The 57,671-nt window shown below is 71.3% G+C and carries 43 protein-coding genes and 3 pseudogenes (1 of these 46 running past the window's edge); 30 read left to right on the forward strand and 16 right to left on the reverse strand.

Going from position 1 to position 57,671, the window contains the following annotated elements; genetic code table 11:
- Window positions 1-89 precede the first annotated feature (89 nt).
- The 3 genes from ACZ60B_RS33635 to ACZ60B_RS33645 form a co-directional block, all read right to left on the reverse strand.
- Entirely contained in the window at window positions 90-1,067 is a 978-nt protein-coding gene (locus ACZ60B_RS33635) for a CU044_5270 family protein (protein ID WP_469393815.1), read from the reverse strand.
- Complete coding sequence (locus ACZ60B_RS33640) at window positions 1,060-1,677, reverse strand: RNA polymerase sigma factor (RefSeq protein ID WP_469393817.1); 618 nt, start codon at window positions 1,675-1,677, stop codon at window positions 1,060-1,062. Before ACZ60B_RS33640 ends, ACZ60B_RS33635 begins: the two co-directional genes overlap by 8 nt.
- Window positions 1,678-2,033: 356 nt before the next feature.
- On the reverse strand, window positions 2,034-2,480 hold the full coding sequence (locus ACZ60B_RS33645) for a PaaI family thioesterase (RefSeq protein WP_469393915.1): 447 nt from the start codon (window positions 2,478-2,480) through the stop codon (window positions 2,034-2,036).
- Window positions 2,481-2,689: 209 nt separating this feature from the next.
- Between ACZ60B_RS33645 and ACZ60B_RS33650 the strand changes: the two are divergent.
- Both ACZ60B_RS33650 and ACZ60B_RS33655 read left to right on the forward strand, forming a co-directional pair.
- Window positions 2,690-2,980 (forward strand): annotated as a pseudogene (locus ACZ60B_RS33650) (AraC family ligand binding domain-containing protein); the annotation flags it as partial.
- Between the two features lie 154 nt (window positions 2,981-3,134).
- Window positions 3,135-3,692, forward strand: a pseudogene (locus ACZ60B_RS33655) (FAD-dependent monooxygenase); the annotation flags it as partial.
- Here ACZ60B_RS33655 and ACZ60B_RS33660 read toward each other — a convergent pair.
- A complete protein-coding gene (locus ACZ60B_RS33660; RefSeq protein WP_469393819.1) occupies window positions 3,657-4,565 on the reverse strand; it encodes an endonuclease/exonuclease/phosphatase family protein in 909 nt (302 codons plus the stop codon). The pseudogene ACZ60B_RS33655 and the gene ACZ60B_RS33660 sit on opposite strands and share 36 nt — an antisense overlap.
- A gap of 260 nt (window positions 4,566-4,825) precedes the next feature.
- On the opposite strand from ACZ60B_RS33660, the gene ACZ60B_RS33665 reads away from it, so the two are divergent.
- On the forward strand, window positions 4,826-5,098 hold the full coding sequence (locus ACZ60B_RS33665; protein ID WP_469393821.1) for a hypothetical protein: 273 nt from the start codon (window positions 4,826-4,828) through the stop codon (window positions 5,096-5,098).
- 327 nt (window positions 5,099-5,425) lie between these two features.
- Window positions 5,426-6,199, forward strand: a complete 774-nt coding sequence (locus tag ACZ60B_RS33670) for an eCIS core domain-containing protein (RefSeq protein ID WP_469393823.1) — start codon at window positions 5,426-5,428, stop codon at window positions 6,197-6,199.
- A 142-nt stretch (window positions 6,200-6,341) separates the two neighbouring features.
- Here ACZ60B_RS33670 and ACZ60B_RS33675 read toward each other — a convergent pair whose 3' ends face one another.
- Window positions 6,342-7,727, reverse strand: coding sequence for a COG1470 family protein (locus ACZ60B_RS33675; RefSeq protein ID WP_469393825.1), 1,386 nt, complete (start codon window positions 7,725-7,727; stop codon window positions 6,342-6,344).
- Window positions 7,728-7,887: 160 nt separating this feature from the next.
- On the opposite strand from ACZ60B_RS33675, the gene ACZ60B_RS33680 reads away from it, so the two are divergent.
- The 6 genes from ACZ60B_RS33680 (at window position 7,888) to ACZ60B_RS33705 (ending at window position 16,303) form a co-directional block, all read left to right on the forward strand.
- Window positions 7,888-8,511: a helix-turn-helix transcriptional regulator gene (locus ACZ60B_RS33680; RefSeq protein ID WP_469393826.1), complete on the forward strand. Its 624-nt coding sequence runs from the start codon at window positions 7,888-7,890 to the stop codon at window positions 8,509-8,511.
- A 375-nt stretch (window positions 8,512-8,886) separates the two neighbouring features.
- Window positions 8,887-11,691, forward strand: a complete 2,805-nt coding sequence (locus ACZ60B_RS33685; protein WP_469393829.1) for an HYR domain-containing protein — start codon at window positions 8,887-8,889, stop codon at window positions 11,689-11,691.
- 37 nt (window positions 11,692-11,728) lie between these two features.
- Window positions 11,729-12,415: a Pvc16 family protein gene (locus ACZ60B_RS33690; protein ID WP_469393831.1), complete on the forward strand. Its 687-nt coding sequence runs from the start codon at window positions 11,729-11,731 to the stop codon at window positions 12,413-12,415.
- Between the two features lie 212 nt (window positions 12,416-12,627).
- Window positions 12,628-14,688 carry an ATP-binding protein gene (locus ACZ60B_RS33695; protein WP_469393917.1) on the forward strand — a complete coding sequence of 687 codons (2,061 nt, stop codon included), beginning with the start codon at window positions 12,628-12,630 and terminating at the stop codon, window positions 14,686-14,688.
- A gap of 22 nt (window positions 14,689-14,710) precedes the next feature.
- Complete coding sequence (locus ACZ60B_RS33700) at window positions 14,711-15,445, forward strand: hypothetical protein (RefSeq protein ID WP_469393832.1); 735 nt, start codon at window positions 14,711-14,713, stop codon at window positions 15,443-15,445.
- A 75-nt stretch (window positions 15,446-15,520) separates the two neighbouring features.
- On the forward strand, window positions 15,521-16,303 hold the full coding sequence (locus ACZ60B_RS33705; RefSeq protein ID WP_469393834.1) for a TIGR03084 family metal-binding protein: 783 nt from the start codon (window positions 15,521-15,523) through the stop codon (window positions 16,301-16,303).
- A 34-nt stretch (window positions 16,304-16,337) separates the two neighbouring features.
- On the opposite strand, the gene ACZ60B_RS33710 is transcribed toward ACZ60B_RS33705, so the two are convergent.
- On the reverse strand, window positions 16,338-17,027 hold the full coding sequence (locus ACZ60B_RS33710) for a hypothetical protein (RefSeq protein ID WP_469393836.1): 690 nt from the start codon (window positions 17,025-17,027) through the stop codon (window positions 16,338-16,340).
- Between the two features lie 21 nt (window positions 17,028-17,048).
- On the reverse strand, window positions 17,049-20,861 hold the full coding sequence (locus ACZ60B_RS33715; protein ID WP_469393838.1) for a phage tail protein: 3,813 nt from the start codon (window positions 20,859-20,861) through the stop codon (window positions 17,049-17,051).
- Between the two features lie 180 nt (window positions 20,862-21,041).
- On the opposite strand from ACZ60B_RS33715, the gene ACZ60B_RS33720 reads away from it, so the two are divergent.
- From ACZ60B_RS33720 to ACZ60B_RS33780, 13 genes are all read left to right on the forward strand, one after another.
- The gene (locus ACZ60B_RS33720; protein ID WP_469393840.1) at window positions 21,042-22,616 is read left to right on the forward strand and encodes a phage tail sheath family protein; all 1,575 of its coding nucleotides are present in this window, start codon (window positions 21,042-21,044) and stop codon (window positions 22,614-22,616) included.
- A 108-nt stretch (window positions 22,617-22,724) separates the two neighbouring features.
- Window positions 22,725-23,168, forward strand: coding sequence for a phage tail protein (locus ACZ60B_RS33725; protein ID WP_103554128.1), 444 nt, complete (start codon window positions 22,725-22,727; stop codon window positions 23,166-23,168).
- Complete coding sequence (locus ACZ60B_RS33730) at window positions 23,168-23,647, forward strand: hypothetical protein (RefSeq protein ID WP_469393843.1); 480 nt, start codon at window positions 23,168-23,170, stop codon at window positions 23,645-23,647. Before ACZ60B_RS33725 ends, ACZ60B_RS33730 begins: the two co-directional genes overlap by 1 nt.
- Window positions 23,644-23,787 carry a DUF6760 family protein gene (locus ACZ60B_RS33735; RefSeq protein ID WP_469393845.1) on the forward strand — a complete coding sequence of 48 codons (144 nt, stop codon included), beginning with the start codon at window positions 23,644-23,646 and terminating at the stop codon, window positions 23,785-23,787. The genes ACZ60B_RS33730 and ACZ60B_RS33735 overlap by 4 nt, the downstream gene beginning before the upstream one ends.
- A gap of 12 nt (window positions 23,788-23,799) precedes the next feature.
- Window positions 23,800-26,682, forward strand: a complete 2,883-nt coding sequence (locus ACZ60B_RS33740; protein WP_469393847.1) for a hypothetical protein — start codon at window positions 23,800-23,802, stop codon at window positions 26,680-26,682.
- 37 nt (window positions 26,683-26,719) lie between these two features.
- Window positions 26,720-27,157 carry a phage tail protein gene (locus ACZ60B_RS33745; RefSeq protein ID WP_152888584.1) on the forward strand — a complete coding sequence of 146 codons (438 nt, stop codon included), beginning with the start codon at window positions 26,720-26,722 and terminating at the stop codon, window positions 27,155-27,157.
- The gene (locus tag ACZ60B_RS33750) at window positions 27,154-27,975 is read left to right on the forward strand and encodes a CIS tube protein (RefSeq protein ID WP_469393850.1); all 822 of its coding nucleotides are present in this window, start codon (window positions 27,154-27,156) and stop codon (window positions 27,973-27,975) included. The genes ACZ60B_RS33745 and ACZ60B_RS33750 overlap by 4 nt, the downstream gene beginning before the upstream one ends.
- Entirely contained in the window at window positions 27,975-29,846 is a 1,872-nt protein-coding gene (locus tag ACZ60B_RS33755; RefSeq protein ID WP_469393852.1) for a VgrG-related protein, read from the forward strand. The genes ACZ60B_RS33750 and ACZ60B_RS33755 overlap by 1 nt, the downstream gene beginning before the upstream one ends.
- Window positions 29,847-30,000: 154 nt before the next feature.
- Complete coding sequence (locus ACZ60B_RS33760; protein WP_469393854.1) at window positions 30,001-30,282, forward strand: PAAR domain-containing protein; 282 nt, start codon at window positions 30,001-30,003, stop codon at window positions 30,280-30,282.
- 7 nt (window positions 30,283-30,289) lie between these two features.
- Complete coding sequence (locus ACZ60B_RS33765) at window positions 30,290-30,703, forward strand: GPW/gp25 family protein (protein ID WP_152888590.1); 414 nt, start codon at window positions 30,290-30,292, stop codon at window positions 30,701-30,703.
- Window positions 30,700-32,646, forward strand: coding sequence for a putative baseplate assembly protein (locus tag ACZ60B_RS33770; RefSeq protein ID WP_469393857.1), 1,947 nt, complete (start codon window positions 30,700-30,702; stop codon window positions 32,644-32,646). Before ACZ60B_RS33765 ends, ACZ60B_RS33770 begins: the two co-directional genes overlap by 4 nt.
- Window positions 32,647-33,204 carry a phage tail protein gene (locus ACZ60B_RS33775; protein WP_469393859.1) on the forward strand — a complete coding sequence of 186 codons (558 nt, stop codon included), beginning with the start codon at window positions 32,647-32,649 and terminating at the stop codon, window positions 33,202-33,204. It abuts the gene before it with no gap.
- Entirely contained in the window at window positions 33,201-34,511 is a 1,311-nt protein-coding gene (locus ACZ60B_RS33780) for an NADase-type glycan-binding domain-containing protein (protein ID WP_469393861.1), read from the forward strand. Before ACZ60B_RS33775 ends, ACZ60B_RS33780 begins: the two co-directional genes overlap by 4 nt.
- 113 nt (window positions 34,512-34,624) lie before the next feature.
- Here ACZ60B_RS33780 and ACZ60B_RS33785 read toward each other — a convergent pair whose 3' ends face one another.
- On the reverse strand, window positions 34,625-37,336 hold the full coding sequence (locus tag ACZ60B_RS33785; RefSeq protein ID WP_469393863.1) for an AfsR/SARP family transcriptional regulator: 2,712 nt from the start codon (window positions 37,334-37,336) through the stop codon (window positions 34,625-34,627).
- A gap of 211 nt (window positions 37,337-37,547) precedes the next feature.
- Between ACZ60B_RS33785 and ACZ60B_RS33790 the strand changes: the two genes are divergently transcribed.
- Entirely contained in the window at window positions 37,548-37,808 is a 261-nt protein-coding gene (locus ACZ60B_RS33790) for a hypothetical protein (protein ID WP_469393865.1), read from the forward strand.
- Window positions 37,809-38,573: 765 nt separating this feature from the next.
- Entirely contained in the window at window positions 38,574-39,176 is a 603-nt protein-coding gene (locus tag ACZ60B_RS33795; protein WP_469393867.1) for a TetR/AcrR family transcriptional regulator, read from the forward strand.
- An 81-nt stretch (window positions 39,177-39,257) separates the two neighbouring features.
- Here the strand turns inward: ACZ60B_RS33795 and ACZ60B_RS33800 are convergent, their stop codons facing one another.
- The 4 genes from ACZ60B_RS33800 to ACZ60B_RS33815 all read right to left on the reverse strand — a co-directional run bounded on the left by ACZ60B_RS33800 (window position 39,258) and on the right by ACZ60B_RS33815 (window position 43,908).
- Window positions 39,258-40,493: an ABC transporter permease gene (locus tag ACZ60B_RS33800; RefSeq protein ID WP_469393869.1), complete on the reverse strand. Its 1,236-nt coding sequence runs from the start codon at window positions 40,491-40,493 to the stop codon at window positions 39,258-39,260.
- 95 nt (window positions 40,494-40,588) lie between these two features.
- The gene (locus ACZ60B_RS33805; RefSeq protein WP_469393871.1) at window positions 40,589-41,617 is read right to left on the reverse strand and encodes a lysylphosphatidylglycerol synthase transmembrane domain-containing protein; all 1,029 of its coding nucleotides are present in this window, start codon (window positions 41,615-41,617) and stop codon (window positions 40,589-40,591) included.
- A 347-nt stretch (window positions 41,618-41,964) separates the two neighbouring features.
- Window positions 41,965-42,831: a patatin-like phospholipase family protein gene (locus tag ACZ60B_RS33810; protein ID WP_469393873.1), complete on the reverse strand. Its 867-nt coding sequence runs from the start codon at window positions 42,829-42,831 to the stop codon at window positions 41,965-41,967.
- A gap of 408 nt (window positions 42,832-43,239) precedes the next feature.
- Entirely contained in the window at window positions 43,240-43,908 is a 669-nt protein-coding gene (locus ACZ60B_RS33815) for a nitroreductase (RefSeq protein ID WP_469393875.1), read from the reverse strand.
- Between the two features lie 139 nt (window positions 43,909-44,047).
- Here ACZ60B_RS33815 and ACZ60B_RS33820 point away from each other — a divergent pair, with 139 nt between their 5' ends.
- Window positions 44,048-44,698: an FMN-dependent NADH-azoreductase gene (locus ACZ60B_RS33820; RefSeq protein ID WP_469393878.1), complete on the forward strand. Its 651-nt coding sequence runs from the start codon at window positions 44,048-44,050 to the stop codon at window positions 44,696-44,698.
- A gap of 403 nt (window positions 44,699-45,101) precedes the next feature.
- Here ACZ60B_RS33820 and ACZ60B_RS33825 read toward each other — a convergent pair whose 3' ends face one another.
- On the reverse strand, window positions 45,102-45,587 hold the full coding sequence (locus tag ACZ60B_RS33825; RefSeq protein ID WP_469393880.1) for a MarR family winged helix-turn-helix transcriptional regulator: 486 nt from the start codon (window positions 45,585-45,587) through the stop codon (window positions 45,102-45,104).
- A 584-nt stretch (window positions 45,588-46,171) separates the two neighbouring features.
- A complete protein-coding gene (locus ACZ60B_RS33830) occupies window positions 46,172-46,888 on the reverse strand; it encodes a hypothetical protein (protein WP_469393882.1) in 717 nt (238 codons plus the stop codon).
- Between the two features lie 676 nt (window positions 46,889-47,564).
- On the opposite strand from ACZ60B_RS33830, the gene ACZ60B_RS33835 reads away from it, so the two are divergent.
- From ACZ60B_RS33835 to ACZ60B_RS33845, 3 genes are all read left to right on the forward strand, one after another.
- Window positions 47,565-51,863: a HAMP domain-containing protein gene (locus ACZ60B_RS33835; RefSeq protein WP_469393884.1), complete on the forward strand. Its 4,299-nt coding sequence runs from the start codon at window positions 47,565-47,567 to the stop codon at window positions 51,861-51,863.
- 42 nt (window positions 51,864-51,905) lie between these two features.
- The gene (locus tag ACZ60B_RS33840; protein WP_469393886.1) at window positions 51,906-54,383 is read left to right on the forward strand and encodes a SpoIIE family protein phosphatase; all 2,478 of its coding nucleotides are present in this window, start codon (window positions 51,906-51,908) and stop codon (window positions 54,381-54,383) included.
- Window positions 54,384-54,624: 241 nt separating this feature from the next.
- Window positions 54,625-54,981 (forward strand): DUF6479 family protein, encoded by a 357-nt coding sequence (locus ACZ60B_RS33845; RefSeq protein WP_469393888.1) that lies wholly within the window; start codon window positions 54,625-54,627, stop codon window positions 54,979-54,981.
- A 249-nt stretch (window positions 54,982-55,230) separates the two neighbouring features.
- On the opposite strand, the gene ACZ60B_RS33850 is transcribed toward ACZ60B_RS33845, so the two are convergent.
- Together ACZ60B_RS33850 and ACZ60B_RS33855 are read right to left on the reverse strand one after the other, a co-directional pair.
- Complete coding sequence (locus ACZ60B_RS33850) at window positions 55,231-56,421, reverse strand: zinc-dependent alcohol dehydrogenase (RefSeq protein ID WP_469393890.1); 1,191 nt, start codon at window positions 56,419-56,421, stop codon at window positions 55,231-55,233.
- A gap of 535 nt (window positions 56,422-56,956) precedes the next feature.
- A pseudogene (locus tag ACZ60B_RS33855) lies at window positions 56,957-57,139 on the reverse strand (hypothetical protein); the annotation flags it as partial.
- Window positions 57,140-57,552: 413 nt separating this feature from the next.
- Between ACZ60B_RS33855 and ACZ60B_RS33860 the strand changes: the two are divergent.
- Window positions 57,553-57,671: the start of a gas vesicle protein GvpO gene (locus tag ACZ60B_RS33860; RefSeq protein WP_469393892.1), read on the forward strand. The gene runs 190 nt beyond the window's last position; 119 of the gene's 309 nt are visible here — the first part of the coding sequence; the start codon lies at window positions 57,553-57,555; its stop codon lies off the right edge, out of view.

The following is a 57,671-nucleotide window of genomic DNA, read 5'->3' on the forward strand; positions in this document are numbered from 1 at the left end:
GACCCCAAGCCCTACGTCTGGACGAAGACTGCGGACGAGATCCTCGAACGCCTCGCCTCATATCTGAACAGAATTCCCGACTCGGAACACTAGGGGCGCTCCTTCAGCCGGTCGACGATCGCCCACTCCACCACGTGTGACAGCTGGATGTACGTCTTGTCGCCGGACGCCGAGGTCCGTTCGTCACGGAATCCCAGGAATTCATAGGATGCCGGGTCGAAGATGAGGTACTTGCCCTCCGCGAGCGGACTTTCGGGACAGGCGATCCCCACCCCGGTGCGCCCGGCGGAGTCCTTCACCCCCGGGATCGCCTCGACACCGGGCACCAGGGCCAGCGCCTTGTACGCGGCGGGACGCAGCCCCTGGGGCAGCACCGGCCACTTCAGGAGCTCACCGAGCATGAAGTAGGCGTCGAACCAGTCCATTTCGGTGAAGTCGCTCGTCGACCTGCTGGACGATCCGAGGTCGGTGATGACCGGAATGAGTTTCTCCGGGTCGGTGGGCAGTTGCTTCAGCTCGCTCCACTTCCGGGGCGGCCACACGCCCTCGCCCTTCTTCAAGGGCTCCTCCCAGATCACCCGGCCGAGTTCCATGGTCAAGGAGCGCTTGGAACCGTCCACCGAGTCCCAGTTCACGTCCTCGTAGGTCCTGACCGCGCCGGTCCCGCGTTCCGTCTCCTCGATGACCCGCTTCGAGTAGATGAACTGGTCGGCGCGCGGTGCCACGGGGTTCTCGTGCCTGCCGGTCTGCGCTGCCGCCCCGTTCAGGACGGTCACGGCGCTGACGTTGCTCATCCTCGGGGTCGCCGTGCCCGATACGCGGTCGGAGCGATCGCCCCTGTCGCCTCCGCGCTCGGTGATCAGTACCGCCGTTCCCGTGACCGCCACGGCGACCACCGCGGCGGTCGCGAGCCGGAGCGCGTGACGTCGGCCGAGGACCGCGGCGGGGTGCTGCTGCGCGCGCGCGATCGTGTTGAGCAGCCGGTGGCGGGCCTCCGCTCGGGCCGGGTCGGTGAGCGGGGCGGCGTCCGTGTCCCAGTCCCGCAGGAGTTCGAGTTCGTCAGTCATGGCCGGGTACCTCTCGCAGTGTCGTCGGGTCGGATCCGCCCAGCGCTTCGCGCAGCTTGCCGCGGGCCCGGTGCAACCGTGATCTGACGGTGCCGATGGGGACATCGAGGGCCTGGGCCACCTCCTCGTAGCCGAGACCGCCCCACGCCACCAGCAGCAGCACGTCCCGGTGCCGTGCGGACAGCGCGGCCAGTCCCGCGGCCAGCTCGCGGCGTACGGCCTGTGCCCCCACCCGGGACGCGGCACGGTCGGCCAGCGGCTCCTCGTGATCGGCCGGAGCCGGGACGCGGGCCATGGCTTTGAAACGGCGGCCCTCGGCCCGTCGGTGTCTGCCGACCAGGTTGGTCGCTATACCGAACAGCCAGGGCCGGGCGCCGTCCCCCGTGGCCCGCGAGGGGTCGTACCGGTGCCGCTGCTGGAAGGCGGTGGTGAAGGTCTCTGCCATGAGGTCGTCGGCCGGCTCGTCACCGAGCCTGCGGGCCAGATAGCGATGCACCTCGTCCGCGTACCGGTCGAAGAGCACGGCGAACGCTTCGGGCTCGTCCCGGGACCGCGCGATCACCGAGGCATCGCTCTCCGCCCCCGTGCGGACGCCTGGCTCCACGGTCATCGGGGCTCCTCTCGTTCAAGGGAACATGCTTCGAAGGCTTGGGCTTTCACCACTCCTTCGCCGCTCGCCCCGAGTGAGTTCCCTCGCGCGCCGGTCGTGTCCTTCGGCGTGCGGCGCGAGTGCGTCAAGCGGTTCGAATCCCAGCTGTCCTCGTGCTGTTCCGGGGACGGCACGTCCGAGCGGGATCACGCCCTGCGTGACGCCCTGAGAGCTGCGGGCTGCACACACGTGCCCGACGAACCCGCTGTCGATCAGGGCTGGTTGCCGTCCGGGCAGCAGGAGGGTGTCGGCGTCGAGGAGGGGACGCTGCTACCGAGTCGGCCAGGACGGCAGGGCCAAAACGGTCGACCGGCGGCTCATTCGGCGGGCTCGTGCAGGCGGATCAGCGTCTGCTGGCCGTTGGCGACGAGCTTGCGGGCGCCGTCGGCCTGGACGCCGTACACCTCCAACTGGCAGACAGTCAGCGTACGTCCGGACTTCAGGACCGTCCCGATCGCCTCCAGGTGGTCACCCGCGGCGGGCGCGATGAGATTGATCTTGTACTCGACGGTGAGGACACCGGAGTCCTCGTCGAACAGGGTGAGCCCGGCGTAGCCGCCGGCGCTGTCCGCGATGGCGCTGGTGGCGCCGGCATGGACGTAACCGTGCTGCTGGGTCACCTCGGGGCGGGCCGGGAGCACGATGTGTACGCGGCCGGGCCCGATGTGAGTGATCCGCGCGCCGAGGTGGGACATCAGGCCCTGCCTGTCGAAGCTGTCCTGGACGCGCTTCTGCACCGCGGGGCTTGCCTGTTCCTGCTCCATCCGGTCTGCCACGTGCGTGTTCTCCCTCGGATCCGTGTCGGGTGAAACGGGACGGGTTCCTCAGCCGGCCAGGCGTTCCACCGACAGGAAGGCGCCGATGGCGATCATCATGGCACCGCTGGTGCGGGTGACAGAAGCCGCCGAAGGACCCGGAAGAGACCGATGCCGACCTGCCGCCGGGACCTTGATCATCGGTAGCCTGACGCCTGATGTCTTCAGCCAGCCACACTTCGGCCGCCTCCACCGGACCGGAAGAGCCGATTCTCCAGGGAGGGGCCTGGCCGCCCCACGGCTTCCAGCTCGCCCCCCACTCGCACCTGCACGGGCAGCTCGTGTACGCCGCCGCCGGCGCGCTGGCCACCGCGACCGAGCGGGGAACCTGGGTCGCCCCCGCCGATCGTGTCACCTGGACACCGCCGCGCTTCGCCCACTCCCACCGCTTCCACGGGCACACCGACGTGCGCCTCGTGACCGTACCTCTCGACCTGTGCGGCGAGTTCGTGCAGCACCCCAGCGTCTTCGCGGTCAGCCCCCTGCTGCGCGAGACGCTCCTGGCGCTGACCGACCGGCCGGAAAGGCGGCCCGGGGCGCACCGGCGGCTGCTGACCGTGATCGTGGACGAGCTCGCCGACACCGCGGAGACGTCCCTGCACCTGCCCGAGCCCGGTCCTCGTCCGCAACCTCACGGACACCTTCCTGCGCGACGGCGGCGACCTCCGCTACGAGGCCGCCGACGTCACCCCGCAGGACATCACCGGTCAGCGCCCGGCCGTGCGCCACCGCTCCGCCGACGGCACGACCGTCACGATCGACACCCCCGAACAGTGGCCGGACAAGCGCATCTGGAGCGAACTGGAGGCCCGCTTCGGCTGTCCTGTCGCGAGCGGCGAGGTCATCAGCAAGCAGATCGTGCCGCCCCGCAGCGTGGTGTTCGACCCGATGAGCCACGGCCGGCTCTACCTGCTCGGAGACGCCGCCCACATCGTTCCGCCGATGAGCGCCAAGGGCATCCACCTGGCTCTGCACGACGCCGAGGTCTTCGCCCGCGCCGTCATCCGCCAGGCCGGGGAAGGCGGCTCCCGTCTTCTCGACAGCTACTCCGAGACCTGCCTGCCCCACATCTGGAGAGGGCTGTCCAAGTCCTCCGGTGAGAACTGTCACACTACGAGGATCTGTTCACTGGTGAAGTCCGTTTCGTACGGCGGCTTCTGACGCCTCGTCGGGTGAGGTCTGCGGCGGGTCGTTCGGGAGGGGGCCGACGTCGCTGTACACGAGGTGGTGATCCGAGTACGGACTGGGATGCGTACCTTGCTCGAGCGGGACGACGCCACGCAGGAAGATGTAGTCGAACTTGCTCTGCCAGTCGGTGGTCGGCCTGCAGACACCTCCTGACGCGGGCCGGCACCGAGGGTCCGCGTCCGCGGCCAGCGCCCACAGGGGAGCGAGTTCGGGAGCGTCCGGCACGGCGTTGAAGTCGCCGAGGACTATGGCGCGGTCGTACCGGGCGATCTCTGCGGCGAGCAAGCGGCTCTGGTCCGCCCGGACCCCCTCCTGGCGCCGCTGGGCGAGGTGCGTGGCGAAGACCCGGACGGACCTGCCGCCCACCACGGTGCTGACGGCCATGTACCCGCGGTCCTCGGATCCTCCATCGGGGTATTCCACGCTCACCCGGTCCGTCATCGGCGCCGCCGAGAGGACCGCCTGGCCGAAGGCTCCCGGACTCCATGGTGCTCCGCCGCAGCGGCCCCAACTGCGAAGAACCGTGCCGTACTCGACGTGGTAGACCAGCCCGTACAAGCTCTCCAGATAGCCCCGGATCCGCTCGACGTCACGTACGCACGCTTCCTGCAGGGCGACGACCTGGGGTGCGTACGCGGCGATCTCCGCCGCCCGGTCGACGTCGCTCTGAGCACAGGGGTTGCAGAGGTTCCACGTCATGACCCGGTTCGGTACGACATCTCCGGTGGCACCGGCGGGCAGCGGCCCGGCGATCGGGGCACCGCTGGGCGCGCTGGGGCCGACGAGTACCACGCAGGCCACGGTCATCGAGCCCGCGAGCCACCGCGTGCCGTTTCCGAACACCATCGCCTCCTCGGAGTGGCACCCGATGGCATCTGACGTCTCCCCGCACGAGGTTACCGGGGCGGGACCGTCGGCCGACAGACGGGGCGTGCCGCACTTGTCCCGCCCGGAGGTAACCGCCGCCCCCGTGGGCAGCCTTTCCGGGCGGACGTCGTGCAGGTGCGCCCACTGAAACCGAAGCCGCCGACGTCCGGTCAGGCTGCCCTGTTGCGGAATGGGCATGTCCGGGACACGGATGGGCCACGCACCGTCACGGTCGGGCCGTGAGCTGGGACCATGTCGTCATGCCGGCCTGTGGATGCATGAATCTGATGGACATCATGGCGGCCCTGACGGGGTACGGACTGCTGGGCATCGCCGGACTCGCGGTCGGCCTGGTCTGCCTGGTCGGACTGTTGCTCGGTGCGATCGTCACCATCGGGCATCTGATCCGCCGACGGCAGGGGGACGGCGACCCCGAAGCGCCGGAGACATCGGGCCGGTGGAGGGAAGGGTCGCCTCTTGGATCCTTCCGTTGGGAAGACTCACGGGAGTAGAGGGATTCACGCGGTACGCCGGGAATCTGCGCACCCCTGCGCGCTCGCCGACGCCACCTGGGCGCGGTTCGTCCCGGGCCCGTTCGGCGGAAGCGGTCAGGCGGGCAGGTGGCGGGCATGGCCGTGGAAGGATGCGCAGCCCGACAGGTGCGGATCCCGGCAGGGTCCGAAGGGGCGGACCGGCACACCGTCACCCGAGCCGGCGTCTGCCTCATCGGGCAGCGATGGCTGCACTCCCGTGGACAGTCGTACGCCTGTACCCGGCCCACGCGCTGAGGCAGTGTCAGGGTGAGAGAGGTCTGCCGCCAGCCGTCCCAGGGAGTGAGAATGCCCGATCACCTACACGATCACGACCACGACCATGACCACGATCACCGGCACGCTGGCCACGAGCAGTCCCGGACCGACGACTCGCGGCTGTTCAAGGCGGCGGCCGCGGGCCGCCCCGATGTCCTGGGCCCGTCCGGTATGGGCACCTTGCAGCGTGCCGTCGGCAACGGCGCGGTGGGCGCCATGCTGCAGCGGGAGCAGGACGAGGAAAACGGCCCGTCGCAGCGTTCCCCCGTGCACGACGTCGTCGGATCCGGCTCCGGACAGGCTCTCGGTACCGAGGTCCGCGCCGACATGGAGGCGAGGCTCGGGGCGGACTTCTCCGACGTGCGGGTGCACACGGGCGACGCGGCGCACGAGTCCGCGAAGTCGGTCGGAGCACATGCCTACACCGTCGGCAGCAACGTCGTCTTCCAGCGGGACGCCTACGACCCGTCGTCCCAGGCCGGGCGTACCACGCTCGCCCATGAACTGACCCATGTGATCCAGCAGCGCAGCGGCCCGGTCGACGGGAGCGCCGCGCCCGGTGGGATCCGGGTCAGCGATCCCTCGGACCGGTTCGAGCGGGAGGCCAGCGCGAACGCCGAACGTGTCATGTCCGCCCCGGCTCCGGCCGCGCAGGCCACGGACGGGCCGGCGGCCGTTCCCGGGCCGTCCGCGTCGGTCCAGCGGGAGGCCGAGCAGCAGGACGAGGAACCCGCCGATGTGCAGGGGATGTTCGTGCAACGGGCCGAGGAGGAGCAGCAGGAGGACGAGCCGGGTGATGCGTGAACGGTACGGCCCCGGGCTCGTCCGAGCCCGGGGCCGTACCGTTCGCCGTCCCGGGCGGCGCGGCCCCGCCTGCCCGGGTCCCGTACCGGCCGGTGGGCCGGGCGCCGTACCGGCCGGTGGGTCCCGTCGTCCTCCGCCCGGCTCAGGCCGTGGTGGGGGAGGGGCTGGGCGCCGCCCTCAGAGTCCCGCCGACCAGCACCGACTCGGCGCACTGGGCCGGTGTCGGACTGCCCACCGGCTTTCCCACCTCGGTGCAGGTCACCGTCATGGTGATCTTCCCTCCGGCGGGCACCACGATCGGGGTGACGAAGTGGTAGTCCTGGTCGCGGAAGTTCTGCAGCGCGAGCCGCAGCAGGGTCCGGTCCTCGGCGGCGATGACGACGGTGCCGGAGTCGCCCTGCGGGTTCTGCGCCACCAGGTCCGTCAGGTCGAACGCCTGGCCGTCCGGGACGGTGAACACCGTGCCGCCCTTGGGGTCGCCGCCCACCGAGTCCTTGACCTCGGCCTGAGCGCTGCGCGGATCCCCGGTACCCCCGCCCCCGCTGCCACTGGTGCCCCCGCCGCCGGTTCCGCCCGTACCGCCGCCGGTGCTCCCGGCCGTCGATCCCGCCGCGGCGCCGGAGCTCGGTGAGCCGCCACCCGCCGCGTCCTGTCCCTTTCCGCCGGCGCCCGCCGACGCACCGGACGAGCCACCGCCGCTCGCGGCGCCGGACGCCCCGGGGCTGGGCGACAGCGCGGCGGCCACCTGCTTCTGGGATTCCTCCCGCGCCGCGGACCGCACCACCGGGCGCAGCAGGGCGAACCACACGACGGCCAGGGCCGCCAGCGCGGCCACCGCCGCCACCAGGGCGCGTGGCAGCCAGCGCGGCAGTATCGCGTTCTGCTGGTAGGTGCCGTCCAGGACGACCGACTCGTGCGGCACGTCGCCCATGGGCGTCGCCACCACCTGGAACGGATGCACCACGGGGGTGCCGCGCCACAGCCGCCGTGCCGGACGCACGGTGAGCCGTGACAGTTCGGCCGCGCCCGGCGCCAGCTCGACGGTCTCCCGGGAGAAGCGCAGCCGCACCCGGGAGCTGTCGCTCTGGGCCGTCAGTTGCACCGTCACCGGGGTGTTGCCGTGGTTGTCGACGGCCACGTCCGTGTTGCCGCGCCAGGCGCCGTCGAACCCGCGGGGCACCAGCTCCCCGGTGATCGAGGCGAACGGCAGGACCGTGAGGACGCCCTCGGGGACCACCGTCGTGTCGGGGGCGCTGGTGGGCACCACCCGCACCCCGAACGGGACGTCCCCGGCCAGTGACTCCGAGCTCCGGGGCGGGCTCAGCGCGAGGACCGCGGTGCCCGTACTGCCCGGGAACAGCGAAAGGCTCGCCGGTTCGACGGTCGCCCAGGCCGCCGCCGGGCCCACGACCTCGAAGCGGTACTCCTCCACCGTGCTGCCGGAGTTGCGTACCTGAAGGGGAACGTCGATCCGCCCGCCGGGCTCGGCCGTCACAGCGGTCGTGTCCAGGCTTGCCGCAGTTGTCATGAGCGGCACGGTAAGACCGGTGACGGCGGCCTGCACGGGCCTCTCAGGAAGACTTTCGGGAAGCTGATGTGCCCATTGATGCCTTGTTGATTTCGCGTGGAGTCGCCTGCCGCATACTGCTCGCCGCGCCGCGATGCGCTTGACCAGGGGGGAGACCGTTGTGGACCGGATCGTTGTGAGCCTGCGCGCGGATGACCCGATCTCCAGAGCGGGGGTCGCCACGCAGCTGCGGCCCCGTCCGGAGATCCGGCTGCAGGAGGAGGGGGAGGAGACGGCCGCCGCCGTGGTGGTGGTCGTCGTGGAGACCATAGACGAGGAGTCGCTGCGGATCCTCCGTCACATCCGGCGGACGACCGCGGCCCGGATGGCGCTGATCGCCACCCGCATCGACGACCAGCAGGTGGTCGGTGCCGCAGAGTGCGGAGTGGCGGGCATCCTGCGCCGGTCCGAGGCGACGCCGGAGCGGCTGGTACAGGTGATCAACGCGGTGGCCAGGGGAGAGGGAAGCGTGCCCGCCGATCTGCTGGGCCGGCTGCTGGAGCAGGTCGGTCAGTTGCAGAGCCAGGTCCTGGCGCCGCGCGGACTGAACTTCAGCGGGCTCACCGACCGGGAGATCGAGGTCGTCCGACTGGTCGCCGAGGGTTACGACACCGGGGACATCGCCTCGAAACTCGCGTACTCCGAACGGACCATCAAGAACATCCTGCACGAGCTGGTCACCCGGCTGCACCTGCGCAACCGCTCCCATGTCGTCGCCTACGCGCTCCGGCAGGGGCTGATCTGAAGGGGCTGATCCGACGGGACCGACCCGGAGCGGGCGGTCCGCCTCGGCAGCCGGGGGAGGAAGGGATTGCCCGGAGGGGCAGCCCGGGCTTCCCCCTCGGGTGTCCCATGTGCCGCTCCGTCGCGGAGCGGCACCGGGGACGGTGGGACAGACGTAGACCTGGGAGGGGATGTCGTGCGGGTGTTCCGGCTGCGGGCGGGCCTGATGGCCGCGGTCCTCGCGTTCGGCGCGGTAGGAGCCGGCACCGGAGACACGGCGCCGCGGGCCCGGACGACGGCTTCGTCCGCCTCCCCCTCGCCGTCCTCCTCACCCCCGTCGTCTCCGTCGCCCTCGCCGTCCTCGTCCTCTCCGTCGTCCTCGCCGTCCTCGCCGACGATGGCGCACCCGCCCTACTCGCCGGCCGAGGCCGCGGCCGCGACGACCCCGGTCACCCCGCCGCTGGTGCAGCAGTCGCTGGACCCCGGCGCCTCGATCACCGTGGACAAGCAGGTGCGGACCCCGGCGGTGCCGCCCAAGCCGGATGTGGTGCTGCTGGTGGACAACACCGGCAGCATGGAAGAACCCATCGTCAACGTGAGGCAGAACCTGTCCCAGATCGTCGACCAGGTCTTCGGCGCGCAGCCCGATTCCCGGTTCGCCGTCGCCAGCTATGGTGACCAAGCCGCTCAGGCCCGGCTCTTCCTCCTGCACCAGGCGTTCACCACCGACCGCGATGCCATCAAGCGCGGCGTGGACGCCTTGACCGCTGCCGGCGGCGGAGACACCCCGGAGGACTGGGGGAACGCGCTCTTCGAGGTGGCGACCGGGGCCGACGGCCGGAACACGTTCCGGGACGGCGCCAGCCCCATCGTGGTCCTGGTCGGCGACGCCTCCAGCCACGACCCCAGCAACGGGCACGGCTTCACCGAGATCATCAGTACGCTCCAGAGCCACGGCGTGAAGGTGCTCGCCGTCGACGTGGACAGCTACAGCGACGGACTCGACGGCCAGCGGCCCGACGGCGGCGACTACGAGAACGGCCAGGCCACCCGCGTCACCCGGGCCACCGGCGGTACGTACCTCCAGGGCGTCGACCCGACCCAGGTGTCGAACGCCATCGTCCAGGGCCTGAAGAACCTCCCGGTCTCCGTCGGCCACCAGCTCGTCGACTGCGACCGCTCGCTGGACGTCTCCCTGTCCCCGGCGAGCACCCAGGTGATCAGCGGCCAGACCGCCTCCTTCGGCGAGCGCATCACCGTGTCCCCGGACGCACCCCAGGGCACCACGCTGAACTGCACGGTCCAGTTCACCCTCGGCCCGGCGGCAGACCCGGCCTACCGGGAGCAGATCCGTATCACCGTCAACGACGTGACCCCTCCGGCGGTGACCGTCGAGGACCGTACGGTCGAGGCCACCGGCCCGGACGGCGCGGTCGTCGACTACCCGGCCACCGCGCACGACAACGTCGACGGCGACGTCCCGGTCTTCTGCGAGCCGCCCTCCGGGACACGCTTCCCCATCGGGCGGACGACGGTCACCTGCACGGCGACCGACAAGACGGGCCACACCGGCCGGGACACGGCCGTGATCACCGTGGTCGACTCGACCGGCCCCGTCGTCACCGTCGAGGACCGCACCGCGCAGGCGACCGGCCCCGACGGCGCGGTCGTGGAGTACCCCGCGTCGGCGCGGGACACGGTCGACGGGACGGTACCGGTGACCTGTGTCCCGCCGTCGGGTTCGGTGTTCCCGATCGGGGAGACCAAGGTGACCTGCACGTCGACGGACTCCCACGGGAACACCGGCACGGGCACCGCCGTCGTCACCGTGGTCGACACGACCGCGCCCATCGTGACGGTCGACGACCGCACGGTGGAGGCCACCGGGCCCGACGGCGCGACGGTGGAGTACCCCGCCACCGCGGTCGACACCGTGGACGGACCGACGACGGTCACCTGCGCCCCGCCCTCCGGCTCCGTCTTCCCGCTCGGCCCCACCACGGTGACCTGCACGTCGACGGACTCCCGTGAGAACACCGGCACCGACACCGCCGTGATCACCGTGGTGGACACGACCCCGCCCGTGGTCACCGTGACCGACCGCACCGAGGCGGCCACCGGGCCCGACGGCGCCCTGATCGACTACACCGCCACGGCCCAGGACCTGGTCGACGGGCCCCTGGCCGTCACCTGCACACCCCCGACCGGTTCCACCTTCCCGATCGGGAAGACCACCGTGACCTGCACCGCGACCGACGCCGCCGGCAACACCGGCACCGACACGGCCGTCTTCACCGTGATCGACAACGCTCCGCCCGTCGTCCGGGTGGACGACCGGACCGTCCGCACCATCAGCCCGAGCGGCATCCCCGTCCGCTACACCGCCACCGCCCAGGACGTCGTCGACGGCACCCTCCCCACCAGCTGCACCCCGCCCTCCGGGACGCGCTTCCCGATCGGGAAGACCACCGTCACCTGCACGGCGACCGACAAGGCGGGCAACATCGGCCGCGACACCGCCGTCGTGACCGTCACCCTGATGCCGCCGGGCCCCGTCCCGCCCGCCGCCGACCTCGCCGTGACCGCCGCCGTCGACCCGCAGCCCGCCTTCACCGGAGGCACCCTCACGGCGACGTTCACCCTCACCAACGCCGGACCGGACAACGCGACGAACGTCGTCCTGACCGCCGTACCCCCCGGCACCGCCACCGTGGTGAAACCGCAGGACCGCTGCACCACCGCCAGTCCCTGCACCCTGCCGGCCGGCGGCCGGATCGAGGTCACCACCCGGCTGTCGTACGACAAGGCCGGCACCGGCACCCTGACGGCCCGGGTCGCCGGCACACCGACCGACCCGTTCCCGGGCAACAACACCGACACGGTCCCGATCCGCGTCCTGCAGCCGGTGCTGACCGTCGGGCCCGTCGTCGCCCGGCTCGGCGACGTCGTCCTCGCCGAGGGCCGTGACTTCCCGGCCGGAACCCTCGTACAGCTGAAGTGGAACGCGGGCATCACCGCCGCGACGGTCCCGGTGCGGGTGGACGCCGACGGGACGTTCCGCACCCAGGTCCTCGTCCTGCGCAAGGACCGGACCGGATCACGGCTGCTGCGGGCGACAGGGCCCGGCTACGACCCGGTCGGCGCGAAGGTCCTCGTCGTGCCCCGCAGCCTCCAGCCGCCCGACTTCATCGGCCGCGGATGACGAGGACGACGCGGACGACCAGGACGGAGGTGGAACCGTGATCCACGAGGTCGACGAAGCACTGCGCGCCCTCGTCCGCAACGACGCCCTGGGCGGCACACAGATCAGCGTCATGTTCGACGCACCCACCCGGGAGTGGGCGGCCAAGGTCAACGCCCCCACCGTCAATCTGTACCTCTACGACATCCGGGAGGACATGCGCCGCCGCTCCCGCGGCCTGTCCAACGAGTACGACGAGCGCGGCACCGTCGTCGCCCGGCACCGCCCGCCCCGGTACTTCAAGCTGTCCTACCTGATCACCGCCTGGACCCGGCGCCCCGAGGACGAACACCGCCTGCTGTCCTCCCTCCTGCTGTGCCTGATGGGCAGCGACGCCATGCCCACCCGGCACCTGACCGGCTCGCTGGCCGAGCTTCCGCTGCCGGTGCCGATGACGATCGCGCTGCCGCCCCCCGAGGACCGCTCGTTCGCGGATGTGTGGAGCGCGCTCGGCGGCGAGCTGAAACCCTCCCTCGACCTCGTGGTCAGCGTGCCCCTGGTCGGCACGGGGGCCGTCGCGGCGGGGCCGCCGGTCACCGAGGAGGGCGGCCTGCGGCTCGGGGTGGAGAACACCCGGAACACCGGGAACACCGGCCGGGAGCCCGCCGGAGCGCGGGGGACCGGCGGGGCGGACGACCCGGCGCGTCGCCCGCGGCCGGCGCTGTCCCGGCGCGTCCGTGAGTGAGCCGGGCCCGTCGATGAGCACGGGCTGCCGGGTGCCCCGGCGGCGGGAGCCCGCGCCGGCATCCGGCGCGGGCTCGTCGGCGCCGTACCCGCGGTCCTGCCCGGGACAGGCGCGCCACCGTGCCCCGTGAGGGGCGCGCGGACCCGCGCGGCCGGTCACGCCCGGCCCACGCCACCCCACCCGCACCCACCGAGCGGAGCGAGGAGCCTCCCATCGCCGAGAACCCCAGCCTTCGCCACCTGCTGGACCGGGTGGTCCTCGTCGAGGAGCGGGTACGCCGCGCCGTCGCCGCCCGCAGACAGACCGACCCCAACCCCGACGACGCCTTCCGGGGCCTCTACCTCACCGACGAGGCCGTGGACCGCCTGCTGCGCACGCCCCACCTGCCCGCCGCCCCCGACCGCACGGACGCCACCCGGCACGCCGAGACCGAGACACGGGCCGACACCGCAGAGCCGCCCACCAGCCTGCGCCGGCTCACGACCGCACTGGGCCTGACCGACCTCGACGTCGAGATCCTGCTCATCGCCCTCCTGCCCGACCTGGACGCCCGGTTCGAGTCCTTCTACGGCTATCTCAACGACGACGTCACCCGGCGCCGCCCCTCCATCGGCCTGGCTCTGGAGCTGTGCGGACTGTCCCCGGCCGACGCCTCCGCCCGCGCCCGCCTCGGCGCCGGCGCGCCCCTGCCCTCCGGCGATCTGCTGCTCGTCGAGGACCCGGACCGCCCCTTCCTCGGACGCGCCCTGCGGGTGCCGGACCGGGTCACCGCACATCTGCTCGGCGACGACACCCCCGACCCCCGGGTCGCCGACCTGCTGACCCCGGCCCGGCCCGTGCCCGGCGCGGGCGACGCCGCCCCGCTGGCCCGGGCCCTGGCGGCCGAGATCCACCTGGCCTACCTGCGCGAGGACCAGGGCGGCGCGGGCCCGGCCCTCGCCGCGACCGCTCTCGCCGGGGCCGGGCGTCCCGCCCTCGCCCTGGACCTGGCCCGCCTCGCCCGCGACCCGGCCCCGGCGGAGGCCGTGCGCACCGCCGTACGCGAGGCCCGGCTGACCGGCGCCGGCCTGGTCTGCGCCCCGGTCGACGCCCTGGACCGCGACCGCGAACGGGCCGCGCTGCTGCGGCAGTTGACGGACGTCCCCGTCCCCGTCGTCCTCGTCGGCCGCACCCCGTGGGACGCCGCCTGGTCCACCCGGCCCCCGCTGCTGCTGCGCGCCCCGCGCGTCGAGCCCACCGCGCGAGCTGCGCTGTGGCAGGAGGCGTACGGGCTCGCCGTACCCGACGACATCGACGTCCCGGACCTGTTGGCCCCCTTCCTGCTCACCCCCGAACAGATCACCCGGGCAGCCCGCAGCGCCGCCCAGAACACGGTCCTGGACGGTGCCGGACTGCGCCCCGAGCACATCCGCCGCGGCGCCCGGGCCCAGAACTCCGCCGGACTCGACCTGCTCGCCCGCCGCATCGAACCGGCCGTCGGCTGGGACGACCTCGTCCTGCCCCCCGACCCCCTCACCCAGCTCAAGGAACTCACCGCCCGCGCCCGCCACCGCGACCGCGTCCTCGGCGAATGGGGGATGCGCCCCGGCGGCGCCCGCGGCCGGGGCGTCGTCGCGCTGTTCGCGGGCGACTCCGGCACCGGGAAGACCATGTCCGCCGAGGTCATCGCCGCCGATCTCGGCCTGGACCTCTACACCGTCGACCTGTCCACGGTCATCGACAAGTACGTCGGCGAGACGGAGAAGAACCTCGAGCGCATCTTCTCCGAGGCGGCCGGGGTCAACGGCGTCCTCCTCTTCGACGAGGCCGACGCGATCTTCGGCAAGCGCTCCGAGGTCAAGGACGCCCACGACCGCTACGCCAACGTCGAGAGCGCCTACCTGCTGCAACGCATGGAGTCCTTCGACGGCCTGGCCGTGCTCGCCACCAACCTCCGCGCCAACCTCGACGACGCCTTCACCCGCCGCCTGGACCTGGTCATCGACTTCCCCGTCCCCGACCCCGTCCAGCGCCTGGCGCTCTGGCACCGTTGCCTGGCCCCTCTCCTGCCCGGCACCGACGACCTCGATCTCCCCTTCTGCGCCGACTCCTTCGAACTCGCCGGCGGCAACATCCGCTCCATCGCGGTCACCGCCGCCTACCTCACCGCCGAGGCCGGATCCCCGCTGACCATGCGCCAGTTGATCCATGCCGTCCAGCGCGAGTACCAGAAACTGGGCCGACTGACGCTGGCCAGCGAGTTCGGACCGTACGTCGACCTGCTCGTCTCGTGACCCGATCCAAGGAGGACCCGCCGTGCGCGCTCACGACGAACGGCTTGCGGAGCAGGCCCCGGAGCGGACGCGCCGTACCGCGGGCGCCGTGCGCGCGGGCGAACCGCACACCTCGCCGCTCGCCGCCCTGTCCGACCTGCAGCAGACGGCCGGCAACGCGGCGGTGGTGCAGTTGGTGACCGCCCAGCGGATGGTTGGCCGACAGCCGCGCGAGAAGCGCAGGGCGGTCTCCGACTCCCCGTACGGCAACCGACCGAATTCCGCCCGGCAACAGGTCCAGCAGGGCTTCGACCCCGACGTGCCCCGGGCCCCGGAGCTGCCGAGCCGGGGCCCCAGGGACGAGTACATCTGGAGCGGCACCCGGGACGACATCGATTTCACCGCCGCGACGACGACCGCCGTGCTGGACGCGGCGAACTCCCAGGTCGCGAACGGGCGGACCGAGTACGAGTGCGCGATGTGCGGCACGTACATCCCCCAACTGCGGGACGCGACACCGGCGGACGGCAACCGCCATGTCACCATCGACCACATCAGGGAGATCATCGCCTACGTCCAGGACCACGCGACGGCGATAACCTGGCAGGTCGACGGCCGCAACGTCAGCGCCATCACCCGCACCGAAGCCAAGCGCTGGGCCAACGACATCACCAACCTGCGCGTCCTGTGCGCCCAGCCCTGCAACGGCGGCACCCGAGCCGCCAACAGCGCCAGCCGCAACTACGACACCAACAAGGCGGTGTGGTGGGCGGCGTAGGCGCGCCCGGGCCCGGCCGGATCGGAGTATGCCCGCACACTTCGTCTCCGCCGTCGGGCGGGAAGGAGTGCCACCATGGCGCACATGCTGAACTACAACCTTGCCGTCCCCGACGCAGACGACGCAGGTGTCCTGTCCGCGCTGGTGGCCGAGGGCGACGAACTCGACGCCCTGGTCAGGGCAGTGGACGACTGGTCCGTACCGACACCGGCACCGGGCTGGACGGTCGCCCACCAGATGGCCCACCTCGCCTGGTCGGACGCGAACGCACTCAGCGCCTTACGCACTCCGGACGCGTTCGGCGCCGAGCTCAGGCGGGCCGAAGCCGAAGGCAGCGGGTACGCGGACAACGCCGCCGCCGCGGGAGCGGTCAAACCCAGGTCCGTGCTCCTGGAGGAGTGGCGGGCCGGCCGAACGGAACTGGCGGCGGCACTGCGCGACACGCCCTGGGACCGCGCATTCCCCTGGTACATGTCCAAGGTGACCCCGGCCCTGATGGTGCCCCTTCGTCTGATGGAGACCTGGGCCCACGGGCAGGACGTCTTCGATGCCGTGGGCGTGGCGCACCGCCCGACGGATCGACTGCAACACGTGGCGTCGCTGGGGGTGTTGGGACGGGCGCTGTCCTTCGCCGCCGTCGGACTGCCCGAGCCGACGGACCCCTTCCGCGTCGAGTTGACAGCACCTGACGGACGAACCTGGCTCTGGGGCCCCGAGACTGCCGCACAACGGGTACAGGGCGGCGCCATGGACTTCTGCCTGTGTGTCACCAGGCGTCGCCCCTGGACCGGGACCGACCTGACGGCGACCGGCGAGGACGCCCAGAAGTGGCTGGAGCTGGCGCGCGTCTTCCTCTGAAAGCGTGTCGCTACCAGCAGTTGCGGGACAACGCTCAGTTCAGGCGGTCGGCCAGCCGGATCTCCAGTTCCTCGTAGCGCGGATCCGGAAGGACCTCCTTCAGGAAGTCGATTCCGGTCCTAACCATATTCACGAGCGGGACGTACTTCGCGTCGGTGAGCCGTACGTCAGCGTAGAGGAAGGGCCAGCCGTAGAGTCCCTTGGTCAGCAGAAGCGCTTCCAGGTATCCGCGGTAGTCCAGGTCGAGCGCGAAAGCTCCGTACGGGAAGCGGTACGTCCACATCTGTGAAGCTATGGTGTCGCCGGACAGCCGGACCGCGGAGAACGAGTTGACTCCGCCGTCCGGCTGGTAGTCGACCACCCGCAGTTGCCGGAACAGCTCGCGTTCGTCGTCGTCGCGGACGCTGTCGGCGTTGGGCGGCCCGGACATGAGCGCGTCGACCAGTTCGTGCAGCATGAACTCCCCGCCCGCGCCGACGGAGGTGCCAGCCGCATACCAGTGTATGCCGAGTTCCCAGTGGCGTACGTGGCAGTCCTTGAGGCCGGGATCGAGGGTGATGCCGAACAACTCCTCCAGTTGGGCGAAGCCGGCCGTGGAGTCCCGGACCACTTCGCTGATGGCATCCCTCCTTTCTCCGCTGACGTCGATCGCGTCGCTCCGTTTCAGCGATTCGATCATCTGGGAGAATCGACGCTCGATGGGGGTCGGATCGGGGTCGGCCATGTTCGCTCGGTGCTCCGCTCGCTAGATTTGGATTCGTCCCGCTCGGATTGCGGAAACCAGGTCGTTCACCTTGCTCTGGAGGTCTGCTATCTCGCTCCTCCGTTGCCGGTTCGCTGTGGTGAGCCTGATTCTCAGCTGGCCGAAGTCGGTCGTGTAGGGGCCGTTCTGGAGTTCGTCGATGACCATCTGGGAAAATGCGTTCTCAGTCTTCGAGCCCCAGATCGCATTGCTGAGACCCTTCCAGCCGAACGCGGAGATCGAATTCAGCATCAACGGGTTCAGTCCGGTCGGTGTCGTCTGGCTGCCCGATGAAAGAACCTGCTTCATTCCCGAATCAGCCGTCTTCGGATGCCAGGTGCCGTCCTTCACCTCGTAGCCGGCCCAGCGTACCGTGATGCTCTCGAGGAATCCGTCTGGATTCGCATGGGTGTTGACGTCGACCTCGTACCAGATCATCTCTTCTCGGCCGCTGCTCAGTGCCTGCGCAGCCGGGTTCTCGACGTTGTAGTGGAAGTTCGTGTTCGTTGTGCCGCGGGCCACAACCAGGTTCGAGTCGGTTGCCTTGCCACCGATCGGAGCGGGCAGCAGGTGCATCTTTACCCAGACCATGTTGTTGGCCGGGTTGAGGCCGTTCATGCTGACGTAACTCCAGCCGGTCAGGGTTGCACCTGTATTCACACCTGAGTCCTCGCCGGGGTGAATGGCCGCGATGTCCCGGGGGAGGTACTGTGCCTTGAATCCCCTGGCCAGCACGCCGTTGGAGAACGGCGGCAACACGGGCGGCGGAAGCGGTGGCTTCGGGCTTCGGGTGGCAAGCATGCCTGCGAGCACCGTCATGTCGGCGACCAGAGCGTCGTATTCCCTCTGGCGTGGTGCGCCGGGTGTTCCGTTTCTGCCCAGCGCGTCCTTCCTCTTCGTCACGTCCTGGGACTTCGCGGTGGCGGCGGCCAGCGCTTCGGACTGCTGCGCCTTCTCCGGGCTCGCGTCCGACATCTTCTGCACTTCGGCGCCCCAGGCCTTGAAGAACTCCTCGATGCGTTGTTCGACGCTGTGCACCTTCAGTTCCGCCGAGGCGCCGCGACCCGTGAACAGGACCTTGTGCCTCTCCCCGTCGCGGGTGGCGAACGGCTTCGACGGCAGGGGGAGATCGGCGGCAGGATCGGAAGCGCTGCCCGGCGCCTTCTGGTCCGCCCCCTTCTTGCCGCTGAACCTGTCCTTGACCTTCTTGCCGGCCGCCTTGAGCCTGCCCCAGAGCTTCTTGGCCGCCTTGGCGATGAAGTCCACGATCCTGTCGATCGCCTTGTTGACCGGCTTGGCGACCGCGGTGAAGACCTGGCGGACCTTGCCCGCGAGGTTGCCGATGCCCAGCAGGGAGGCGAGGAAGCCGAGGAGGACGGGGACGGAGGCGGCGAGGGCGCCTTCGATCAGGGCGGGGACGCCGCCTCCGCCGCCGTTGGCGATGGCGACGACCGCGTCCAGTATCGAGTTGACGAACTGGATGATCTGACCGCCCTGGGTCACCACGAACGTGACGATGTCGACGATGCCCTTGACCGCGCGGACGAAGGCGGAGGCGGGGGTGAGCAGGGAGACGATCCAGCTGATTCCGGCGACGATGACGGTGGGGATCAGGTAGGAGGTGAGCTTCTGGAGGATCGTGGACTTCAGGTCGCCGACGGACTCCTTGATGTGCTCGACGGCACCGGCCGGGCCCTCGCGCTGGAGCGCCTGTGCGACGGGGACGGACTGTTCGGCCGCGCTGACCGCCTGGTCGGGGACGCCCTTGCGGGTGATGCGGGCGCGGATGTTGCCCCAGGTCAGCCCCAGCAGACCGGCGAGGAGCTGGATGATGCCCTTGAGGTCGAACTTGGCCGGCAAGGTGAGGCCGGCGCCGGCGGCGGCGCCCAGCAGCCAGGAGGCCAGGCCCTTCTTCAGGTGTTCGGCGATGTTGCCGACGAACTGCCGGAGACCGGCGCCGACCGCGGTCACCAGGTTGGTGAGGAACCCGATGGGATCCTTGATGATCTTCATGACCGCGGAGGCGGCCTTCGCCAGGACGCCGAGCAGCAGGTTCTTCAGTTCGATGATGGTCTGGATGACACCGACGACGGCGTCCTTGGCCTTGGCGATCAGGCCCTTGTTCTCCTCCTGGAGCTTCTTGATCTCGTCGTCGACCGCGTTCAGCGCCTGGGTGTACTTCTGGGCGAGGTCCTGGACCAGCTGGTCCGACTTCGCGTTGACGTCGGCTTCCAGCCCGTCGAACTTCTCCGTGAAGTCCTTGGCGGCCTGACTGCCGAACTTCTTCAGATCGGCGGGGAGTTTGTCGACCTCGGCCCTGAGCTCGGCCCGGCCGCGCGCGATGCGGTCCTTCGCCTTGCCCAGTTCGGTGCCGATGAGGTCGGCGATGGAGGAGATGACCTGCTGCATCCGGTCGACGTAGAGCTTGCGGGACTCCTGGAAGAGGGCGTTGGCCTCCGCCGGCAGGCCCGCGAACTTGTCCTTGACCCACTTGAGCTTGCCGGACCAGCCCGAGTACCGCTTGTCCTTGTAGGCGTCCATCCGGCGCTTCTGGTCCGCCATGAAGGCGTCCCGCGCGGCCTTCTCGCCGGCCGTGAACCTCTCGTCCACGAGCTTGTCCAGGCCGGAGAGCGTGTTCTCCACATCCGTCCTGGTGCCGTCGAAGACCTTCTGCAGCCGGGCGGTGACCTCGGCGCGTCTGCGTTCGTCGGCGGACTTGGTGGCGCTCTTGCCGCCGTCGACCTGTTTGCCCGTGGCGGTCCGGGCGGCGGCCAGGCCGGTCATGGCCTGGGCGCCGGCGGCCGCCGCGCCCTGCTTGGCGGCGGCGAGCTGCCTGGCCTCGGCGCCGCGGGCCTGCCCCGGCGCCGCCGAGGAGTGCTGCTCGCCCTCCTTCTTCGCCGCCAGGGCATCGGTGAACTGGGGCTCGTTGCTCCTGGCGAGCTGGTCCTCGGTGACCTCGGCGTCGGCCATCTGCTCGTTGACCTGCCGCGGTCCGCCGGAGAAGTCGGTGACCGCGTCCGGCTGCCTGGCCGGGACCGCGCCCGCCGGGTTCGGGGTGCCGGGGACGGGCGGGGGAGCGTCCGGACTGAGCGGGGTGACCGGTTTGTCCGTGGCCTTGGACAGGTCCGGGGCCGCTTTGGTGGTGGTGTCGATCTCCTTGGCGGAGGCGGCCCTGCCCTGGCTGACCTGGCCGCTGACCTGGTCCTTGACGGCCGCCGCCTTGCCGGACCCCGAGAAGTGGTCGGCCTCGTCGAGGTTCTTCGGAGCCTGCGCCGCGATGGCCTGGTTGACGGCGGCGACGAAGGCGGCCTTGTCGAAGGTGCCGGGCCTGGCGGCGTTCATCTTCTCGGCCTGCGCGGCCTTGCCCTGGGCCTGCTTGTCGTCCGGCGGGGCGACGGCGGCGTCCTGCGCGGCCTTCGACTCCGCTGCGGCGGGAGCGTGCCGGGAGGTCGCGGTCTTCTTCGCCCGCACCTCGGACTTCAGGTCCTGGAAGGCGGGCGACGCGGACGGCGGCGGCTTGACCGGCGGAGCGGGAGCCTCCGCGGAGGACGGGGCAGGAGCGGCCGTGGCCGGCGGAGCCGCGGTCTGGCGCTGCGCGACCAGTCTGGCCACCGCCGCGTTCCCCGCCCGTGCCTGCAGCAGGCGCAACTGCTGCGGGGCGAGGCCCGCGGGAGGGGCGGTCTCCGGCCCGTCCGCCGTGGTGGGTGAGCCGGCTCCCTCGACCGTCGGCCGGGCCTGGGCCTGGGCAGGGGCCGCCGGACGGGCCGGCGGCGCGCCGGTTTTCGCGCTGGTCTTCTTGTCCGGCACCGCCTTCATGGCCGAAAGCGTCGGGGTTCGTGGCCACGCGTACACGAGGACGGTGGGTACGGCCGGGGGAAGGGCGGCCTGCCTCATCGGGCAGCGGGGTGTGCACCGTGACGCGGCCCGACGACGCGTTCCGGGTGATCGAAAGCGGAGTCAGAATCAGCTTCGGCCGCTGGTCAAGGAGGAGTGGGTATGCCGTCGTATCTGTCCCCGGGCGTCTACGTCGAAGAAGTGGAGGCCGGGGCACGACCGATCGAGGGAGTGGGCACCTCGGTCGCCGCGTTTCTCGGCTTCGCCCCGCAAGGGCCCCTGAACGAGCCGACGCTCGTCACCAACTGGAGCCAGTACGTGGGGGTCTTCGGCGACTTCGTCGAGGGTTCCTACCTGGCGTCCGCCGTGTACGGCTACTTCGCCAACGGGGGCGGGAACTGCTACGTCGTCCGGATCGGCGGCAGCGGTGACGGCGTCGCGGGGCAACTGCCGGGCGGGGCCGCCGCAGGGGCGGCGGGCGGTGGGTCCGCGGCCGAGGCGCTGCTCGGCGGGTTCCGGGTCCGGGCGCTGCCGGGCGTCACCGGTGAGATCACGGTCGAGGTCGGCGCGGCCGAGGGCGAGGCGCCGCCCAGCGAGGCGTTCAAGCTGGTGGTCAAGGTGGACGGGGAGGAGAAGGAGACCTACCCCTCGGTGTCCACCCGCCGCGGCAAGGACAACGTGATCACCAAGGTCAAGGAGAAGTCGCAGCTCATCACCCTGGAGGAGGTCAGCCGCGCCGCCGCGTCGACCAAGCCCGACACCGGTGCGGTCGTCCTCGCGGCCGGGGCCGCCGCGGCCCCCGCTCCGGCCGGGTCCGGCACGGTCGCGCTGTCGGCCGACGACTACATCGGCGACGCGGACCAGCGGACCGGCTTCGGCGGCCTTGAGGCCATCGACGAGATCACGATGGTGTCCGTGCCCGACCTGATGAGCGCCCACCAGCGCGGCATCCTGGACGCCGAGACCGTCATCTCGGTGCAGCAGGCACTGATCGCCCACTGCGAGCTGATGGGCGACCGGGTCGCGATCCTGGACGCTCCCCCCGGGCTGTCGCCCCAGCAGATCAAGAACTGGCGGATGGACACGGCCGGCTTCGACTCGAAGTTCGCGACGCTCTACTACCCGTGGATCAAGGTCTTCGACCCGTCGGTCGGCCGCAACAGCTTCGTCCCGCCGAGCGGTCACATAGCCGGTGTGTGGGCGCGCAACGACGCCTCGCGCGGTGTGCACAAGGCGCCGGCGAACGAGGTCCTGCGGGGCGCGGTCGGCCTCCAGACGCAGATCACCAAGGGCGAGCACGACCTGCTGAACCCGATCGGCGTCAACTGCGTCCGCTCCTTCCCGGGCCGCGGCATCCGGGTGTGGGGCGCCCGCACCCTCTCCTCCGACGCCGCCTGGCGCTACCTGAACGTACGTCGACTCTTCAACTACATCGAGGAGTCGATCCTGACGGGCACCCAGTGGGTCGTCTTCGAACCGAACGACGACGCCCTGTGGGCACGTATCCGGCGCACCATCTCGGCGTTCCTGGTCAACGAGTGGCGCAAGGGCGCGTTGTTCGGGCTGACCCCGGACGAGGCCTTCTACGTCAAGTGCGACCGGGAGACCAACCCCGCCGAGAGCATCGACTCAGGCCAGGTCGTCTGTGAGGTCGGAATCGCTCCGGTCAAGCCCGCTGAGTTCGTGGTGTTCCGGCTGGCACAGCTGTCGGGCGGCACGGGATCGGTCGACGAGTAACAGGGCGGCAGGCGGGTCACGGCCCCACGGCAGTGGGGCTCCCGCCGATCGGTCCCGGGGCGGCGGAGAACCGCCGCTCCCCACACCAGATGAGCCATGGAGGCTGGGATGCCACTTCCCGAACTTGACAGCTCTGTCGGCCACTCCTTCGGGCTGGAGTTCGACGGTGTGGTGATCAAGCAGATCACCGAGGTCAGCGGTCTGAAGATGGAACAGGACGTCATCGAACTCAAGCAGAACACCGCCGACGGCAAGTACGCCGTCAAGAAGCTGCCGGGCCGGCCCAAGGCCGGCGAGGTCACCGTCACCCGCGGTCTGACCGAGGACAACAGCTTCGAGACCTGGATCAAGTCGTCCCGGTTCGGGAAGATGAGTGACGCCCGCAAGAACGGCGCGATCATCGTCTACGACTACGAGGGCCAGGCCATCAAGCGTTACCAGTTGGTCAACGCCTGGCCGAAGTCGCTGGAGATCGGCACCCTCAAGGCGGGCGACACCTCCGTCCTCACCGAGAAGCTCTCGATCACGTACGAGAGCATGGAAGTTGAGTGATGCGCAGGACCATGACCGCCCAGACGCGGCAGGCGGCACCGCCGTTCTCGGACGTACCGGGGCAGGAGCACACCGGGGCACCGGGCGAGAGCGGTGCGGGGCGTGACACGCTCCGCACCGAGTTCGCCTTCGAACTGCCCCGGGGGTACGTGGACGACTCCGGCACCGTGCACCGGCACGGTGTGATGCGGCTGGCCACCGCCCGCGACGAGCTCATCCCGCTGCGGGACGACCGGGTGCGGGAGAACTCCGCGTACCTGTCGGTGGTGCTGATCGCCCGGGTGATCACCCGGCTGGGCACCGTCGAGGACGTCCACGCGGGCATCGTGGAGGACCTGTTCGCCTCGGACCTCGCCTTCCTCCAGGACTTCTACCGGCGGATCAACGCGGAGGGCCACACCCGCGCCGCGGTCACCTGCCCCTCCTGCCAGGAGCACTTCGCCGTGGACCTCGCCGGGGGCCGCCTGGGGGAATCGTGACGTACGCGGTCGAGCGCCTCTACGAGGAGATCGCGTACCTGGCCTACCACTTCCACTGGCCGCTGGAAGAGCTGCTCGATCTGGAACACCCCGAACGGCAGCGGTACGTCGAGCAGATCGCCCGTCTCCACGGGCGGTGAGAGGACACCGAGATGGGACTGCTGTCCTGGCTGACGAGGAGCGGTGACGGCTCGCGGGGCGCCATCCGGCCCGGAACGCGAGCGGGCGCCGACGCCGGGACGACACCCCCAGCCCCGGAGGCGACGGACACGGAGGTCACGGCCGACTGGCGGTCGACACCCCCCGTGCAGCGGGCGCTGAGCGCGCCCATGGGGCTGGTCAGCGACCCCGGCGGGTTCGGCCGGCGGCTGGGCACCTGGCAGGACCCGACGGTCACAGGCCCGCTCGGCCATCTGGTCAGCACACAGGCGCCGTCCGGCATCGGCCACGGGCTGGCGGAACCCACGCTGCCGGTGCAGCGGACGGGCGTACAACCCCGGGCGCACGCCTTCGACGTACCGCGGGGCGTGCAGGACCCGGTGTCGGCGTGGGCGGGCGAGCCGGGCGCGGCCGCGGCCGTCGCCCGCGGGGCCGGTGACCGGCAGGCCGATGCCGGAGGGTCCGTGGACCGGCCGGGTGACCCGCACGGCACGGACGGCCCGGTCGTCCTGCGGTCGGTGGCCCCGGCCGGGGACACCGCGCGTCACCCGGACCATGGGCCGGCCCAGACCTTTTCCGGACCGGCGCCGCTTCCCCTGGTGCCGCTCCAGCGGATCACCGTCGCGTCGAGCGGCTCCGGGCCGGGCTCGGCACCGCCCGCCCCGCTGATGGTCATGCGTGTGCCGTCCGCCCCGGCGGCTTCCGCACCCGCCCACCCCTTGGTCGTCGCGGAGCCACCGGACGTACCGGCACGGGAACTGACCGCGCTTCCGGCCGTGCCGGACGAGCACCCCGGTCCCCTCGCCCCGGACGCGCCGGCCGAGCCGGTCGCCGACCTGCTCGCCGCGCCCGGCACCTCTGCGGGGCAGGACCGGCAGGAGGCTGTCGTCCAGCGGACCGAGGCGCCGGGTACCGCCGGGTCGGCGGCGGTACGGGACACGGCCCCGCTCCCGCTCGCCGCACCGCGCCGCGACACGGTCGCGGGTCAGGGAGGTCCGGACGCGGCCGTCCCCACCGCTCCCCTTCTCGGCGGCGTGGACGGCACCGGGCCTGCCGCACAGCCGGTGATGCAGCGTGATGTCACTGCCCCGCCGCGTCCGCGTCATCGGGGTCTCGGCGAGCCGCTCTCCGCGCTGCCGCCCACCGCCCTGCCGCTTCCGGGTCCCGCGGCGCCCCTCGTCGAGTCCGCCGTATCCCCTTCGGTGCCTACCGTGCCGTACGTCTCCCGAACCGTGGCGGAGCCGCAGGCACCGACGGCTCCTGAGGCCCCGTACATCCCGGACGCTCCGGCGGTGCCGGACCTGACGGCGGGCCCGGCCGGGCCCGGAGCCCCGTCGCCCGGCGGCGAGGACACCGCGCCGCTGCTCGGCGACACACCACCCCTGATCACGGACCCGGTGGACCTCGGCACGGGCTTCTCGCCAGAGACGGTGACCGGTGCCGCCACCGACGCCGTGCAGGCCGGTCCGCTGCCCGGCCCAGGCCCCGCACCCGGCCCCCGCGCCGGATCGGGCCCCGCTGCGGACCCGGGAGCGGACGCCGTCCCCGGGGCCCCCGCCGCTTCCGGCGGCGCCACGCCACCGGGGCCGGTCGCGGTGCAGCGACTCGACGTTCCCGGCGGCCCGCACCAGGCACCCCCGCCGCCCGGTGCGACACCCCCGTCCGCGCAGGCCGACCGGGCACCGCTGCTCGGCGACGCCTCACCGCTCGCGGTGAGCGACACGGTGGTGCCCGAGGCGCCCGGCCAGGGAGAGATGGTGACGGCCGCGACCCCCATGCCGATGCGGCGGCTGGACGCCGTGGACGAGACCACGCTGCCCGGTGGGCTGTCCGAGGCGGGCATCGGCGCCGGGTCGGCGGACCGGGGCTCCGGTCCCGTGTTCCCGCTGGTGGCGCAGCGGTCGCTGCCCCTGTACTCGGTGCCGGCGCCGTCCGCCGAGGCGCCGGTCGCGGCCGGGCCTCCGGCCGCGGTGCCGGTTCGCTGGGAGCCGGTCGGGGGCTCGCGGTCCGTCCCTGGAACCGGCGGTTCCGCAGGCGGTGCCCGGTCCGCCGACGCGGCGGCCGAAGGCGTCGGCAGGTCCGGCGGCCACGGCGGCGACGGTGGCCCCGGAGGCGCTGGACACCCCGGAGGCGGGCCCACCGCCTCCGGCCCCACGGGTGCCGTCGTGCAGCGGGTCATGAGCACCGAGGGCACCGTCCCGTTCACCCCGTCCGCCCGGTCCCACGGTGTCCCGGACGCCCTCGGCGGATCCGGGCTTCCCGGCCGCCCGGGACTTTCCGGACCCGCGCGATTCCCCGGCGTCCCCAGTGCGGTTCTCCCGGGCGCCGTCCTTCCCGACCCTGCCCCCCAGCCGTACCTCCAGGCGCTCCAGGGGCCGGGTGGTCCGGGCGCCCTCGGCCCCGCGGTCCCGCTGCAGCGGCTCGTGACGGTGCCCGGCGTCGCCGCGCAGCCCGTACGCCGCTCCGCCCCGCCGGTGCCCACCTCCCCGTCGTTCCCGGGACAGGTGCCGTCGGTCTCCGCGCAGCCCGAGGTCAGCGCGGGGGCCGCGGCGGTCGCCGCCGGGGTGGCCCGGTGGATGCCTGACGGCTCCGTGGAGTTCACCGCGCCCTACGTGCAACGCGCCGAACAGGGAGCGCCGGTCGGCGAGCCGCCCGTCGGCCCGTCGGCGCAGCCCGAGCCGGACGGTCCACCGGCGGTGGAGCCGCCCGTGCCTTCGGCCCCGGCCGACACCCCGGAGAAGGCGGGCGGCACGGGCGCGCCCAAGGTCACGGACGAACTCGTCCGGGCCCTGCTCGCCCCCCTCAGCAGACTGCTCAGGGCGGAGTTGCGCATCGAACGTGAACGCGCCGGTTCCTTGATCAACATCCGGCACTGACAGAGCACCCGGTACCGACAGAAAGGCAGGGCATCGGATGTCCATCACCCAGGACCCGGCGGTCTCGGTCTGCTTCGTCGTCACGATCGACGGGATCGAGCTGGGCTCGTTCAACACCTGTGAGGGGCTGGGCTGCGAGGTGGTGATCGAACCCCGCGAGGAGGGCGGGAACAACGGCCATGTCTGGCAGTTGCCGACGCGTCTGAAGTACCCCAACGTCAAGCTCTCCCGGCCGCTGACCAGGGACACCCAGAAGGTGGCCAAGTGGTTCGCCAGCATGACCACCGGGTTCGCCCGCAAGACCGCGCACATCGAGGCGCGTACCGGCGACGGCGTGATGGTCGCCCGCTGGGGCCTGCTGGAGGTGGTGCCGGTGCGCTGGACCGGGCCGACGTTCAATCCCGAGTCGCCCAAGGTCGCCACGGAGACCATCGAGATCGCGCACCACGGCTACATGATGGAGCCCGGAGCATGAGCGGGCCCGTGGCGTTCAGCGCGGCGGGCGGCGGCGCGAAGTCGGCGTCGGCCGCGGGCGGCAACGCGCGGCCCAAGCTGGAGCACGCCTACCTCGAACTGCGCACCCCGCCCTCGGGCGGCAGCCTCACCCCGGGCGGACCGTGCGGCCGGATCGACTTCCAGTTCAATCCCAAGGAACTCAGCCTGGGCAAGTCGGCGTCCTGGAAGCGCACCCCCGCCAAGGGAGCCAAGAGCGCGGGGCCGCCGGAGTACCAGGGGCCGCAGCCCAGCAAGCTCACCGTCGAGATGTTCTTCGACGCCAGCGACACCCAGGACACCAGTGTCGTCAAGGCGGTGGAGAGCCTGTTCGCCTGCTGCGTACCGACCAACGAGACCCGGCAGGCGCAGCGCTCCTCACCGCCCTGGGTGGTCTTCCACTGGGGCGGCATCACCGGCTTCCCCGGCTACGTCAGCCAGGTCCAGGTCAAGTACACCCTGTTCACCACGTCCGGAGTGCCGATCCGCGCGGTGTGCCAGGTGACGATGGAGGAGATCAGCGGGGAGACGGCCGGCCAGAACCCCACCTCGGGGGCGCTCACCGCCCGCCGGGTCCACCGGCTCCGGGCCGGCGACACGTTGCAGGGCCTGGCCTGGGCCGAGTACGGCGACGCGGGGGCGTGGCGGGCCATCGCCGAGGCCAACGGCATCGACGATCCGATGCGGCTGGCCGAGGGGCGGGAGCTGCTGCTTCCCGCGGCCGACGAACTGGACACCGTGCCGGGCGGGGCCGCGCGGCCCGTCGGTTCCGGGGCGGCCGGCGGACGGAAGGCCCTCTGATGGCCAATGACACCGTCGCCAAGGTCCTGGTCGTGGAGATCGGCGGGGCCAGGCTGCCCGCCGACCTCGCCAACAGCCTGGTGGACGGCTACGTCGACGACAGCCGGACGCTGCCCGACACCTTCGTCCTGCGTTTCCGCGACCCCAGCAGGGTGCTGATCGACAAGGCCGGTATCAAGATCGGCTCCGAGGCGCGGCTGCTGGCCTCGTCCGGCGCGGGCGGCTCGCCCAAACCGCTGCTCAAGGGCGAAGTGACCGCACTGGAGCTGGACTTCGACGAGACCGGCACGTTCACCGTGGTCCGCGGCATGGACAAGGCGCACCGGCTCTTCAGGGGTCGACGGGTCGCCGCCTACCAGAACATGACCGTCGCCGACATCTGCCGCCGGGTCGCCCAGCGGGCCGGGCTCTCCACGGGGAAGATCGACGTCTCCGGTCCGGTCCTCGAACACGTCGCCCAGGCGAACCTCTCCGACTGGGACTTCGTCCGCGACCTGGCCGAGGACGCCGGAGCGCAGGTGTACGTGATCGACGGCGCCCTGCACGTCACCAGTCCCACCGAGGCGTCCGACGCGCCCGGCTCCTCGGCCCGCGCCGACCGCGACCCGCTGGTGCTGGAGCTCGGGAAGAACCTGCTGCGCTGCCGCGCCGGGGTGACCGCCGCCGGGCAGGTCTCCCAGGTCCAGGTGCGCGGCTGGGACACCAAGACCAAGCAGGCCCTGGTCGCCACCGCGGACGCGGGCCGTACGGACGCCGTCCAGCTGGGCATCGCCCCGGCGGACGCGGCGAGCCCCTTCGGCAAGGCCGACTACCTCGTCACCGACAACACCTACGGCGCGCAGGCCCGCGTCGAGCAGGTCGCCAAGGCGCTGGCGCAGCGGATCGCCGGGTCGTTCGCCGAGATGGAGGCGGCCATCCAGGGCAATCCCGAGGTCCGGGCCGGCGGCGCGGTCGCGCTGTCCGGGGTCGGTGCCCCGTTCGAGGGCCGGTACACCGTCACCTCCTCCCGGCACGTCTTCGACGCCCATCGCGGCTACGAGACCTGGGTGACCGTCTCCGGCCAGCAGGAACGCTCCCTGTCCGCGCTGGCCGGCGGCGCCTCGGGCCGGGCGGGCCGGGTCCCCGAGATGGACGGGGTCGTCGTCGGTGTCGTCTCCGACACCAAGGACCCGGACAAGCTCAGCCGGGTCAAGGTGAAGTTCCCCTGGCTGTCCGAGGAGTACGTCAGCGACTGGGCCCGCTGCGCGCAGACCTCCGGCGGCGGGGGCAAGAACGGCAAGGGGACCTCCGCGTTCGTCCCGGAGGTGGGCGACGAGGTGCTGGTCGGGTTCGAGCAGGGCCGGCTCGACCGCCCGTACGTCATGGGCTGCCTCTTCAACGGGCAGGACAAACCGTCCACGGCCAGCGGCGAGCTGGTCGACGGCACCAGCGGCGCGGTCAACCGGCGGACGTTCTCCTCCCGCAGCGGCAACCAGCTCGAACTGCTCGACGACGCCTCCGGCCCGCAGGGCGTACGGATGGTCACCGGCGACGGCAAGCTCACCATCGACCTCGACCGCAAGGGCACCAAGATCATCGTGCACAGCGACGGCACGGTGGAGATCGACGCCAAGGACAAGGTCACCGTCAAGGCGGGCAACGGCGCGCTGATGGACGCGGGCAACGGCACCCTCGAACTGACCGGCAAGTCGGTGAAGGTGACCGCGCAGACCGGCGTCCAGGTGGACGGCGGCAGCGGCCAGGTCGGGCTCACGACCAGCGGGGGAGTGGAGGTGAAGGGCAGCCAGGTCGCGGTCAACGGCACCGCGCGCACGGAGATCAAGGGCGGCGCGACCTGCACGATCAACGCGGGCCTGGTCCGCATCAACTGACAGGGCGGCACCAGGCGGTACGACACCCGGCACGACGGCGACCGGCCGCACGAGCGCACACCCCACGACCGGTCCCGGCACGACCAACAGACGACGTACAGCGAACAGCCACAGACGACGTACAACGAACAGCCGACGAAAAGGAGCCTCCCCCATGCCAGCCGCCGCCCGCGTCGGCGACCCCACCGGACACCCGGGGACGGTCGGCCCGCCCGGCGCGCCCACCGTCCTCATCGGGGGCATGCCCGCCGCCACCGTCGGCACCACCCATGTGTGTGCCTTCCCGCCGCCCGCGGTGCACCCGCCGTCCGTGATCATTCCGCCGGGGTGCCCCACCGTACTGATCAACGGCAAGCCCGCTGCCCGCATGGGTGACACCGCCGCCTGCGGCGCCCCGATCGTCGCGGGCTGCCCGACCGTCCTGATCGGCGGGTGAGCGGCTGATGGGACAGCAGTTCGTCGGCGCGGGCTGGGCGTTCCCGCCGCGCACCGACGCCACCGGAAGCATCGCCCTGGTGCGCGGCGAACGGGAGATCGAGGAATCGATCCGGCTGGTGCTCGCCACCTCTCCGGGGGAGCGCCCCATGCGGCCGGAGTTCGGCTGCGCCATCCACGACTACGTGTTCGCCCCCGCCGACGCCGGCACCGCGGGCCAGATCGCCTACGAGATCCGGCTCGCCCTGGACCGCTGGGAGCCGCGGATCGAGGTCGTGGGCATCGACGTCCGGTTCGACGCGGTGGAGGACGGCGTGCTGTACATCGACATCAGCTACACCGTGCGGGGCACGAACGACCCCCGCAACCTCGTGTTCCCGTTCTATGTGATTCCCGCGCACGAGGAAGGTACGGGTCGGTGACGCTGCCCAGCCCCAATCTCGACGACCGGCGCTTCCAGGGTCTCGTCGACGACGCCAAGAGGTTCGTCCAGCAACGGTGCCCCGAGTGGTCCGACCACAACGTCTCCGATCCGGGCGTGACCCTGATCGAGGCCTTCGCCACCATGGTCGACCAGCTCCTCTACCGCCTCAACCGGGTGCCGGAGAAGAACTACCTGGCCTTCCTCGACCTGATCGGCGTCCGGCTGCACCCGCCCACCGCGGCCCGTACGGACGTCACGTTCTGGCTGTCCGCGCCACAGCCCGAGACCGTCCGGGTCAAGGCCGGCACCGAGGTGGCCACCGTGCGCACCGAGACCGAGGAGGCGGTGGTGTTCACCACCGTCCGCGACCTGTCCGTCGTGCCGTGCGGGCTGGCCCGGCTGGCGACCTGCCCCGGCGGGGGCGAGGCCGCCGACCGCACCCAGGAGCTCGCCCTCGGCCGCGACGTGCCCTGCTTCGACACCCGGCCCGCTCCCGGCGACGCCCTGTACGTCGGCCTGACCAACCCCGTCCCGACCGGGGTCGTCGTGCTGCGTCTGGACTGCCGGGTCGACGGCGTCGGCGTCGACCCGCGGCGCCCGCCGCTGCGCTGGGAGGCGTGGGACGGCACGGCGTGGGCACGCTGTGATGTCGAGGAGGACACCACCGGCGGCTTCAACCGCCCCGGCCAGGTGGTCCTGCACCTGCCGGCCGACCACGCGGAATCCACGATCGCCCGCGGATCCGCGGGCTGGCTGCGCTGCCGGCTGATCGCCGCCGAGCCGGACCAGCCCACCTACCTGCAGTCGCCGACCATCCGCGAGGCCGAGGCCTTCACCATCGGCGCCACGGTCGAGGCCGTGCACGCCGAGACCGTGACGGACGAGGTCCTGGGCCTGTCCGAGGGCGTGCCCGGCCAGTCCTTCCACGTCGCCCGGCCGCCCGTCGTCCCCGGCGACGAACCGTTCGTCGTGGAGGTGGCGGACGGCTCGGACTGGTCGCAGTGGCAGCGCGTCGACGACTTCTCCCACTCGGGCCCCGGCGACCGGCACCTGACACTGGACCCGAACTCCGGCCGGATCGACTTCGGCCCGGCCGTCCGGGAGCCCGACGGGACGATCCGCCACTACGGCGCCGTACCCGCCAAGGGCGCCCCGGTGCGGATCCGCTCCTACCGGACCGGCGGCGGCAGCCAGGGCAACGTGGCCAGGGGGACGCTGCGGATGCTGCGCACCTCGCTGCCGTTCGTCGCACGGGCCGAGAACCGGCGCGCCGCCGTCGGCGGGGTCGACGGGGAGAGCGTGGAGAGCGCCAAGGTCCGCGGCCCCATGACACTGAGCACCCTGTACCGGGCGGTCGTCCCGCGCGACTACGAGGTGCTGGCCCGCGAGGTCGCCCCGGACGCGGCGCGGGTCGCCTGCGTACCCGCCGGAGAGGGCGAGGAGGGCGGCGTACGGCTGCTGCTGGTGCCGACCGTGCAGGGCGACGCACAGGGGCGGCTGCGCTTCGACGACCTGGTGCCGCCCCGGGAGACGCTGCGCAGCCTCGCCGACTACCTGGACCAGCGCCGTCCCATCGGCACCCGACTGGTGGTCGAGCCGCCCTACTACCAGGGTGTCACCGTCGTGGCGTCCGTACTGGCGGCCCGCGGCGCGGCCACCGACCCGGTCCGCACCGCGGCACTGGCCGCCCTGTACGGCTACTTCAACCCGGTCACCGGAGGCCCGAGCGGGCAGGGCTGGCCCTTCGGGCGGCCGATCCACGCCGGTGAGGTCTACGCCGTCCTCCAACGGGTGCCGGGCGTCGACCTCGTCGAGGACGTCAGGCTCTTCCCGGCCGACCCGGTGACCGGGCAGCGCGCCGAGCCGGTCGCCAGGATCGTGCTCGACCCGCACGCCCTCGTCTTCTCCTACGAGCACCAACTCCGAATGCGGGAGGCCTGAATGCGCGGAACAGTCGAGGGACTGCCCACGCCCCATCCACTCATCTACCAGCTTCCCGCCGTGTACCTGGGAGAGGACTTCATCCAGCGGTTCCTCGGCGCGCTGGACGACGTGCTCGCGCCGGTGCTGCTGACCGTCGACAACCTCCCCGCCCACCTCGACCCCCGGACCGCCCCGGAGGACTTCCTGGAGTGGACGGGGCAGTGGGTCGCCGCCGACCCGGCCCCCGGTCAACCGGCCGCACAGCGCCGGGCCGCGGTCCTCGGAGCCATGGAACGCCACCGCAGACGCGGAACGAGCGGCGGACTCGCCGAAGCCGTACGACAGGAGTTCGGCGCGGACGCGGAGATCGAGGAGACCGGCGGCACGTCATGGTCCGAGACGGCCCACAGCCCCCTGCCCGGGGCGGCCGGTGCCGCGCCCCGGGTCACCGTACGGGTGCGGGTGGCCGACCCGGACGCCGCGGGCGCGGAACGGCTGCGACGGCTGGTGGCCGGTGAGGTGCCGGCGCACGTCGGGTACGACACGGAACTGCTGCCCCTCAAGGAGGCGTCATGAGCGGCCCCGCCGGACCGGCCTGCCCGGACTGCGGCCACCACAACGCCCCGGGCGCGGCGTTCTGCGCCTCCTGCAACGCGTTCCTCGAATGGGAGCAGAGCGGCGCCGGCCCCGCCGAGGGCGGCCAGGGTCCGGCGACGGCGCCCCGCGCGGCCGTCACGGAGCCCGCGGTCGCCGGCCCGGCCGGGCCCGCTCCGGTGGTACCGGGCCCCGGGACACCGGACGCGAACGGTTCCGTGCCGTCCGTCCGGACAGCGGCGGCCGTCCATCCCGCCCCGGAGCCGACGGCCACCCGGACCGATCCCGCCCCACCCCGGCCCGAGACCTCGGCATCCGCACCCCCGCGGCCCCGGACACCGCCGCCCGGTTCCGCACCGGAGCAGACTGTCCCGAGCCCGGCGGTCCCGTCCGTCCCAGCCGGACCGGTCCGGCCCGCAACGCCGGGGGAACGCGGGGGCTCCGGCACCGTACGGCGGCCCGGAGAGCGGCCTGCGGACCCGGACGACCTGCCCGCGCCGCCGAGCACACAGGACACCACCGCACCCGCGCCCCCCGCCCACGACCTGATCTGTCCGGCCTGCGCCCAGGCCAACCCGCGTACCCGCACCCTGTGTCTTCGCTGCGGCGCCGTTCTCGACGCGGCCGTGGTGCAGGAGGAGCGGCTCTCGTGGTGGGCGCGCCTGCTGCGGCGGTTCCGGCGCCGCCCGCCGCGCCCGCTCACGGCCGGGCAGCGCCCCCCGGTCCGGGCATGGCGACGGCCGAGCCTGGCGATCCCGATCACCCTGGCCCTCCTGCTCGGCGGTGGCTACCTCGCCCGGCCCCACCTGAGCAGCCTCATCGACAGCCTCCGCAACAAGACGGCCGAACCCACCCCCGTCAACCCGAAGTCGGCGCAGGCGTCCAGCCACCTCAAGAACCACGGGCCGAACCTGGCCTTCGACGGGGCGAGCAACACCTACTGGGCGCCCGCGTCGGCCGGAGCGGGTACGGGGGAGGAACTGGAGGCACGTTTCGAACAGTCCTTCACCCTCAAGCAGCTCATCGTCCACACCGGGGTGTCGGTCAACAAGGACGAGTTCCTCAAACAGGCCAGGCCGTCCGTCCTCGACGTCGAGCTGGGCGAAGAGGGCGGCAAGGTCGAGAAGAAGCAGCTCAAGCTGGAGGACAAGCCGGGGCCGCAGACGCTGGACCTCGAAGGGAAGAACGTCACCTCGGTGCGGTTCGTCGTCCGGTCCGCCTACGGGGCCGAGGCGAAGAACCGGCACACGGCGATCCTGGAGGTCGAGTTCTTCGGCCTACGAGGATGAGGATGACGTCGGTCCGGGACGCCCGGTGTCAGGGCGTCCCCCTCGTGACGGTGTCCGGTCCGCGACGCGCGGCGAAGCAGGGGGCCGACGGTCGCGCGCCCCTGCGCCCGCCGCTACACCGGGTGGGAGAGCACGCCGGACGGCGGGATCCCCAAGGAGGCCAGCATCGCCGAGTAGCCACGACGGGCCCGCGCGCTGTCGGCCGCCAGCCCCGCGGCGTCGCACGCCCGGATCAGCACCCGCCACGCCGCGTCACGGTGCCCGTCGATCTCCAGGCAGCTCTCGGCCGCCTCCGCCGCCTCCAGGGGCCGGCTCTGGTCGAGACGTATCTCGGCCAGAGCCACGGCCGCGTTGGCCGCCTCCCGGCGCAGTCGTTCCCGGTCCGCGACCACCCACTCGGCCTGTCCGTCCCCCGGCAGCAGCTCACCCCCGTAGTGCTCCAGAGCGGTGCGGAACGCCTCGGCCGCCTCCTCCGGGCGCTGCTGCGCCCGGGATCTTCGCCCGTCGCGCACCGCACGCTCGAACGCCGCGACATCGCTCACGTCACCGGGCGCCAGCACCAGCCGGTAGGAGTCGCCCTGCCGCGCGATGAGCCGCGAACCGCCCCAGGGGCGTTCCGGTTCCAGGAAGGAACGCAGGCTGGAGATCGTCACCTGGAGGTTGTGCAGGGTGGACGGGGTCGCCGCTCCGTCCCAGAACGCGAGCAGCAGATGGTCACGGTGGACCGACTGCCCGGCGCGCACGGCGAGGAGCCGCAGTACCGCCTGAGCCCTGGGGCGCAGCTTGGCCCAGTCGGGCGCGCGCCCGGCCAGGGTGAACTCGAAGCCGCCGAGGCAACGCACCGTCAGTCCCGGCACCGACGGCGCTTCATGGGCGCGCGGGGACACCGCCGTGTGCTGCCCGCCGCCTCTGGTTCCTCCGGTCGCCGCCGCACCGTCCCCGGCCGGCCCGGCCGGGGACGCGAGGGCGGTGAGCCAGGAGCGCAGCCCGGACACCGGCAGGCGCGCGGACCGGGCCGTCGACCAGGCGGCCTCCTGCAACTCGGCCCGGTTCGCCGCGTCGGGCGTCGCCAGGGCCATCGCGCCGATGGCCAGCGCACGTGCGCCGGGTACACCCGCCGACCGGGCGAACGCCTCCGCCTGGGCGGCGCGCTGTTCCGCGTCCGGGAGGTCGCGCGCGGCCTCCACGACGGCGAGGGCGGCCCGGCCCCACGCCTCCAGCGTGCCCCAGCCCAGGGCCCGGAATCGCCGTACGGCCTCCTCCAACTCGCCGATGCCGGGGCGCCCTCTCCACACCGAGCGCAGGCACACGGCGGATGCGGCGAGCGCCGCCCCTTCGGTGTCGCCCAGGCGGGTGCACTCCTCCAGCACGACGACCGCCTGCCCGGCGTCCTCGGGGTGAGGCCCCAGACCCAGCAGGCACCGCGCGGCACGGCTCAGCCACAGCAGGTCCAGCCGTTCGGCGTCGTACGCGATCCGCTGGAGCTCCGGGTAGGGGACCGGCCCGGCCGGGCCTGCGGCCAGCACGGTCAGCGCCACCCGTACCAACTGCCCGGACAGTACGACCAGGGCGTCTTCCGTCGCCTCCGCCAAGGCCCGGCGCACGGTGTCACCGGCCGTCCCGTCACCGGACAGGGCGGCGGCGACGCCCTGGACGAGGAGGGCGGCGGAACCGCCGGCCCCGGCCCCGGTGACGTGCCCGTCCGAGCGGCCGGGGAACACGTCCGGGTTGCCTGCGACGACGGCGCGCAGCGGTCCGGCCCAGTCGGCGGTCCCGAGGTGGCGGCGCACTGCCGAAGACGGCGGGTCCTGTGGACCGCCGGCGCCGGCCCCGGCCCGGCCGCGCAGCCGCGCGAGTTCGACGTCGGTCAGCGTATGGGTGAGCCGCGCGCGTAGACATGCGCGGAGCAGGGGCTCGGCGACGTAGGTATGTCCGTCCGGGGCGGCGCGCAGGACCCCGTGCTCGTGGGCCAGGGAGTGCAGCATCTCGGCACTGTCGGCCCTGCCCGTCAGCGCGTGACAGGCGTCGGCGGTGAGCCGGCTCAGCAGAGAGGTCTCCGTCAGGAAACGCCTGAGACGGCCGGGAAGCGGGGCGAGCACCTCCCGCTCCAGGTATTCGCGGCCGAACAACCCATCGGCCAGGATCTGTTCCTGATCCGTGTCGGGGTCGGCCGCCACGGCCCTGCCGAACAGTCTCAGCACCGCGGCCCGGCCGCCGGTGGCCCGGACCAGGGGCACCGCGATTCCAGGGCGCAGAGCCGTGCCGTACAGACGACGGAACAGGTGCTCGACCTCCCAGGAGCGGAAACGCAGCGCGTCGGCGTTCACCACCGTCGCGCTCGACGCCTCCATCGCGGCCACCGGCAACCCGGCTGCGGGCCGGGCTCCGATCAGGACCAGCGGATGTGGCGGTGCCAGCTGGCCTAGCCGGACCGCCAGCGCCTGCGCGGCCGACGAGAGCAGGTGCATGTCATCAATGACGACCAGCCGTCCGGCCGCTCCGCCGCCCCCCGTGTCCCGGCGCCGCGACAACTGCTGGATCACGCCGGACGCGCCGGCGAGCTCCGCCGACGTGTCCGGCGGATACCCGAGCGCGGTCAGCAATTCCCGCTGGTCGGCGCCGGACCGGGCCTGATACCACGTCACCGGGCCCGGGTGCGCCCTGGCCGCCTGCGCCAGCAGCGCGGTCTTGCCGAAGCCGGGCGGGGCGACCACCAGGCCCGACGGGCAGTGGGTGAACTGCTCGGTCAGACGGCCTCGGGGCATGGTCTCGGAGGCCGGAATCCGGAACGTGGCCCACTGCTGAGCCGGTAAAAGAGTCGTCATATATCTAATCTCCGTATACCGGACACTCTGCTGCGAGTATCCCGTTTCGGCTATTTCTTCTTTTGTGCTGTTTTTGATATTTCAATGCTTATCAGGTTACGGGATGTGGGGCTTGTGTGGCTGTGGGGTGTCATTTTCGTGCTTTCCCTCATCCGGTGTGCCCGGAAACGGCCGACGGCAAAGAGAATGCCCTTGTCGTGGGAGGGGGGTCGTGCAGGGCGGCGAACGCGCAGAAGGAAATGGCGCGTTTTGGTTGCCGCTTGCCGCCTCGCGGCGCCTGGAGGCGCTGCTCGACACTTCTCGGGATGCCGTCACCCACGCTGACCTTGCCGGTCCGGTCGGCAACCCGGAAGCAGCCGGGGCCGAGGATCCGTACTGCGAGCGGGAACTGTCGGCTGCGGATGACAAGGGCGAGGGGAACTCGCCAAGGACGTCGCCGCATTCGCCGACCGCGTCGGCCGGATCACCGTGATCGGCATGGCCGACACGAAGGGCATCCCGACAAAAGTCATGGACGGCGACGTATCCGATGCTCATTCACGCCATCTCCGACAGGCCGTGGCCCACAGCACGGCGCCCCCGGTCCGGTTCGAGACGAGTGCCGTGCGCAATCCGGCCACTTTCGGCAGAGGATTTCTCAACCGTGCGGTGCGGCGGAGTCCGCAAGGACCGCACGCCGTCACCGCCCTGCCGGCCGAACAACCCACCGACGGGCCCTGCGCCACCCTCGCCGGGCAGCCGGCAGGACCGACCGGCTCACCGGGACCGACGTGGCAACGGCCTGTCGTCGCCGGTTCAGCGCAGCCGCCGACCGCAGCCGGCGACTGCAAGACACCGAGAGGGATCTGCCGACGGGGCTGCCCGCGGGCGACGTGGCCCACCTGCTGGTGTCGGGTGACACCTGAGATCCCAGGCGACGTACGGATCACTCAGGTGTCCTGCGACCGCCACAGGAACGAACTGCTCACCACCGCGTCATTCCTCGACGAGGTCCTGGGGTCCGCCGGGGGAGAGGGCCCGGTCGATGTCGGTCCGGGCGGCGGTGGGCGCGGCGAGGGCCGGAGCCGAAGCCGTCCTCGCTAGGGAGAGGCGACGCCGAAAACACCCGCTGACCTGTCGGCATCCGCACTCCAGCGTCCGGGTCGGCATCCGTGCGCCTGGGAGCCGAAGATCGGGTCCGTGAATTTTCAGCGTGCTAAATTAACACGAGGGTTCGTTTTTTAACACGGGATGGTCCATGCCGAAGGTCACGCAGGAGTACATGGATGCCCGCCGTGCGCAGATCCTGGACGCGGCGCGCCGCTGCTTCCTCCGCGACGGGTTCCATTCGACATCCATGCAGGATCTGTTCGCGGAGTCGGGTCTCTCGGCCGGCGCGGTGTACCGGCACTTCGCAAGCAAGAACGAGGTGATCACGGCGATCGTCGAGGAGAACATGCGTGACGTTCTCGCGATGGTCGACGCTGTCGCGGGCAACCGGCCCGGCAGTTCGATCGGTGCCCTCGTGGCCGACGTTCTCGACATCGTCAAGACCAAGACCGCTGAGCAGGACGTTGCCGGGCTGGCCGTGCTGGCGTGGTCCGAATCTCTGCGAAACCCCTTGCTGGCCCGGCAGTTCGACGACCTGATGACCCGGATGGGGCTGGCCTTCACCGAGGTCATCCGGGAACATCAGCGCAACGGCAGCCTCACACGTGAGGTGTCCGCGGAGGCGCTCGCCGCCACGTTCCTCTGCATCCTGCCCGGCTACATCCTCCAGTTGGCCATGGACGGCTCCGGGACACTGGGGGCGGTTCCCGACGCCTTGCGCGCGCTCTGGCCGGATGCGGAGACATCCTGAAGCAGGCGGCGCCGGGTACGAGCCGGTGTCCGTCGCGAACCGCTCGTCCAAGGCGCCGTGCTTGCCCCTCGAGCGGCTGACTCAGTCGAGGCCCGCGTGGCGGGCGTGCGCGTGCGGGCGGCTTTCCGGTGAGGGCGGGACGGCTGTCACGGTGACGGCCGGAGAGTCCGGGCTGCCGTTCGGCACAGTCGCGGTCCGGCGTCGGCCCAGGACAACCGCCGCCAGCCCCAGCGCGCTCCACAGCACGAGTACCGCGACATGGCCCTCGGCTCCGTTGCCGCCGAAGTAGGCGGTGCTGCGCAGCAGATTGGCGCCGGCGCCCGGCGGCAGCCACTGGCCGATGTCGCCCACTGCCTTGGGCAGCAGTTCCGGTGCGGACGTGATGCCGGAGAACGGGTTGCCCAGGAAGACCATGAGCGCGGCGCTGAGCCCGAGCCCCGAAGGGCCGATGAGCGTGATCACGCCGGCGGTGGTGGCGCTGATGGCGAGGAGGGTGAGCGAAAGGGCGGCCCAGGTGGCCACGGGCTGGTCCGGCAGCGCGCCGAGGACGCCTTGGGCGACCAGGTAGGCGGCGAAGCCCGTCACGGCGCACCCGACGACCAGGTCGATGAGCCGACGCCACCCCGGTGTCGGGACGCCCGACAGCGCGATGAGCGCGGCGGTCAGAATGCTGCATATGGTGAGCGGCAGCAGCGCCGAGCTGAAGACCACTCCCCGGGGGTCATCGACGGAGGTGGGCACGACATCCACCGTGTCGACACTGACCTTGGCCGCTGCCTTGCCGACGCTCGTCCCGGAAGCGGGCCTGCGGGACGTACCGGCTGCCGTGCCGGCGCCCTTTCCGGCGGCGGGCCGGTGGGACGTACCGGCCGACGGCGTTGTGTCCGCCGCAGGCAACGTCCCCGCATGGGCCGAGAGTTGCTGACCGGACGCGGTGAGCAACTGGGCCACCGGAGCGCTCGCGGCAGTGGCCTCCAGCACGGTGACGCGGCCTGCCGTGACGACAAAGGCGCCATAGACCTCACGGTTCTTGATCGCGGCGCGTGCCGCTGCCTCGTCGGGGTAGAGGTGGAAGTCGAATCCGCCCGGCTTGCTCTGCGCAAGGCCCTCGATCGCGTGCTGGCCGGCCGGATTGGCGCCGACGACGCCCACGGGCAGATCACGCGGCGCGATGCGCGAGGCAGGCCAGGCGTACGCCAGCACGGCCAACGCGATCACCACCGGCAGCGCCACTACGACGATGGCGGTCCGGCGCCATGACCGGAGCCCTGCCGATCGGTGCTGCACGAGGGCCCTCTTGATAAGACGAATATTCATTTTATTTTATTCCGATCTGCTGTCATTGCGGATGAACGTCGATGTGAGCGTTCGTTCCCTTGCACGATGGGTCGACGGGTCGGCGCCCGCCTGTCTCATGTCTTCCGGGCGGCCCCGTGTGGCCCCGCGATCGCGTCGGGGCCCGTCGGCACGTCAGGCGCGCCAGGGCCGACGTCGTGCCCGTGCCGAGGCGGGGCCGACCGTCGTCGCTGCTGAAGCAGCAGGATCCATCCGGCGATGCTGACCAGCCCCGGGGTGATCATCCGGTAGAGGAGGTCGGCGGCCGTTGCGGCGGTCAGGGGAACGCCGCCGTGGTGCAGCGTGAGAACCAGGGCCGCATCGAGGGTGCCGATCCCGGCAGGCAGCAGCGGCATGGCGGACGCGGCCGCCATCGCGGCGGCGTAGGCGAACAGCACCGTGCTCACGGCGGGGCGTGCGCCGACCGCGTGGCAGGCGGCGAGCAGGCACGCGGCGTCCGCGCCCCAGTTGAACAGGGCCAGACCGAGCCCCCGCCCCCAGAAACGGGGTGGCGGGCGCATGGCGGCCAGTTCGTCGAGCAGCCGGTCGGCGGACCTCTGCACGGCAGTGCCCCGGCGCAGCCGGTGCATCGTCCGCAAGAGGGCACGCACGGGACGGCGCAGTGTGGCAGGGCGGTGGACCAGGGCGAGCGCGGCACCGGTGAGCGCGCAGATCGCCCCGATCTGGACGGCGAGCGGGACAAGGCGCGAGCTGTCCCCGGCCAGGACGTGACCGAGACCGGCGAGCAGGGCGAGTGCGATCGTGCTCAGCACGCCGGTCGCCGCATGGGCGAAGCCGATCTGCGAGGCGCTGGCGCCCCAGGAACGCATGCGGCGCGTCCGGTAGGTGATCGCGACCAGGCTGCCGCCGGGCAGCGTGGCACCGACGGCGCTGCCGGCGAACACCGTCGCGGCGGCGGACCCGAGCCTGACGCGCAGCCCCCCGGGAGCGAGCGCGTGCCGCTGCAGGCGGGCGAACATCATCATGGAGACCATTTCGCAGGCAAGAGCCGGCACGAGCCACCGCACCTCGGTACGGGCCAGTCGACCCGCCGCGCGGTGGGCGTGGGGCGCGATCGCCACCGCCTCGGCACCCAGAACCGCCACGACGGCGGCTGCGATCAGCGCGACACGCCGGCGTGAGTGCGGCAGGGGCACCGATCGCGACGCGTCGGGCCGCCGGGCGTGCTCCGGTGCGACGTCCGCGCGTGTGCCGGGATCACGTCGTGTGTCGGCGTCGCTTTCGTGTGCGTTCGTCATCCGGGCACCGGTCCGTGGGGGAGGGGTCGGTGTGGGCTCGTGCGGAACCCGGCCGTGAGTCCCGCTCACGGCGGCCGGTGAGCCGTGTCCGGCACTCGCGCCTACCGCCGAGGCGGAGCGCGCCCGTCCCGAGAAGGTGCGGGGCGAGGGGGCGGACGTCGTGAGAGGCGGGCGGGGCGTGCTGTCGGACATCTTCAGGCCCGGGTCGCAAGGTGGCGGGCGAGCCAGTCCCGGGTGAGCGAGTAACCGGCCTGGACCATGTGCGGGGTGTCGTGGAAGTCGATGAGGCTGGCCGTGGGCGTGGTGGCGGCGGGCAGCCGCAGAACCGACCCGCGGACCGCGGCCATGTGGAGCCGATCCCGCTCCTCGAGGATCTGGCCCAGCGCCCGGTAGGCGGCGAGCACCGCGGTGTGCGCCTGACTTTCACGCTCTTCCGTGACGGCGGCCGGCAGTACGTAGATGGTGGTCGCGCCCAGTGCTTCGGCCTGGAGCACGGGCGTGTCCGCCGACACGCCCCCGTCGACGAGGAGACGCTGTCCGACCTGGACCGGGGGGTACAGGCCCGGGAAGGCCGCCGAGGCGAGCAGCGCCGAGACGGTGTCCCCCTGGGACAGAACGACCGCGGCCCCGGTCTCGAAGTCCGTCGCCACGACGTGCACCGGCACGACCGCGTCCTCGAGTCGCCCGACGCTGAACCTGAACCGCAGCAACTGCTGCAGCGCCGCACTCGAGACCGCCGCCTCGCCCCGGCCCACCGCGGCCCTGATCAGAGTCCGAAGCGAGATCGGCGCGACATGCCGCCGCTTGATGCCCAGCCACAGCGCTTCCAGCCGGTCGATGCCCTCCATGCCCGGGTCGGCGGCGAACAAGGCACCGTTGAGCGCACCGGCCGACGACCCCACGATGAGATCCGGCACGATTCCCGCCTGCGTGAGCGCCCGCAACGCTCCGACCTGCGCCGCGCACAGGCTGCCACCGCCCTGCAGCACGAACCCCACGGTGTCGGACGGCGCGGCCTCGGCCGTCGTCGGCGCACCGAGCACCTCGTCATCTCGCGGCACCTGCCGCGATCTCGTCGCCGAGCCAGTGGCCTGCGCGGTTTCCATGCTTTCCGTCCCTTACAGAGAATGAACGTTCTCTTTTGTGCGGCTCATGCTGCGCCATCGGATCGATCTCGGTCAAGACGAATGTTCGTTTTCTTTGGGGCCCATTTCGATGCCCGCCGAGGGTGTGGTTGGCGTGGGAGCGGGAGCGGTTCGGCCGCGCGCTCCCGTTCCGGGATCGAGCGGATGCCGGAGGTGGGCTTCTCGCCGGCCGTGGATGGCGCGGCGGCGTGCGCCCCGTCCGTCGTCGGCCCGGTGCTCCCGCAGGCGGCCTGTGCTGCCCCGTCATGGGGGCCGAGCGGCAGGACTGCTCTTCCCGAATCCCTTCTCGAAGCGGTGGTGGTGCGGCTTCGTGGTGGTGCGGCTTCAGAGAGTGTCGACGAAGGTGACCGTCTTCTCCAGCGGGGCCCGGCCCGTGCGGGTGTAGGTCACGTCGGGATCCTCGTATCCGATCGACATGCCGCAGAAGAGGATCAGGTCGTCCGGGGGCGAGAGGATCTCCCTGACGGTCTTGTGGAACTTCGCCCAGGCCATCTGCGTGCAACTGTGCAGCCCCTCGGCGCGCAGCAGCAGCATGACGGTCTGCAGGAACATGCCGACGTCGGACCACTGGGGGCGGTCCAGGCCGCGGTCGACGTAGCAGAACAGCGCGGCGGGTGCGCCGAAGCAGTTCCAGTTCGCGGAGGCCGCCCTCTGGCGTGCCTCGAGGTCCTCGCGTGGGATGCCCAGCGCGCCGTAGCGCTGCTCGCCGAACGCGGAGCGGCGTTCACGGTAGGGGCTCTTCAGCGCGGGCGGGTACTGCTCGTATTCCGGTTCGTCCCACGGGTCCCGCGCGTCCAGGCGGGCGCGGGCGCGCTTCTTGAGTTCGGTCAGTGGTTCGCCGGTGAGCACGTAGGCGTTCCAGGGCTGGAGGTTCGATCCCGAGGGCGCCCAGGTTGCCGCGGACAGGACGTGCAGGAGCACCTCTCGCGGTACCGGCCGGTCGGTGAATCTGCGAACCGCCCGTCGGCTCATGACGGCCTCGTAGACGTCCATGAGCATCTCCCTGCATAGTCGGCACGAACGATATGGTCACGTTCACGATAGTATCACTCGCGACTATCTGGTTGACTGTGAACGATCGCGAACCCCAGCCTCCGGCCTCGGCCGGGGCGCCGTCGTCTGGAGACTGTCCATGGCCACACTTCTGCACATCGACTCGTCCGTTTTTCCGGGCGAGACATCCGCGACCCGTTCGGTCGCAGACGCCTTCCGCGCGACCTGGGAAGAGCGGCACCCGCAGGGCGCGGTGATCTACCGCGACCTCGCGGCCCACCCGGTGCCCCACATCACCGCCGACGCGTGGTCCGCCGGGTATGCCGCCGCTTCGGAGCGCACCCCGGCGCAGTCGGCCGCCTTCGCCCTGCGCGTGGAACTCATGGAGGAGCTGGAGCGGGCGGACGCTGTCCTGATCGGCGCCCCGATGTACAACTTCTCCATCCCCTCGACCCTGAAGGCATGGCTGGACAACGTGCTCCTGCTCGGGCGCACGGCGGGCGAGACGCCCTCCGCCGAGGGCACGCCGACCGTCGTCGTCGCCAGCCGCGGCGGCTCCTACACGCCCGGCACCCCGCGCGAAGGCTATGAATTCGTACAGAACTATCTGGAGGCCGTACTCGGCGGCACCATGGGCCTGGACGTCGACTTCATAGTCCCGGAACTCACGATGGCTCGGCGCAACCCGGCCCTGTCCGCACTGGTCTCGCTCTACGAGGCCTCCCGTGAACGCGCCTTCGGGGAAGCGGTCGGCAGGGCCAAGGAACTCGCGGAGCGCTTCGCGGCATAGTCGGCGGCCGCCGGGCGTCGTGCGACCTCCCGGATCCCGGGGGTCGCACGGCATTCCTTGCTGTCGTCGGCCGCGGCGCTCCCTTCGGCGGGGCGGGAGAGTGACCCGCATCGGAGGAGGCGGGTGCGGAGGTCCGGTCTGCGACGGGGGAGCCCCATGTCACAAAGGCGCCGTAGGCGGCATCGGCGTCGAAGGGATCGTGCGCGGCGAGGAGTCGAAACCCGGCATCGTCCAGGTGGACGTGGAGAGCCCGGCCCGGGACGGCAGGGAGCTCCCCCGTGAAAGAACGGCCATCTTGCGCGAACGGCCCCGGTTCACGGCGGTTGCGCGGACCGTCCGCCGACTCCCAGGGTGGATCGTCCGATATGGCCAATATTGCGCGAATCTCCGAACGTGGCCGTTGCTACGACGCGCCGCCGGTGGGATGGGCGAGCCGGGTCAGCAGGACTGTCAGCTGTTCGGACTCTCCCGGCTCCAGGCCGTCGACCAGGCGCTCGGACAGCGATTCCGCTGTCACATGGGCCGCGTCGAAGAGCTCCACACCGTCGGGCGTGATCTCCACTGCCCGCGCCCGCCGGTCTCCAGGAACGGCCTTGCGTACGGCCAGTCCCTTGCGCTCCAGGTCATCCACGACCCGCATGATGGCCGCCTTGTCCGTGCCTGTTGCCGCTGCCAGGTCACGCTGCATCGTGGCCCCCTGGTTGACCAGCGCGATCAGTACCGCGAAATGCCGCAGTTCGATGCCGAACGGACGGAGCGCTTCCGACATCACCGCGGCCGCGCGCCAGTGCGCCCGGCGCAGCAGCAGGCCGAGGGCGAAGGGTGAGGTGTCGCCGGGTCGGTCGGTTGCGTGCGACGGGGCGGAGCGGTGAGGAACATCGGCGTTCATGGGCACATGTTACAGCCATCGACTCATTCGATACGGTATTGTTTGAAACTAAATGGTCGGTCGCGTCCGAATCGGGCTCGAGGCGATCGTCACGGCTCTTCCGCTGCCTCGCGGTGCGCCGGTGGCGTGGGGCGGATGAGGTGCGGCCGCCGGTGACGAATGCCGGGTGAAGGTTGCAGGCCGGCCGGTGACCGCCGCCGCAGCGTGGATCCCGCGCGCGGGACGGGAAGTAGCCCTTGGGTCGCTGGAGGAACTGGGCGACGTCCACCCGCTTCTGCTCGGCTTCTGGGAGATCCCGGCCACGGCCGCCGAGCAGGTGCGGCGGGAGAGGATCGCGCCTGGTGTCACTGGCGGTGCTACGAAACCCTGAATGGGATCATCCGAGCCGATCTCACTCTCCGGCCGGGATGTTCCGCATCGGACGCGGGACGCTGTTCCGGGAATCGGTGTCTGCCGTCGGGCTTCAGCAGGCAGGCGGACCGACTGGTGAGGCCGCCCTCGGCATCGCTCGCCCCGCAACGCGGGACTCAAGCGGGGATCGGCCGTCGTGAAGCGGCCGAGACAAGCGACTGCGAAGAATCCGGTCAGTGCAGAATGCTCACCGCTCGAGCGATGACCAGGAGGGATGTCAGGAGAGCGGCGACGCTCTGGACACTCATCAACAGCTTCGCGCGCGTCGACAGGGGCATTGTGTCTGTCGGGCTGAATGCCGTCGAGTTCGTCACGGAGATGTACAGGTAGTCCGGAAGGGTCGGAACCCAGTCGGAGGTGCCGCTCGCGCCATCGGCGACCTCCTGCACCGCGTCGTCGTTCTCGTCCTGCGAAAAGCGGAAATCAGCCAGTGGCAGATCGACGCGAGGGGCCTGGGTGCGTGCGACGGGGCCGCCCCGGTCCAGTTCCCAGTAGGCGAGCCCGAACGCGATGATGTTGGTGAGCCAGACCTGCAGCGCGGCGACCAGCAAGGAGCGGCCGTCCTTCACATCGGCGTGGATCAGTTCGTGAATGAGGATCCCCAGGGCCGTAAGGTTGCCGACCGCAATGAGGAGAACGAGAACCACGGAGAGGACGCGGAAGGACGTGGTCTGCCGGGTCAGCCGCTTGGGATTGATCGCGATGAGCGGCACCAGAAGGAGCAGTTCCAAAGCGGGCAGCACATAGCGAGGTGCGACCAGGAGTTGTTGCGGCAGGGCCACGTACAAGGCGATGGCGACGAGTGTGGCGACCACGCCGGGCAGCCGTGCTTCACCGCGGCGCTCGTGTCTGGGGTGGCGCGTTCGGGCTTTGGCGCGGCCCTTCACCATGGAGAACGCCCTTGTGCGTGCTGCTCGTCGAGAGGTACCGGATTGCGACGTGAGCGCATGATGCCGCCTCGGGTGTAGGGATCCGGCCCCATGTCGAACCGGGAACTGCGTTATCACTTGATCGAGTTCACTGCGTTTACCCCGTCGAGGACCAACTACGCGGTCGGAATCTTCGGCCTGTTCCGGGTTGCCCGTCCATGCCCCGCGAGGCCGAGCGGACCGTGCGTCATGAAATGCGCGTACCGGGCCCGCCTGCGTGTTGACCTGACCGGCTCGCGTCGACGTGGTGCCGGCTCCGCGTCGCCGCGGCCGTCGGCGTCATTCCGCCCGACGGACCGGTTCAGGGCGGACGGGCCAGGAACCGACTTCGCGCGGCCTCCGGGCCGACCGCCTGACCAGCGCCTCACGTTCCGGGCCGCCCGGGGCCGGGGACCGCGCACACTGCAGGGCGGGGCGGACGGCCGCGCCCCCTCCGGCCGGGCGATGGCCATGGTGGCCGGGGCGAATACGGCTGGGGGCCAACTGGTGGCGCTGCCGGTCCTGTTCCACCTCGCGGGCTCCACGAGCCGATCGCAGATCGCCGAAGACGTGACGACCGAGTTGCCAAGTATGGTGCACTTGGCGGCGGGACGCCCGGAGAACGGGGGCGTGGCCTGGGCAAAGGGAGATGGGCTGGATGGTCAAGCCGACGCAGACACGTGCGAGTGCCACGGCGGCAGGTGCGGTGGGGGAGCCGGAGTTGCGGCAGCTGCTCGCCGGGCTGACAGCCGTCCGTGACGGTGATTTCGGTACCCGTCTGCCGAACGAGACCGACGGTCTCCTGGGAGAGATCGCAACGGTCTTCAACGGGATGGTGGACCAGCTGTCCCTGTTCACCTCGGAGGTGACCCGGGTCGCCCGCGAGGTCGGCACCGAGGGGACGCTGGGCGGCCAGGCCGAGGTGCCCGGTGTGTCGGGTACCTGGGCCGATCTGACGGACTCCGTGAACGCGATGGCCGGCAACCTGACCACGCAGGTCCGGGACATCGCCCAGGTGGCCACCGCAGTGGCCAGGGGCGACCTCTCCCAGAAGATCGACGTCGCGGCCCGTGGTGAGATCCTCGAGCTGAAGGACACCGTCAACACGATGGTGGACCAGCTCTCCTCCTTCGCCGACGAGGTCACCCGAGTGGCACGCGAGGTCGGCAGCGAGGGCCGCCTCGGAGGCCAGGCCGAGGTGCCGGGCGTCGCGGGCGTATGGCGTGACCTCACCGATTCGGTGAACTTCATGGCCGGCAACCTGACCGACCAGGTCCGCAACATCGCCCAGGTGACCACCGCGGTCGCCAAGGGCGACCTGTCCCAGAAGATCGCCGTCGATGCCCGGGGCGAGATCCTCGAGCTGAAGAACACCATCAACACGATGGTCGATCAGCTTTCGGCGTTCGCGGGCGAGGTCACCCGTGTGGCCCGTGAGGTGGGCACGGACGGGCGGCTGGGGGGTCAGGCGGACGTGAAGGGTGTCTCCGGTACCTGGCGCGACCTCACCGACTCGGTCAACTTCATGGCCGACAACCTGACGGCCCAGGTGCGCTCGATCGCCGAGGTCACCACCGCCGTGGCCCAGGGCGATCTGACGCAGAAGATCCGGGTGGACGCCCGAGGAGAGATCCTCGAACTGAAGGAGACCATCAACACGATGGTCGACCAGCTCTCGGCTTTCGCCGACGAGGTGACCCGGGTCGCCCGCGAGGTCGGCACCGAAGGCAACCTGGGCGGCCAGGCCACGGTCCGGGGCGTCTCGGGCACCTGGAAGGACCTCACCGACAACGTCAACGTCATGGCCTCCAATCTGACGGGCCAGGTGCGCTCCATCGCGCAGGTCGCGACGGCGGTGGCCCGCGGTGACCTGTCGCAGAAGATCACGGTGGAGGCGAAGGGCGAGGTCGCCGCGCTGGCCGGGGTCATCAACACCATGGTCGACACCCTGTCGGCGTTCGCGGACGAGGTCACCCGCGTAGCGCGGGAAGTCGGTACCGAGGGCAGGCTGGGCGGACAGGCCCGGGTGCCCAACGTGGCGGGCACCTGGAAGGACCTCACCGACAACGTCAACTCCATGGCGAACAACCTCACCGGACAGGTCCGCAACATCGCGCTGGTCACCACCGCGGTCGCCAACGGCGACCTGTCGAAGAAGATCGATGTGGATGCCCGCGGTGAGATCCTGGAACTGAAGACCACCATCAACACGATGGTCGACCAGCTCTCCTCCTTCGCCGCCGAAGTCACCCGCGTCGCTCGCGAGGTCGGCAGCGAGGGCCGGCTCGGCGGTCAGGCCGAGGTGGAGGGCGTCTCGGGCACCTGGAAGCGGCTGACCGAGAACGTCAACGAACTCGCAGGCAACCTGACCCGGCAGGTGCGGGCCATCGCCGAGGTCGCCAGCGCGGTCGCCGAGGGCGACCTGACCCGCTCCATCACCGTCGACGCCTCGGGCGAGGTCGCCGAACTCAAGGACAACATCAACTCGATGGTCGGCTCGCTGCGCGAGACGACCCGCGCCAACCAGGAACAGGACTGGCTCAAGTCCAACCTGGCGCAGATCTCCGGCCTGATGCAGGGACACCGTGACCTCGCCGTCGTCGCCGAACTCGTCATGGACGAACTGGCTCCCCTCGTCGACGCCGGCTACGGCGCCTTCTATCTCGGCGAAGAGGTGGACGGCGAGGCGTGGCTCACCCTGATCGGTTCGTTCGGGCGGCCGGCCGACAGCCCCGCCGCCGCGCGGATACGCCACGGCGAGACCCTGGTGGGGCAGGCGGCCCGCAGCCGTCGCATCCTCACCACCGACCAGGTGCCGCCCGGCTATCTGATCTCCTCGGGGCTGGGCGAAGCCGCTCCCGCCAACCTCATCGTGCTGCCCATCGTCGTCGAGGGCCAGGTCCTCGGCGTCATCGAACTCGCCTCCTTCACCCCCTTCACCTCTGTGCACCGCGACTTCCTCGGCCGTCTGATGGAGACCGTCGGGGTCAACGTCAGCACCATCGTCGCCAACGCCCGAACCGACGAACTCCTCGGCGAGTCCCAGCGCCTCACCGGCGAGCTCCAGGCCCGTTCCGCACAGCTTCAGGTCCAGCAGGACGAGCTCCAGCGCTCCAACGCCGAACTGGAGGAGAAAGCCGCCCTCCTGGCCAGCCAGAACCGTGACATCGAGACGAAGAACCTGGAGATCGAACAAGCGCGACAGGAACTCGAGGACCGGGCCCAGCAGTTGTCCCTGGCATCCAGGTACAAGTCGGAGTTCCTGGCCAACATGAGCCATGAGCTGCGGACCCCGCTGAACAGCCTGCTCATCCTCGCCCAGCTCCTCTCCCAGAACCCGTCCCGCAACCTCACGCCCAAACAGGTCGAGTACGCGGGCATCATCCACTCCGCCGGATCCGACCTGCTCCAGCTCATCAACGACATCCTCGACCTGTCCAAGGTGGAGGCCGGCAAGATGGACATCAACCTGGAGCGGGTCTCTCTCCAACGGCTCCTGAACTACGTGGAAGCCTCATTCCGGCCCCTGACCAGCCAAAAGGGGCTCGACTTCGACATCACGACCGTGCCCGGTGTGCCGGTGGACCTGCTCACCGACGACGCGCGTCTGCAGCAGATCCTGCGCAACCTGCTGTCCAACGCGGTGAAGTTCACCGAACACGGCCGCGTCCAGGTGCGGATCGAACCGGCGAGCGAGGCGGAGCTTCCCGCCGAACTGGCCCGGCTCGGATCGGTGCTGGCCTTCCGGGTCATCGACACCGGCATCGGGATCGCCGAGCAGCAGCTGGAAGTCATCTTCGGCGCGTTCCAGCAGGCGGACGGCACCACCAGCCGCAAGTACGGCGGAACGGGCCTCGGACTGTCCATCACCAGGGAGATCGCCCGACTCCTCGGCGGTGTCGTCACCGCCCGCAGCACGCCCGGCGAAGGGTCCACCTTCACCCTGTATCTCCCGGTCTCGCGGCCGGACTTCACCGAGCGCGACACGGCCGCTCCCGCCCTGGAGGGAGCCGACAGGAAGTCTCCCGGCCGGCCTGACGACAACGTGGTGCAGGGGGAGGAGAACCGTCGTCCCCGACGCATCCTGGTGATAGAGCAACGCAGCAACGGCCTCCTCAGCCTCGTCGCCGAGAGCGCGGCCTCCGACCTGACCGCGGGACGAGCGGCCACGGGGCCGGCCGAGCACGCCGAGGTCGTGACCGCGCTCACCGCAGCGGACGCGGCCGCCGTCCTCGCGCAGTCCACCTTCCACTGCGTGGTCCTCGAACTGGGTTCCGACGGCGAGGCACTGCGTTTCCTCCAGGCCCTCGCGGGAGACCCCGCGCTCGCGTCGCTGCCGGTCCTCGCCCACGACAACCGTCGTATGACCAGGGTGCAGCAGGAGGAGATCGCCCAGCGCACCACCGTCCAGCCCCTCGAAGTGCTCTCCAGCCTGGACGAACTCCGCGAACGCATCGCCCTGCACCTGTCGGCGGACCGCCCCGGGGACGTCCTGTCCCTCGTGCGGCCCGACGGCGACCTCGCCGCGCCCGAGCACGCCGTCGTCGACGCCGGCCTCGCCGGCCGGTCCGTTCTCGTGGTCGACGACGACCCGCGCAACCTGTACGCGATCAGCGGAATCCTGGAACTGCACGGCCTGCACGTCTTCCACGCCGAGAACGGCCGCAAGGGCATCGAGACCCTGACCAGCACCCCCGGCATCGATCTGATCCTGATGGACGTGATGATGCCGGAGCTGGACGGCTACGCGGCGACCGCGGAGATCAGGCGTATGCCCGAATACGCCGGCGTCCCCATCATCTCGGTCACCGCGAAGGCCATGCCCGGCGACCGGGAGAAGAGTCTGGCCTCGGGTTCGGACGACTACGTCATCAAGCCCGTCGACGCGAACGACCTCATCGCCCGGCTCCGCCGGTGGCTGCTGCCGCAGGAGAACGCAGGCGCTCCCCGTGCCTGACCTCGCAGCCCGAGCCACTCCCACGAAGGAAGCCGACCCACGGTGAACGCCGACGAACCCGTACCACCCCAGCCGGCAGACGCGGCCCCGCCGCACCCGAGCAGCGATGCGCCGACGGTGCCCGCCGCGCGCGGGGCCTCCCGCCGGCGCGAAGTCCCGCCCGCCCCCGAGGCGGACTCCCGCAGTGCCGAGACCGGCACGGCAGGACGGCTCGCCGCCACCGTGGAGCGACTGCGCAGAGAGGCTCAGGAAGCCCAGTCGGCCGCCGACGGGCGGGCCCTGGTCGAGATGGCCAAGGGCATTCTCATGGGCCGACTGGGATGCGGTCCCGCGGAGGCGTCCCGGCAGTTGGCCAAGCTGGCCGAACAGTCCGGGGGGACCGTGCTCGGCCTCGCCGTCGATGTCATCAACCAGGCCGCCCGCGACCGCGTCAGCGACGTGGCACAGCAGTTCCTGCGAACAGCCGTCGCCGAGCCCGCCTCCGACAGCGGCGCGTCCGTCCGGCTGCGGACGGCCGAGAGCCGCGTGCTCGCGGCCACCGACTCGCAAGCTGTCGCCGCCGCCCTGCTGGAGAACGCGCTCAGCCCCCTGGGCGCCCATGGCGTCGCCATCTGGGTGGCAGGACCCGACTCCTCACTCACTCTGGTCGGCCAGGCCGGATTCACCCAGGAGGACGCCGCCCGCTGGCGCTACGTGCCGCCCGAGGTCGCCACGTGCGCCAGGCTCGCCCTGACCAGCCGGGAACTCGCCGCTGTCACCAGCCTCTCCGAAGTCGGCATTCCCACCATCGGCCGACGCCGGCACCCCAACAGCGGCCGCATCATGGTGCCGGCGGGCACCGGAGGACGCATCCACGGCGTCCTGGAGATCAGCTGGCCCGAGGCGCTGCCCCCGCAGCCCCCGCAGGTACTGCGCCAGTTGGAGGCCCTGGCCGAACTGTGCGCCCACACCCTGGAGGAACAGGCCACCTACGCTACGCCCGCCGCCCCCGACACTCCGCACCCGGCAGCCGTCGCCGAACTCACCGACCTGGCCGACCACTTCTACGACCCCGCCCTCATCCTCACCCCCAGCCTCGACGACGACGGGCGCCTGGCCGACTTCCGCATCCATCACATCAACAGCCGCTTCGTCGACCCGGCAGGCCGACCGCGCTCGATCGTCAACGGCGCCCGCTTCCTCGAGGCCTATCCCGCAGCAGCCGAGGGCAGCGGCCTCTTCGACAAACTGGAGCGGGTCTACGCCACGGGAGAAGCCTGGCAGGCACTGCGTACGCCACTGACGGCCCTCGTCGGCGAGGTCCCCCTCACCACCGTCGCGGACGTGAGCATCAGTCGTCACGGTTCGGCCCTCCTGCTCATCTGGAAGATCGAGGACGAGACGGCACGGCTCGCCAGCCTCCTGCAACACGCCCAAAGACTCGGCCGGGTCGGCGGCTTCGAGCAGAACATGCGCACCGGGGAAGTCAGTTGGAACGGGCAGCTGTTCACGCTCTTCGGACTGCCGACGACGGCCTCGCCGGTTCCCCTCGAGGACCTGCCGGCCCATGCCCACCCCCACGACGTGAACTCCATCGGCCGGTTCCTGCGGACCCTGCTGCACCGCCTCGGCGAGTCGTCCGTGGACTTCCGACTGCTGCGCCCCGACGGCATCACCCGCCACATCCGGATGGTGGCCGAGCCCGTACTGGACGACCATGGGCACCTCTACTCGGTACGGGGTGCCTGCCAGGACATCTCCGCACAGCACTGGACCGAGGTGGCCCTCGCGGCGACCCGTGACCAGCTCGCCGACAGCGAATCCGAATCCGCCGAGCGCAGCAAGCTCGCCCTGCAACTCCAGCACGCCATCATGCCGCCCGCACCAGCCCCGCTGGAGGTACCCGGGTTCCGCGTCGCGGTGCGCTATCGGCCGGCCGAATCGGAGTCGCTCGTCGGCGGGGACTGGTACGACTCCGTGGTCCTTCCCGACAACAAGATCCTCCTCAGCGTGGGCGATGTCGCCGGGCACGGCATCCGGGCCGCCACCGGCATGGTCGTCCTGCGCAATGCCCTGCGCGGTCTCGCCGTCACCGGAGCCGGACCCGCGCAGCTGCTCTCCTGGCTGAACAGAGTCGCTTTCCACCTCACCAGCAATCTCACCGCCACCGCTGTCTGCGGAATCTACGACCCCCGGAGCAGGACCCTGTGCTGGGCCCGCGCCGGCCACCTGCCACCCGTCCTCGTCCGCGGGACGAAAGCCCAGGCGTTCCCCCTCACCCCGGGACTGCTCCTCGGAGCGCTGGCCGACGCGACGTTCACGGAGGAGGAGGTACGACTCGAGGCCGACGACATCCTCCTGATGTACACCGACGGGCTCCTCGAACGCCGGGACATCGCGGTCACGGACTCCCTGAAGCAACTCCTCACCGTGGCTTCGCGCACCGCGGACTCACTGGAAAAGCGCCTCGACAACCTCCTGACCTACAGCGCGTCCGACACCGACGACGACACCTGCCTCATCGGGATCGAGGTGCACTGACCTCGCGCAACGGTGCGGAGGCGTCCCGCGCCGCGGGGACACGCAGCGCAGGAACGACGGCAGTCGCCGCGGTCACCGACTGCGGGTGCGTCGGGCTTCGGCGACGGCGGGACCCGCTTCCCGTCCGTCAGGGACGGACTCGTGTCCTGCCTGGAGCGACCGCGCACCGGTCACCTCCCCTGTCCCTTCCCCTTGCTCGCTTCCTGCGCATTCGATGCCGGAGGGTGGGTATCCGGTGCGTATGCACACGACATTTGAGCAACTGGCCGTGGCCGGCTCGGCGGCGGGGACGCTGATCATCGTCGTCTGCGGTGTGCTGGTGACCGCCCTGCTGGTGGGAGCGGTGTCCATGGGTATCCGCGTACGCCGTCGGGAACCCGCGCCGCCCCTGCCCTCCGAACAGCCCACACTGCCCCCCTCCGGTCCGGTCCGCGAGGAGCGGAGCCGGCGTGAGCCGAACGAGGTACCCCAGGTCAGAAACGAGGGCCGCCTCACCCCCTCCCAGCTCGGCAATGACCCGACCCGGCCCATCCGGAATCAGCCCCGCCCCCGCCGCCGGCCTGGCTCCGAAGGATCGCCTGGCGGAGGCGAGAAGTAGGACGCCGACGGCCCCGGCCGTGGAAGCGAGAGCTGGGGCCCGCCCACGGGTCGTCCATGACGAGCGGATTCGGCCGTACGCTGCCAGGTCCGGGGGACGGGCGAGGCGACGGCAGATGTCCCCCTGACGTCCCCCACAGGCAGGCTCGGCATCGGAGGGGATGTCCTCGGTGCAAGGCGTGGGGGAGCGGCCCCGCCCTGCGACGACGTGCTCGCGCGGGTGGGCGGCGTCATCGGGATCAGGTCGCGGTCACGGTCGCATCAGGATCTTGATGGCGCCGTCCTGCTTGCGCTGGAACATCTCGTACGCGTGCGGGGCTTCGGCCAGTGGCAGCCGGTGCGTGGCGAAGTCCGCGACACCGAGCGGATCCTTGTCCGTGAGGTAGGGCATGATCTGGTCGCTCCACCGGCGGACATTCGCCTGGCCCATCCGCAGCTGGATCTGTTTGTCGAAGAGGGTGAGCAGGGGCATGGGGTCGGCCGTGCCGCCGTACACGCCACTGAGCGAGATCGTGCCGCCGCGCCGGACCAGGTCGATGGCCATGTGCAGGGCACCGAGCCGGTCGACGCTGAAGTGCTCGGCGAGGGGGGCGCTGATCCTGCGGGGCAGAAGCGTGGCGGCCCGCTGCGTGAGCCTTGCCGTGGCGCTTCCGTGGGCTTCGGTGCCGACGGCATCGATGACGGCGTCCGGCCCCCGTCCGTCGGTCGCGTCGCGCATGGCGGCGACGAGTTCCTTCTCGTCGTCGTAGACCGTGAGGTCGTATGTGCGCACGCCCCGGCGGCCCGCCCGGCCGAGACGCTCGGGCACCAGGTCGACGCCGAAGACCCGCCCGGCGCCCCGAGCCAGGGCGATGCGGCAGGCCATGTCCCCGATCGGGCCGAGGCCGAGGACAGCCACCGTGCCACCGGGCGGGACGGACGCGTATTCCACGGCCTGCCAGGCCGTGGGGAGCACGTCGGACAGGTAGACGAAGCGGTCGTCCGGCGGCCCCTGGGGCACCTTGATCGGACCGTACTGTGCCTGCGGGACGCGCAGGTACTCGGCCTGGGCACCGGGGACCGCGCCGTAGAGACGGGTGTAGCCGAACAGCGCGGCGCCCATGCCCTCGCCGGTGACCTGTGTGGTCTCACACTGGGTCGGCAGGCCGTGCAGACACATCCAGCAGGCTCCGCAGGCGATCTGGAACGGCACCACGACCCGGTCGCCCACCGAGAGGTCGGGTACGTCGGAGCCCACCTCCTCGACGATTCCCATCGGTTCGTGGCCGAGGACGTCGCCCGGTGTCATGAACGGGGCGAGCACCTCGTACAGATGGAGATCCGAGCCGCACAGGCCCGTGGAGGTGATGCGGATGACGGCGTCGGTGGGCTCCTCGATCCGTGGATCGGGTACGTCCTCCACGCGGACGTCGCGCCGCCCCTGCCAAGTGGCTGCCTTCATGATGTCTGTCGCCTGCCTTCCCACATACGGGTGGGGCCCCCGTGTGCACGGTCGGAGTGCGGATGCCGGGTACCCGCAAGCGGTGACGGTCAACACCCGGTTCCGCGGATCGCTCGCCGTGATCACGGTGATGCCGATCGCCGTGCTCGGGTCCTCACGCGTTCGCCGCGTCCCGTCGACGGGGGCGCAGGCAATCGGTCTCCGCCCCCGGGGTCCGTCCGAGGTCGGCGGACCCCTCTGCGCACGGCAGAATCACACCGCCCTCTCGTCCGCCGCACGGGTGGCCACCCGCACCGCTCGCATCACCCCGTAGCCTCCGCCCGCGTCCACGTACAGCTCGGTGGTGTCGCCGATGCTCTCGTGGGCCTGCACCCATCGCTCCAGGTCGCGGGTCGCGCACCTCCCCAGGCTTCCCCGATCTTGGTCCCGACGCGGGGGACGTCCTGCTCGGCCACTCGGTCACTCGGCCACTCGGCCGCGCGTCCGCCGGTCCTGACGGCAGAGGTATCCACCCGCAGGACGGTCGGCCGGTCGTTCACCGCTGCCCCGCGGTGTGCCGGTGCGGCAGGAACTCCTGCACCTTGGCCTTGAAGCCCTGCCGGACCGTGGCCGCCCGGTCGCTGTCGCCCTTGAGGACGGCGGCCGCGGCCGATTCGATCTGGTCGAGGGTGGCGTGCGGCGGGATCGGCGGCCCGGCCGGCGGACGGTCTCGGACGAGCTCCTCGCGGAGGTCCGGAAGCAGTGTCTTCTCCGAGCGGTCGCCGCTCAGGTGGCGGGCGAGCCCGGCTTCACCTCGGGCCTGCCGGGCGGTCGGGAGGACGCCGCCGCCGACGCGGAGGAGCGGGAGCTACCCGAGGCGTGGGATCGCGCCGACGCTCACAGCACGCCGATCCGCCGGGTAGGACCGACGATCCCGGCTCACGTCCTTCCTTTTCCGGGGCAGGAATTGACGATTCATCAGTCGAGATCCTTCGTGCTCCTCCGCGGAGCACGCGACCCCCCACATGAACGAAGGAACGATCTCCCGATGCCGACCGCCAGGCATAAGTGTGAGCCTCCTGGGAAACCGCATCAGAAGTCGTTGAGGGTGGCGAAGAACGCCCTCAAAAAATCTTTCGGCAGGCGGAGATCATGAGCACCACCGACGACAAGAGCGAAAAGCGGGACGACGCCGCGGATGATCGTCTGGATCTTGCCACCGTGATACAGCAGGCAAGTGCCCAGGTCTCCGCGCTGCTTCAATGCGAAGC

The organism is Streptomyces sp. NPDC104096, assembly GCF_055584385.1.

Bases quoted from the DNA above. Each gene is read 5' to 3' on its own strand.
- ACZ60B_RS33635 (WP_469393815.1), bottom strand. From the start codon at position 1,067: ATGACTGACGAACTCGAACTCCTGCGGGACTGGGACACGGACGCCGCC.
- ACZ60B_RS33640 (WP_469393817.1), bottom strand. From the start codon at position 1,677: ATGACCGTGGAGCCAGGCGTCCGCACGGGGGCGGAGAGCGATGCCTCG.
- ACZ60B_RS33645 (WP_469393915.1), bottom strand. From the start codon at position 2,480: ATGGAGCAGGAACAGGCAAGCCCCGCGGTGCAGAAGCGCGTCCAGGAC.
- ACZ60B_RS33660 (WP_469393819.1), bottom strand. From the start codon at position 4,565: ATGGTGTTCGGAAACGGCACGCGGTGGCTCGCGGGCTCGATGACCGTG.
- ACZ60B_RS33670 (WP_469393823.1), top strand. From the start codon at position 5,426: ATGCCCGATCACCTACACGATCACGACCACGACCATGACCACGATCAC.
- ACZ60B_RS33675 (WP_469393825.1), bottom strand. From the start codon at position 7,727: ATGACAACTGCGGCAAGCCTGGACACGACCGCTGTGACGGCCGAGCCC.
- ACZ60B_RS33685 (WP_469393829.1), top strand. From the start codon at position 8,887: ATGGCGCACCCGCCCTACTCGCCGGCCGAGGCCGCGGCCGCGACGACC.
- ACZ60B_RS33705 (WP_469393834.1), top strand. From the start codon at position 15,521: ATGGCGCACATGCTGAACTACAACCTTGCCGTCCCCGACGCAGACGAC.
- ACZ60B_RS33710 (WP_469393836.1), bottom strand. From the start codon at position 17,027: ATGGCCGACCCCGATCCGACCCCCATCGAGCGTCGATTCTCCCAGATG.
- ACZ60B_RS33715 (WP_469393838.1), bottom strand. From the start codon at position 20,861: ATGAAGGCGGTGCCGGACAAGAAGACCAGCGCGAAAACCGGCGCGCCG.
- ACZ60B_RS33720 (WP_469393840.1), top strand. From the start codon at position 21,042: ATGCCGTCGTATCTGTCCCCGGGCGTCTACGTCGAAGAAGTGGAGGCC.
- ACZ60B_RS33725 (WP_103554128.1), top strand. From the start codon at position 22,725: ATGCCACTTCCCGAACTTGACAGCTCTGTCGGCCACTCCTTCGGGCTG.
- ACZ60B_RS33730 (WP_469393843.1), top strand. From the start codon at position 23,168: ATGCGCAGGACCATGACCGCCCAGACGCGGCAGGCGGCACCGCCGTTC.
- ACZ60B_RS33740 (WP_469393847.1), top strand. From the start codon at position 23,800: ATGGGACTGCTGTCCTGGCTGACGAGGAGCGGTGACGGCTCGCGGGGC.
- ACZ60B_RS33745 (WP_152888584.1), top strand. From the start codon at position 26,720: ATGTCCATCACCCAGGACCCGGCGGTCTCGGTCTGCTTCGTCGTCACG.
- ACZ60B_RS33750 (WP_469393850.1), top strand. From the start codon at position 27,154: ATGAGCGGGCCCGTGGCGTTCAGCGCGGCGGGCGGCGGCGCGAAGTCG.
- ACZ60B_RS33755 (WP_469393852.1), top strand. From the start codon at position 27,975: ATGGCCAATGACACCGTCGCCAAGGTCCTGGTCGTGGAGATCGGCGGG.
- ACZ60B_RS33760 (WP_469393854.1), top strand. From the start codon at position 30,001: ATGCCAGCCGCCGCCCGCGTCGGCGACCCCACCGGACACCCGGGGACG.
- ACZ60B_RS33765 (WP_152888590.1), top strand. From the start codon at position 30,290: ATGGGACAGCAGTTCGTCGGCGCGGGCTGGGCGTTCCCGCCGCGCACC.
- ACZ60B_RS33775 (WP_469393859.1), top strand. From the start codon at position 32,647: ATGCGCGGAACAGTCGAGGGACTGCCCACGCCCCATCCACTCATCTAC.
- ACZ60B_RS33780 (WP_469393861.1), top strand. From the start codon at position 33,201: ATGAGCGGCCCCGCCGGACCGGCCTGCCCGGACTGCGGCCACCACAAC.
- ACZ60B_RS33785 (WP_469393863.1), bottom strand. From the start codon at position 37,336: ATGACGACTCTTTTACCGGCTCAGCAGTGGGCCACGTTCCGGATTCCG.
- ACZ60B_RS33795 (WP_469393867.1), top strand. From the start codon at position 38,574: ATGCCGAAGGTCACGCAGGAGTACATGGATGCCCGCCGTGCGCAGATC.
- ACZ60B_RS33800 (WP_469393869.1), bottom strand. From the start codon at position 40,493: ATGAATATTCGTCTTATCAAGAGGGCCCTCGTGCAGCACCGATCGGCA.
- ACZ60B_RS33815 (WP_469393875.1), bottom strand. From the start codon at position 43,908: ATGGACGTCTACGAGGCCGTCATGAGCCGACGGGCGGTTCGCAGATTC.
- ACZ60B_RS33820 (WP_469393878.1), top strand. From the start codon at position 44,048: ATGGCCACACTTCTGCACATCGACTCGTCCGTTTTTCCGGGCGAGACA.
- ACZ60B_RS33825 (WP_469393880.1), bottom strand. From the start codon at position 45,587: ATGAACGCCGATGTTCCTCACCGCTCCGCCCCGTCGCACGCAACCGAC.
- ACZ60B_RS33830 (WP_469393882.1), bottom strand. From the start codon at position 46,888: ATGGTGAAGGGCCGCGCCAAAGCCCGAACGCGCCACCCCAGACACGAG.
- ACZ60B_RS33835 (WP_469393884.1), top strand. From the start codon at position 47,565: ATGGTCAAGCCGACGCAGACACGTGCGAGTGCCACGGCGGCAGGTGCG.
- ACZ60B_RS33845 (WP_469393888.1), top strand. From the start codon at position 54,625: ATGCACACGACATTTGAGCAACTGGCCGTGGCCGGCTCGGCGGCGGGG.
- ACZ60B_RS33850 (WP_469393890.1), bottom strand. From the start codon at position 56,421: ATGAAGGCAGCCACTTGGCAGGGGCGGCGCGACGTCCGCGTGGAGGAC.